Origin of the sequence: Streptomyces sp. UG1 (genome assembly GCF_049974585.1) — a bacterium.
Classification (GTDB): Bacteria; Actinomycetota; Actinomycetes; order Streptomycetales; family Streptomycetaceae; genus Streptomyces.
In genome coordinates, this window is the sequence record NZ_JBNGGG010000035.1 from 1 (window position 1) to 54,925 (window position 54,925).

The following is a 54,925-nucleotide window of genomic DNA, read 5'->3' on the forward strand; positions in this document are numbered from 1 at the left end:
CGGATGCCCGCGGCCAGGCTGGCGAGCCGGATGCCTGGGGCTTGACGGGGCGGGACCGGGTGTCTGGGGCTTGGCTGGGTGGGCCGGGTGCCCGCGGCTTGGCTGAGGGAGCCGGATGCCCGCGGCTAGGTTGAGCGAGCCGGATGCCCGCGGCCAGGCTGGCGAGCCGGATGCCTGGGGCTTGACGGGGCGGGACCGGGTGTCTGGGGCTTGGCTGAGTGGGTCGGGTGCCCGCGGCTTGGCTGAGGGAGCCGGATGCCTGGGGCTTGGCTGAGCGGGCCGGATGCCTGGGGCTAGGCGGGGCGGAGGCAATGTTCGCGGCTGGTGGGGCGGATGCCCGTGGCTTGGTGGGCCGAAGGGGCGGACCTACGTCGGCTGCAACGTCCCCAGGGGCGCGGGGCTGTGTCGATATGCGGCTCTGCCGCGTGGGCGCGACCAGCACCAGGTCACCCACCCGCAGCCTGCCCACGAGCCGCCACCACCCCAAGCCCCCGCCCCTCACCCCAATTGCTCCGGCAACCCCGCCGCATGTGTGACCAGCAACCCCGACACCGCTCGCGTCAGTGCGACGTACAGCCGCCGCAGCCCAGTCCGTTCGTCCGGCTCGGCATCCACCACCGCCCGGGGCTCGTCCAGGACGACGTAGTCGTACTCCAGGCCCTTCGCCAGGGACGCCGGGACCAGGGTCAGTCGGGTCTGGTCCGTTGTCTCCTCGCCGGGGGCCAGGTGTGGCAACCCCGCCGCGGCCAGCGCCTCCAACAGTGCCGGAACGCGCGCGTCCGCGGCGATCAGGCCGATCGAGCCCTCGTTGCGCAGCAGCTCCTCGCACGCCGCCACGACCTCCGCCGTCCGCGACACCGCACGCACCTCGAAGAACCCAGGGTTCTCACGGACCGACGCCACCGGCGTCAGGCCCGGCGCGATATGCGGCAGGAGGCGGGAGGCGTACGTGATGACGTCCGTCGGGACGCGGAAGCCGGCCGTCAGTTCCTCGATGACGCCGTCCGACTTGCCGAGGTGGGCCAGCGCCTCGTCCCAACTCCGGGTCGCCCAAGGGGTCGTACCCTGCGCCAGGTCGCCGAGGACCGTCGCCGAACCGGTCGTGCAGCGTCGGCCCACCGCCCGGTACTGCATCGGCGAGAGGTCCTGCGCCTCGTCGAGGACGACATGGCCGAGCGACGGCGTGCGCGCGACGATGTCGTTCGCCTCGTCGATCAGCACCGCGTCCGCCGCGGACCACTTGGCCGACTTCGCCGACCGCGCCGGCCTCGCCCACAGGATCGTCTTCTGCTCGTCCTCGCTCAGCACCCCCTGCGCGTGCTCGGCGAGAAAGTCCGCGTCCGCCAGCAGCCGCAGCACGAGCTTCGCCGGATCCACCGGCGGCCAGATCGCCTTCACGGCCGCCTTCACCGCGCTGTTGCGGGCCACCGCGTCCTGCACCCGGTCGTCCGGCGCCTCACCCGACCGCTCCATCTGCACCAGCACGGCATGCGCGATGCGCTGCGGAAGGGCCTCGCGGGCGGCGCCGTACCGGATGTCGCGGGTGAGCAACTCGCGCACCGTCTCCTCGAGTTCGTACGCCGGGACCCGCCACCGCCGCGATCCGCGTACGACGACCACCGCCTCCGTCGGCATCGTCACATGCGAGTAGACCGCGCGCCGCAGCACCTCCGCCATCCTCGCGTCGCCCTTCACCATCGCGGCCGCCGCGTCGTCCGTGCCGCGCACCTCCACATGGGCCACCAGGTCGTCCACCGTCGCCTGCCGGACCGCCAGCTCACCCAGCGCCGGGAGCACCTGCTCGATGTAGTGCAGGAAGGACCTGTTCGGGCCGATGACGAGCGTGCCGGTGCGGGCGAGGCGCTCGCGGTGGGCGTAGAGGAGATACGCCACCCGGTGCAGGCCCACCGCGGTCTTTCCGGTGCCCGGGCCGCCCTGTACGCAGACCGTGCCGCCGAGCCCGGACCGTACGATCTCGTCCTGCTCCGGCTGGATCGTCGCCACGATGTCCCGCATCGGGCCCACGCGCGGGCGCTCGATCTCCTGCTGGAGCAGCTTGCTGGTGCGGGCCGCCTCCGCCGGGTCGGACAGGTGCTCGTCCTCGTACGCCGTGAGGTCGCCGCCGGTGTAGCCGAAGCGGCGGCGCAGCGCGATGTCCATCGGGTCCTTCTTGGAGGCCCGGTAGAAGGGTTGGGACACCGGTGCGCGCCAGTCGATGACCATCGGGTCGCCCTCGGCGTCGTGCACATGCCGGCGCCCGATGTAGAAGCGCTCGCCCTCCGCTCCCTCCGCCTCCTCGGCTCCAGGTGCGTGCAGGTAGTCGAGGCGGCCGAAGAACAGCGGGGTGTCGCTGAGGTCGGCCAGGGCCTTGATGCGGTCGTCGATCTGGCGGGAGAGGACTTCGGCGTTGACCCAGTTCGCGGTGACGTCGCTGATGTCGAGCGACTCGACGTCCTCGCGCATGGCGCGCAGGGCGGCACGGGAGGAGGCGAGGTGGGAGCGCTCACGGGACAGCGGGTCGTCGACGGGGGTGGACAAGGGGGTGCCTCCGGAGGACCTTCGGGTGGGTGGTCGAGAGAGCCGACCGGTTTCCGTCCGGACGGCGGCACTCCGTGAACGGAGGCGGGCAAGGGCGGAGATTTTAGGTGAGCGGGTATGCCGGATGCCAACGAATTTCCGGGCCCGTTGGCCCGTCCCCTGCCTGCCCCCGTCCATCCCCCCGTCCATCCCCTCCCCGTCCGCCCCCTAGGGGAGGCCGTCCTCCTCCCTGGGGGCAAGGGGTCCGCCCCGAGATGTACGGAGGCGGTATGCGGCTTGGGACCGCAGGCCGATGCCCTCTTTATGTCTGCGAACCCATCATGGAGACATGAGCGCAGCAACCATCCACCCAGCCCCAACGGGCCCCCGGGGAGCCACAGCGCTCCAGGGGAGCCATCATCATCGACTCGGCGAAGCCCTGCGTGCCATCAGGGTGTTCGCAGGCGCCGCCTTCGACGTGATCATCCTCGGTGAGTACGGCGAGGAGGCGGGCGTTCGCCGTAAGTGACGCCCGGTGTCGCCTCCCCACCGGCCTTGCTCAGCCCTCCGCGAGGATCTCGTCCGCGTCCACGATCCGGTACGCATAGCCCTGCTCCGCGAGGAACCGCTGGCGGTGGGCGGCGAAGTCCTGGTCGATCGTGTCGCGGGCGACGACCGAGTAGAAGTGGGCCTGATGGCCGTCCGACTTCGGCCGCAGCACCCGCCCCAGCCGCTGCGCCTCCTCCTGCCGCGACCCGAATGTGCCCGAGACCTGGATGGCGACGGTCGCCTCCGGCAGGTCGATGGAGAAGTTCGCGACCTTGGACACGACGAGGACGCTGATCTCGCCCTCCCGGAAGGCGTCGAAGAGCTTCTCGCGCTGGGCGTTGGAGGTCTCGCCCTTGATCACGGGGGCGTTCAGATGCTCGCCCAGTTCGTCGAGCTGGTCGATGTACTGGCCGATGACCAGGATCTGCTGCCCGGCGAACCGGCGCACGATGGCCTCGGTGACCTTGCGCTTGGTGTCGGTCGTCGCACAGAAGCGGTACTTCTCCTCCTGCTCGGCGGTGGCGTACGCCAGCCGCTCGGAGTCGGTGAGGTTGACCCGGACCTCGACGCAGTCGGCGGGCGCGATGTAGCCCTGCGCCTCGATCTCCTTCCAGGGAGCGTCGAACCGCTTGGGCCCGATCAGCGAGAACACGTCCGACTCCCGCCCGTCCTCCCGCACGAGCGTCGCCGTCAGCCCGAGCCGTCGCCGCGCCTGAAGATCCGCGGTGAACTTGAAGACCGGCGCGGGCAGCAGGTGCACCTCGTCGTAGACGATGAGCCCCCAGTCACGGGAGTCGAACAGCTCCAGGTGCGGATAGACACCCTTCCGCTTCGTCGTCAGCACCTGGTACGTCGCGATGGTGACGGGCCGGATCTCCTTCCGCGTCCCGCTGTACTCACCGATCTCGTCCTCCGTCAGCGAAGTCCGCTTCACCAGCTCGTGCTTCCACTGCCGGGCGGACACGGTGTTCGTGACGAGGATGAGGGTGGTCGACTTCGCCTGCGCCATGGACCCGGCGCCGACCAGCGTCTTGCCCGCACCGCACGGCAGGACGACGACCCCGCTCCCGCCGTGCCAGAAGTTCTCCACGGCCTGCTTCTGGTACGGCCGCAGCGCCCACCCGTCCTCGGCCAGCTCGATCGGGTGCGCCTCGCCGTCGACGTACCCGGCGAGGTCCTCGGCCGGCCAGCCCAGCTTCAGCAGCGTCTGCTTGATCTGCCCGCGCTCGGAGGGGTGCACGACGACGGTGTCCGGGTCGATGCGGGCGCCGACGAGGGGCGCGACCCGCTTCGAGCGCAGCACCTCCTCCAGCACCGGCCGGTCGGTGGTGGTGAGGACGAGGCCGTGCGCCGGGTGCTTGCTCAGGGTCAGCCGGCCGTAGCGGTCCATCGTGTCGGCGATGTCGACGAGCAGCGCGTGCGGCACCGGATACCGGCTGTACGTCACCAGCGCGTCCACGACCTGCTCGGCGTCGTGCCCCGCCGCCCGCGCGTTCCACAGCCCCAGCGGCGTCACCCGGTAGGTGTGGATGTGCTCGGGCGCCCGCTCCAGCTCCGCGAACGCCGCGATCGCCCGACGGCACTCGTCCGCCTGCTCGTGATCGACCTCGAGGAGCAGGGTCTTGTCCGACTGGACGATCAGTGGTCCGTTCACGTGGGTCCGTCCTTCCGCTCACCACTCGACCAAACGTCCAGTGTGCCGCACCTGGCCTGTTTCGCGGTGGGGAGCAGGTCACATCCGATGCGGCCGGATCTGGTGATCGGAGTCGTGGACCGGGGCGAGGCCATCGAGAACCGCTGGCTGCACCGCGTCGCGACGACCGTCTGCCGGGACGCGCGGGGCCGCATCCTGGTGCATCGGCGGCAGAAGGACCTCTCCCGGTTCCCCGGGCAGTACAACTGGCTGATCGGGGGAGCGGCGGAGGTCGGAGAGTCGTACGAGGAGGCGGCGGCACGCGAACTCACCGAGGAACTGGGGGTGGCCGAGGAGATCACCGCCGATCCGGCGGAGATCGCCTGGCACGCGTGGCTCACCGAGAGTGAGCTTCGCCTCGCGCTCCGGCGGTGGGCCTTCGTACCTGATGGTGTCGAGGCGTTGCAGCGCTACTTGTGACTGTGACTGATCGATTCCGAAGTCCTACAGGATGTCTTTTCATTCCTGTGAGTGGCGCGGTTTCACCTGTACGGCGGCGGCTGCGAAGAATGCCGAGCGTGCAGGTCATCAGCCATGAACCGTCTCCGCCGACCACCACCCTCGGGTACGCGCTGTTCGCCACCCGCTGGTTGCAGGCGCCGCTCTACTTCGGCCTGGTGGCCGCGCAGGGGGTGTATGTCTACAAGTTCTTCAACGAGCTCTGGACCTTAGTTCTCCGGTGTGTGACCGGGCAGGCGACGGAGACGTACGTCATGCTCGCCGTGCTCAAGCTCGTCGACGTCGTGATGATCGCCAATCTGCTGATCATGGTGATCGTCGGCGGCTATGAGACGTTCGTCTCGCGGATCGGGCTGCAGGGCCACCGTGACCAGCCCGAATGGCTCTCGCACGTCAACTCCAACGTGCTGAAGGTCAAGCTCGCCACCGCCATCGTGGGGATCTCCTCGGTCCATCTGCTGCAGATGTTCGTCGACGTCCACCACACGTCCCGCCACTCGCTGCTGTGGGGCACGGTGATCCACATGGCGTTCATCGTGTCGGCGGCGATCCTCGCCTATATGTCCGGGCCGATGGCCGCGCACGGTGAGCGGGCGGCGGCCTCGCAGCCGGCGGCACCGCACGAGCGCCGCGCCGAGGCGACCGTCGCCGAGAAGGCCGTCGTGCCGGCGCAGTCCGCCTCGCGGGAGGACGAGCCGAGCGCCGAGGAGCGGGTGCGTGCCGCCGGGTTTCCGGCGCGCAAGCTGCTGGAGGACTTCGACTCCGAGTACCCGCGCTCCTTCGACCGCGAGACCGTGGCCCGGCTCGGCAAGCTGGACTTCGTCGGGGCGGGGCGGAACGTGGTCTTCGTGGGGCCGCCCGGCACCGGCAAGACGCACCTGGCCGTGGGCCTCGGCGTGCGGGCCTGCCAGGCCGGGCACTCGGTGCTGTTCGCGAACGCCGCGCAGTGGGCCGCGCGGCTGGCCGCGGCGCGGGACGCCGGGCGGCTCGCGCGGGAACTGGCCGCGCTCGACGAGCACCCCCTGCTGATCGTCGACGAGGTCGGCTACACCCCCTTCGACGACGAGACCACCGCGCTCTTCTTCCAACTGGTCGCGCACCGCTACGAACGGGCCTCGCTGATCGTGACCAGCGACCGTCCGCCCGGCCGCTGGGACGAGATCTTCGGCGGCCCCTCGGCCCTGGCGATGGTGGACCGGCTGGCCCACCACGCCGAGGTCGTACGGATCGAGGGCGACAGCTACCGGCTGCGCCGCGCTACTTCGTCAGCGTGGGCAGATTGAGGTTGTTGACCAGCGGCCCCTCGATGGTGAGCCCCTCGGTGACCAGGGGCCCGGCGCCGGCCGCCGGGATGGGCAGCGGCAGGGCGGCGGCGGCCGGAGCGGCCCCGGTGGCGAGGATGCCTACGAGGACGGCGGCGGCGAGGGTGAGGCGGGCACGGGTGGTGCGCATGGGTATGACGGCCTTTCACAAGTCGGCGGCGTTGGCTGGGACTGCTGCACGGAGCTGACGGGAACCAGTGGGAGCTGACAGGAACCGGTGGGAGCTGACTGGAACCTGACGACCGGGCCGGTCCAGCGGGGCTGGCACCGGCCCGGGAGGGCACGGGACGCGTCAGAGCGTCACGCCCCCGCCGAAGTCGATGCCGATCGCCGCGGCCTGGGCGGTAAAGGCGCCGATCATGGTGGCGGCGGCGGTCAGTACGGTGGCGATGCGACGAGCAGTGCGCATGGGACAACTACCTCTCTGCTGCGCTCACTTGAGCGTGATCAGGACAACGGGTGGCTGCCCTGCGCTCCGCGGCGGAATGCGGAGAGATCGGAAAAGTCCCTCAAGAGTTGGAAAGGCCCGGCGTGGCGTGCATGAATCGCCGCGTGCGCCCGGACGGGTGAGCCGACCGGGCCGTCGTCAGATCTGGTCGTCCGCCAGCTCCGCGACGCCGGTGATCCGGTGCAGCGGATACGTCCGTACCTCGTCCGCGGTGTGGTCGTACGCCGTCACGAACCCGCCCTCGACCCGCACCGGCGCGATCACCCGCTGACTCGCGGTGCCCTCGGCGTTGACGTACCCGATCCACAGCGCCTCGCCGGTCAGGACGGCGGCCTGCATGGTGGCGAGGGTCTCCGCGGACGTGGTCCGGGGCAGCTCACCGCCGGTCACGGGGGCCGCGGTCGCGCTCGGCTTGCGCGGGGTCGTGGAGGCGAGGTCGCCCGCCCGGATGGCGCGGATCGCGGCCGCCAGCAGCGTGGCGTCCGGCGTCGGCGGGCCGTCCGGGACCGGCTCGGGGGCGGTGCGCGGCGGGGTGCGGTGGGCGTCGGCGCGAGTGATCAGAACATCACCCTCCGCCGACTCGGCGGCCGGCGCGAAGCCCATCGCGCGCAGGCCCTCCAGCAGCCCGGCCGGGTCCGCCTGGGCGGCGAGCACCGTCGGAGCGAGGCGGCGCAGGTGCAGGCCGGCGGCCCGCTTGTCGGCGAGGATCTCGTTCAGCACCGCGTCGTCGTCACAGCGGACGTACGCCGACGCCGCGCCCACCCGCAGATGACCGTGCTTACGGGCCACGTCGTCGATCAGATACGCCAGCGGCTGCGGCACCGGGGTACGCGAGTGCTCGGCGAGGAAGGCATGCAGATCGGAGGCGCTGCGCCCGGCGTCGAGGGCGCGGCGCACCGAGCCCGGCGTGAACCGGTACACCGTCGCCCCGCCCTTCGACTCCACGTCCGCGAGCACCCCCAGCATGTCGGCGAGCGGCCGCCGCAGCGGACCGGGCGCCACGGCCGTGAGGTCGGCCTGGAGGAGCACGTGGTCGAGGGGCTCGGGCAGCAGCGGAGCGAGGAGACGCGCGGCGGCGGCGGAGGCCACGGCCTGTTCGGCGGGCGAGAGGGGCTCGGGCGCGGGGGCCGGGCGGGGGTGCTCGTGGTGGACGGGGAGCTTGTCGCCAGGGCCGGTGGGGGCACTGGGGGCGGTGGGGCCGACGGGGCTGGTGGGGGTGAGGCCGGCGGGGCCGACGGGGCCGTGGCTCGTGGGGTCGGTGGGGGCGTCGGCGGGCGTGGCCGGTGCCGAGGGGGTGGTGTCGTGGGTGGCTGCTGAAGGGCCGGTGGCTGGAGGTGCGGCGTCGTGGGTGGTCGCCGACGGACCGGTGGCAGATGGACCGGTGGTTGACGGACTGGTGGCTGATGGACTGGTGGCTGATGGACCGGTGACCGACGGGCCAGTCGCAAACGGGCCGGTGGCGGATGACCCAGTCTCCGACGGACCCGCAGTCGATGGGCCTGCGGTTGATGGCCCTGTGGCGGTTGGCCTGGTCGTCGATGGGCCTGCGGTTGATGGCCCTGTGGCGGTTGGCCTGGTTGTCGACGGGCCTGCGGCCGATGGCCCTGTGGCCGTTGGCCTGGTCGTCGACGGGCCCGCGGCCGTCGGCCCAGTAGCCGATGGCCCCTCCGCCGACGGACCCCCGGCATGGTCGCCGCGCCCCCCGGCACGGCCTCCCCGCCCCCCGGACTTCCCGGCCGCGACCGCCGGCACCCCCAGCAACGCCCGCCCATGCCCCGACAACGCCCCCCGCCCCGTCACGCCCAGCATCTCCGCCTCGTTCAGCGTCCACTGGGCGAGGCGGCTGCGCAGGTCGTCGTCCTGTTGGGGGCCCCGCAACGGCCGTTCCCAGCGCAGCCGGGCCAGTACCGACTCCGCCGTCGGGGACGTGCCCTCGGGCAGCCCGGCCAGCAGGGTCAGCACCCGGTGGCGTACCTCCGGCGCGGCGGAGCGGTCCAGGCCCGGGCCCAGTGCCGACAGGGTGCGGTCCTTGGCGTCCCGGCCGCCGACCACCCCGGCCGTGCGGGTCGCCGTCAGCCACGCCTCCGCCAGTCGGACCCAGCGCTCGGCGGCGGGCTGCTCCAGCCACTCGTCGTAGGCGGGTGTCGCCGCGTACCGCTCGTCGGCCTCGCCGTCGGACGCCAGCAGGCCCGCGGCGTAGGCGAGTTCGACCCAGAAGGCGGCGACCGGCTCGGGCACGTCGAGGGCGACGGCGGTGCGCTTGAGGTCGCGCACGCTCAGGCCGCCCGCGCGCAGCACCGCCGGCCCGCCCTCGTCCCAGTCCTTCAGCAGCTCCTCGACGGTGGCCAGCGCCGTGTACGCCTGCCCGGCCGCCGTGGTGTCCACAACCTGTGGACGGTGCGTCGCGCTCGGCTCGACGGGCGGCGGCAACGGCTCGGTCGTGCGGTGCGCGCGGCCGGCGCGCAGGTGCAGGGCCACCTCGCGGGGGAGTACGACCGTGCCGGGCGTCGTGGGCAGCAGCAGACCGCGGTCCAGGAGCCAGCGCAGCCGGGGCGCGGGATCGGCGGTGACCTGGCCGTACGGCGGACCCCACACCAGGCGGGACAGCACCTCCCGGGACTCCTGCGGCGCGTCGGCGAGCAGGGCCGTCATCCGCCGCCGGTCGGTGAACAGCGCGGTGAGCGACGACACGGCCGACACGGCGTCGTGGGTCGTGGGCAGCCCGGCCGTCGTGACGATCTCCTGGATACGGCCCGGCGACATGCCTGCCACCGCCTCCCGCACCGTCGGCCCCAGGCCGGTCGGCGACGGGTGCTGCGGCGAGGGCGTCAGCAGCTCGCGTGCCGTGCGGACGAGACGCAGCCGGTCGTCGGCGCCCCAGACCAGGGCCTGGTCGCGCAGGGTGCCGAGGGCGTGCGGCAGGGCCCCGGCGACCGCCGGGTCGCCCTCGTCGCCGGCCATCAGGGCGAGCAGTTCGTCGTACGTCGCCGGATCCGCCGCCACGGCCAGCGCCTCCGCCGTCTGCAGCGCGAAGCGGTCCAGCCGCTCCAGGGCGCGCACCACCGAGGCCCGGGTGCCGGCGCGGGTCGCGAGCTGGGTGAGGTCGGTGGGGACAGGGGTGATGAGATCGGGCCGGCTGCGCAGCAGCACGGCCAGCGAGGCGTCGTCCCGCACGCGAAGCGCTTCCGCGAGGGAACGGGGCGGGGTGGCCGGGTCGCTCATCCTGCCCACGTTAGCGGGTTGCCCCCGGCGGCTGGGCCGACCAGGGGCGTCGCCCTCGGCCCCCCGACCCCGCCCGCCGACCCACCTCACCCGCCGATCCGACCCACCTCACTCGCCGATCCGACCCACCTCACTCGCTGATCCGGCCCGATCCATCCGTTGATCCGGCTCGACCCACCTCACCCGCTGGTCCGACCTGACGCACCCGTTGATCCGACCCGACCCACCTCAGCCGCTGGTCCGGCCCGATCCACCCGTTGATCTGACCCGACCCACCTCACCCGCTGATCCGACCCGACCCACCTCACCCGCCGATCCGGCCCGACCCACCCGCTGATCCGACCCGACCCACCCACCCTGTCCTGCGCTAACGTCATCCCGAGCGGTATCCAACGCACCCACCCCGGAGGGGACTTCGTGGGGATCGAGAGCGACCAGGTCGTCTACGAGTATCTGAGCCGCGTCGGCGACGTGGCCCAGCAGCGCCAGTTGCCGTCGTCCACCCGCATGCGCCTGGTGAACGAGCTGCGCGGCGAGATCGACCGCCGCCGCGCCAAGGCCCCCGTCGACAGCCCCGCCGCCGTCCGCCGCATCATCGCCCGCCTCGGCACCCCCGACGAGGTCGTCGAGGCCGCCGGGGGAGGCACCGCCCCCGCCCCGCAGGCACCGATCACCCCCGTGCCCGTACAGCCGGACAGCGGCACCGACGGGACGGCCGAGGAACGCCCCAAGGGTCGTCTGCGCCGCCTCGTGCCCCGCCCCCGCCCCGCCGAGCCCTCGGCGCCCGTCGCCGACGACGCACCCCCGCCGCCCCACCTCGCCGGCACCGCGGACCTCGGTGGCAGCGCGCTCCAGCCGGACTGGTGGCGGGTGGACCGCAGCCCCTTCGGCCCCGGCGAGGACGTCCCGGGCTTCGTCGGCGGCATCGAGATCCCGGAGATGCTCAGGCGCCCGCCCGCGAAGGACGAGACACCGCTCAGGAAGAAGGAACCCGAGGAGGAGCCGCAGGCCCCGGCCGCCGTGGAGAAGGCCGAGGAGGAGGAAGAGCCGCAACCCTCCCGCCGCCGCCTCATCCGGCGCCCGACCCTGCCCTCCGGCCGCTGGAGCAACCCCCTTCTCCTGTTCTCCGCCGCCCTCCTCGTCGCCGGCGCCATCCTCGGCAACCTCATCGTCCTGCTCGTCGGCTGGCTCATCGCCTGGGGCTCGCGCCGCCTGACCGACACCGAGACCAAGTGGGCGGTCATCATCATCCCCGGCCTCTCCGTCACGGCCGGCATCACCTGGCTCTGGGGCCGCGCCACCGACCGCTGGGGCGCCGACCTCGTAGAGGGCCAGACAAACGCCGCGATCACCGAGACCTGGCCGTGGGTGGTCCGGGGCGCGGCACTGGCATCGGCGTTGTTCATCGTCTGGCGTTCACAAAAACAGCGGTAGTCCTTGGCCGGGGGCGCGGATACGTCCCCAGGGGCGCGGGGCTGTGTCGATTTGCGGCTCCGCCGCGTGGGCGCGATCAACCCCCACCGGCCCGCAGCCGCCACACAACAAACTGAACCGAGCTACTGGGCGGACGGCACAATAACCCCCATGGCACTCACCGTCGGCTTCGACCTCGACATGACCCTCATCGACTCCCGCCCCGGCATCCACGCCTGCTACACGGCACTGGCCGAGCGCACAGGAACGCACATCGACGCCGACCTCGCCATCACCCGGCTCGGCCCGCCGCTGGAGGAGGAGTTGGTCAACTGGTTCCCGACGGAGCAGGTGGCGGCCATGGCCGAGCTCTACCGTGCGATGTACCCGGCGCACGCGATCACCGGCACCCTCGCCCTACCCGGTGCCCACGAGGCGATAGCCGCCGTAGGGCAGGCGGGCGGACGCTCGATCGTCGTCACCGCGAAGTACGAGCCGAACGCCAAGCTGCACCTGGAGCACCTCGGCATCCAGCCCGACGCGGTCATAGGCAACCTGTGGGCCGAGCAGAAGGCGGCGGCCCTGCGCGAGCACGACGCGAGCGTCTACGTCGGCGACCACCAAGGAGACATCCGCGCCGCCCGCGCGGCGGACGCCCTGTCGGTCACCGTGGCCACCGGCCCGTTCGACGCCGATCAGCTCGGCGAACTGGGCGCGGACGTGGTCCTCGCGGACCTGACCGCGTTCCCCGACTGGCTCGCCGGCTACCGCGAAGCGCCCCGCGCCTGACGCCGCCCGGCCGCGACCGACTGGAGCACACCGGCACCGGCGACGAGGAATCCGACGCCCATCAGCATGCTCAGTCCGAACATATAGGTCGGAAATGGTGTCGTGCCGAGCAGGAACGGGGCCACCGTGACCAGAGTGGCCACTGCACCGATGAAGAACACGACCGCTCCGGCACGGATCAGCCGGTCACCGGGAGCGGCGGAATTCGTTTGGGTTTTGTCACGCACCGGACCAGGGTAGTTCCCAGCGCGAGGGAAGAACCGGGCGACGTCTTGTCACCGGCCCGGGGACCATTAGCCTTGGTACCGGCGGGTCGTGGTCGACCCGCTGTAGTGCTATCAAGAGCCGTTTTCAGAAGCAGTTTTCCGACGAGTACGAGGACGAGGACAGACGTGCCTACCGGCAAGGTCAAGTGGTTCAACAGCGAGAAGGGCTTCGGCTTTCTCTCCCGCGACGACGGCGGCGACGTCTTCGTCCATTCCTCGGTCCTCCCCGCCGGAGTTGACACACTCAAGCCGGGACAGCGAGTGGAGTTCGGAGTCGTCGCCGGTCAGCGCGGTGACCAGGCGCTTTCGGTCGTCATTCTCGACCCGACCCCGTCCGTCGCGGCCGCCCAGCGCAAGAAGCCGGACGAGCTGGCGTCCATCGTCCAGGATCTGACGACCCTGCTCGAGAACGTCACGCCGATGCTGGAGCGGGGCCGCTACCCCGACAAGGCCGCCGGCAAGAAGATCGCCGGCCTGCTGCGGGCGGTCGCCGACCAGCTCGACGTATAACCGTACAGCCGTGCAGCTGTAGAGCCTCAGGGGAAGTCCAGCGCATCCGGGCCGAGGGGCGGCACCAGCCCCTCGGCCGCCGCACGTGTGAGCAGCCCGCGCACCGCGGCGTAGCCGTCCTCGCCGAGGTCGTGCGTGAACTCGTTGACGTACAGGCCGATGTGCTGGTCGGCGACGGCCGGGTCCATCTCCTGGGCGTGCTCCATGACGTACGGGCGGGAGGCCCCGGGGTCGTCCCAGGCGGCCTTCACGGACGTACGGATGGAGTCGGCGAGCAGCCGCAGCGCGTCCGCGCCCAGCGACCGCTTCGCGATGATCGCGCCCAGCGGGATCGGCAGGCCGGTGGTGTTCTCCCAGTGCTCGCCCATGTCGGCGAGCTTGTGCAGCCCGTAGTTCTGGTACGTGAAACGCGCCTCGTGGATCACGAGCCCCGCGTCGACCTTCCCGTCCCGCACGGCCGGCATGATCTCGTGGAAGGGCATGACGACGATCTCGCCCACCCCGCCGGGGACCGTGTCAGCGGCCCACAACCGGAACAGCAGATACGCCGTCGACTTCTCGCTCGGCACCGCGACCGTGCGGCCGGTGAGGTCCACCCCTTCCTCCCGCGTCAGCACCAGCGGTCCGCAGCCCCGGCCCAGCGCACCCCCGCACGGCAGCAGCGCGTACTCGTCGAGGACGTACGGCAGCACCGCGTACGACACCTTCAGTACGTCGAACTCGCCCCGCTCGGCCATGCCGTTGGTGATGTCGATGTCGGCGAAGGTGACGTCGAGCGCGGGGGCGGCGGGGATGCGGCCGTGGGCGAGGGCGTCGAAGACGAAGGTGTCGTTCGGGCAGGGGGAGTAGGCGATCTGCAGCGGCTCACTGGCCATGTGGGCGGTCATGTGGGTTCCAACTCTCCAGGACGGGTGCCAGCTTCCCGAAGCCCTCCGTCAGGGCGGCCAGCGCTTCGCCGATGCGCCAGGCGGCGCGGTCGCGGGGGCCGACCGGGTTGGAGACGGCCCGTATCTCCAGCACCGGCACCCCGTGCGCGGCGGCGGCCTCGGCGACGCCGAAGCCCTCCATGGCCTCCGCGAGGGCCGTGGGGTGACGCTCGCGCAGGCGCGCGGCGCGCCCGGCCGTGCCGGTCACGGTGGAGACGGTGAGGACGGCGCCGGGGCGGGCGCCGGTGGCGGCCGCGACCTCTCGTACGAGTGCTTCCGGCGGACGGTGGGTGACGGTGCCGAAGCCCAGCTCGGTGACGGGCACGAAGCCGTCGGGGGTCTGGGCGCCGAGGTCGGCGGCCGTGATCTCGTCGGCGACGACGAGGGAGCCGACGGGGGCGTCGGGTGCGAAGCCGCCCGCGATGCCGGCCGAGACGACGAGGGCGTACGGGGCGCCTTCGAGGGCGGCCCTGGTGAGGGCCGTGGCGGTGGTGGCGGCGGCGAGCGCGGGGCCGACTCCGGCGGCGATCACCTCGGTGCCGGGCGGTCCGAGCACCTGGGCCACCGCGTCCCGCTCGGCGGGGACGGCGGTGGCCACCAGGACGCGTACGACGGACGTGATCAGGCGTCCTTTTCCAGCTTGAAGGACCACAGGCCGGTCACATCCTGCTCGCCCTCCTTGATGGTCACCAGGGTCGAGCTGCCGCTGGCACCGTACTGGGCGTTGAAGAACACGCTGCCCGGGACGGTGCGGTAGGTCTTCTTGCTGGAGTCGGTGAGCGGCTGGCCGTTCATGAGGATGGTCCAGCCCTCGTCGGCGATCTCCGGGTCGACACCGAAGCGCACGGTCTCCTCGGGGTCCACCTTGATGGACTCGATGTCCTTGTCCTTCAGGCACTTCGCCAGCGCCTCGGTCTTCAGGGTTTCGCCCTCACCACCGCAGGTGGCCTCCGAGTGCACGGACGCGGTGCCGGTGGTGATCGTGGCCAGCGGCGTCGGCTTTTCGCAGGCCGACAGAACGAGCAGTCCGGCGGATACGGCGCCGGCGGCGGCGACGGCGCGGCGGCGTCGCGAAGCGGATTGCAGCGTGGTCATGGCGGAAGGCTATCGGGCGCGTATGACGCTCTGTCCATGTGGGGGCGTGTCATCGCGGGCCATGCCCTAGGTGACCCGTGGGCGTGCGTGTCCGCTGTGCCGGGCCGAGCCGATCAGGCCCTTGACGGTGGAGAGCCAGCCCGTGGCGACGATCGCCGCGCCGACCAGCAGGCCGAACGAGCCCTTCAGCGGCAGCACGATGCCGATCGCGCCGCCGAGCACCCAGGACATCTGCAGCAGCGTCTCCGAGCGCGCGAACGCCGACGTACGGACCAGCTCCGGCACGTCCCGCTGGATCAGCGCGTCCAGCGACAGCTTGCCCAGCGCCTGCGCGAACCCGGCGACCGCCGCGAGGAAGGCCACCATGACCGCGCCGAAGAAGATCGCCGCCGTGATCGCCACGCTCAGCACGAAGCCGACGACCGTCACGATGATGATCTCCGGCGCCCGGGATCTCAGCCACGCCCCGACGGCCGTACCGAGCGCGTTGCCCACGCCGGCCGAGACGGCGACTATGCCCAGCGAGACGGCGGCGCTCTGGCCGGACATCGGGTGCTCGCGCAGCAGGAACGCCAGGAAGAAGATCAGGAAGCCGGACTGGCAGCGGATGGCGGCGTTGGCGCCGAGCGCGTGGGTGACGGCGATGCCGACCGTGCGCAGTCCGGGGCGCTTGACGGGCTTGAGGTGCGGCCCGTGCAGATGCTGCTCGTCGGCCGCCAGCAGCGCGGTGTCCTCGCCCTTGGCCGAGTCGACCTTGTGCGGCAGCGTGAAGGACAGGAACGTACCGGCGATGAAGATCACGAAGGCGCCGTAGAGCGGCCAGCGCGGCCCGATCGCCTGGAGCCCCGCGCCGATGGGCGCGGCGACACCGGTGGCCAGGAGGCCGCCCAGGGTGACCCGTGAGTTGGCCTTCACCAGGGAGAAGCGGGGCGGGAGCAGACGGGGCACCACGGCGCTTCTGACGACCCCGTACGCCTTCGAGGCGACCAGCACCCCGAGCGCGGCCGGATAGAGCTGCAGGTCGCCGCTGATGACGGCGCTGGACAGGACGAGCGCGAGCAGCGCCCGGGCCAGCATCGCACCGGCCATCGCGGCCCGGCGGCCGTGCGGGAGACGGTCCAGGAGGGGGCCGATGACGGGGGCGAGGAGCGTGAACGGCGCCATGGTGATGCCGAGATAGAGCGCTACGCGTCCGCGGGCCTCGTCGGTCGGGACGGAGAAGAAGACGGTGGAGGCGAGCGCGATGGTGATCATCATGTCGCCGGCGCCGTTCACCCCGTGCAGCTCGATCAGCTTGCCGAGGCCGGACTCCCCGGCGCCCTGTGCGTGCGTGGCCTTGCGGATGCCGCGGGCGGTGCCGGTGAAGGGGAAGTGCAGGGCACGGCCGACCGCGCGGAGGGAGCCGCCCATCCGGCCCGACCCGCCACCTCGGCTGCGGCCCCCCTTGGCCCCACCGACGCCGGTGGCTCCTTGGGGCGGCCTCGCGGTTGCCACGACGCAATAGTGCCCCGAGATGGGGGTGGGTAGTGCGGTTACGGCGCGTATGGAGGGCAAGCTATGGGCAAGGTCTCAGCTTGGCGCGAGGTTCGGCGCGGGCTGAAAGGGCCGTCGGTGTAGGCCCAGCGCTCGCGAACAGGTAGCGTGCGTATCTCAGCCATCCCGCACAATGGATGACGTAGGTGCGCCCGAGCGCGATTCGGACGCGGACGTCGACGCGGCCCACAGGTCCGCTCCGTCCGTTCCGTTGCCCTTGAGGACCGCACCCGAGAGACGGCGTAGGAGAGAAGCGATACCTGTGAGCGCAGCGACAACGCGAAGCCGCACCCCCGACCGTCTGTGCGCCGAGGCCGTCGACCTCGCCCGCAGCGCCGCCGAGGAGGCCGCCGCGCCCGGCGTAGTGGGCGAGCACGCGGGCCTGCTCTCCGAAGGCGACCGCGTTGTCACGCACTTCTTCGAGTGCAAGGAACTCGGGTACCGCGGCTGGCGCTGGGCGGTGACGGTGGCCAGGGCCTCGCGCGCGAAGGTCGTCACGCTCGACGAGGTGGTCCTGCTGCCCGGCCCGGACGCCCTGCTGGCCCCCGAGTGGGTGCCGTGGAGCGAGCGCCTGCGCCCCGGTGACATGGGGCCGGGCGACCTGCTGCCCACCGACGCCGAGGACCTGCGCCTGGAGCCCGGGTTCTCGGGCGAGGACGAGCCGGTGCCGAGTTCGGCCGTCTCGGAGGAGATGGCGGAGCTGGTGGAGGCGGAGGACGCGGAGGTCACCGCGGGCGCCCCCGCGAACCTGCCGGCGGCCCCGTCCCGGGGCTCGATCGCGGCGGTGGCGGAGGAACTCGGCATGCGCCGGGCCCGCGTCCTGTCCCGCTACGGCCTCCATGTCGCGGCGGACCGCTGGGAGGAGGCGTTCGGCGCGAAGACCCCCATGGCCCAGGCGGCCCCCGCCTCCTGCGTCACCTGCGGCTTCCTGACCCCCATCGGCGGCTCCCTCGGCCAGGCCTTCGGAGTCTGCGCGAACGAGTTCTCCCCCGCCGACGGCCGGGTGGTGTCCTTGACGTACGGCTGCGGCGGCCACTCCGAGGCCGCGGTGATGCCGAAGCCACCGCGGCCGGCTCCGCCGGTGATCGACGAGACACGGGTGGACCCGTTCCCACTGCGACCGGCGGCGGATTCGGGTTCGGTGTCGGTGACGGGGGATGAGGAGTCGGCGGAACTGGGGCACTCGTAGGGGTTGGCAGGCTGTCAGGGGGCGGTCAGTACCGCGCGGCTGCGGGGCGGCGGAGGGCCGGCGGTGTCAGGGGGTGGCGGTCGGGGGCGTCTCATCCGCGTTCGTGGAGGTGGGCGGTCTCCGGCTCTGGAGGTAGGCCTCCAGTTCTGCCGCTCCGGTCAGCAGCGCGCGTCCGCGGGTGGACAGTCGGCCGTGCCAGTCGCGTAGCGCGGTCTGCAGCGGCTCCAGTCCGCCGGCCGCGCGTACCTGGGCGATCAGCGGGGCGATCTGCTCCAGGAGGTAGCCGCCCCGCCTGAGCTGGTGGGCGAGCCGGGCGTCGCGTACGGCGGCCTCGTCGTAGACGCGGTAGCCGGTCCGTGGATCGCGGCGCGGGTGCAGCAGCCCTGCGCGCTCCCATTTGCGCAGCGTCGCGGGCCGGATGCCGAGCCTGTCCGACAGCGGCCCGATGAACGAGTCACCACCAGGTTCCGGCGCCGTGGTGGGCTCCAGGTCGCCGAGTGCGCTCTCCACGGCCTCGAGCGTGCGCCGGTCGTCGAGGAGCTGGGCGTGACTCTCGTCGATGAGCCGGAACGCCTCGTCGACCGCGCCCCGGTGCACCGCCCGCATGATCGACGCCGCCGTCTGGTGACCGTGCCCGGGCACCAGGGCGAGGAACGCGCGCAGGGCGCCCGCGTGCAGCGAGGTGTAGGTGCGGTAGCCGTGGGATGTGCGACCGGCGGCCGGAAGGATGCCGGCCTCCTCGTAGTTCCGGATCGCCTGCGTGGAGAGACCATGCGCACGCGCCAGATCAACCGGCCTGAGCCGATCCCCGCTTTGAAGGTTTTGTCCCATAGAGCCCCCATAGAGCCAGACGATATCGCGGAAAAGTTTCTATCGAAGGTTCAACGATAGCGTTGAAGGCATGGCGACTGACATCAAGGACACCGCCCATGCCGTCGAGGCTGCCGCCGTCATGGGGCTGCTCCGGGCCCGGCCCCGGCTGTTCGCCCTGGGCGAGCCCACCCACGGCGAGGACTCCCTGCTCGACCTGCGCAACGAGCTCTTCCGGCAACTCGTCGAGGAGGAGGGCTTCCGGACGATCGCGATCGAGAGCGACTGCATGATGGGCCTGGTCGTGGACGACTACGTCACCTTGGGCACGGGCGGCCTCGACGAGGTCATGGAGCGCGGAGTCAGCCACGGATGGGGTGCGCTCGGCGGCAACCGGGAACTCGTGCGCTGGATGCGCGCGTACAACGACGGCCGGCCCCCGTCCGAGCGGCTCCGCTTCGCCGGTTTCGACGGCCCACTGGAGATCACCGCCGCCGCCGGCCCCCGCCATGCCCTCACCGCACTCCACGGCTACCTCGCGGCCCACGTGGACGCGGACCTGCTCCCCTGCACCGGCGAAACGCTCGACAGCCTGCTCGGCGCGGACGACCAGTGGACCGACCCCGCCGCGATGATGGACCCCACCCGGTCCGTGGGCCAGTCGCCCGAGGCCGCTCGGCTGCGGCTGCTCGCCGACGACTTGGTGGCGCTGCTCGACACGCAGACGCCGCACCTGATCACGGCGACCTCGCGAGACGACTGGGACCGGGCGCGCCTGTACGGGCGTACCGCGACCGGCCTGTTGCGCTACCACCACTGGATGGCCGACACCTCACCGGCCCGCATGGCGCGGCTGGTGGCGGTCCGGGACCAGATGATGGCCCACAACCTCCTCGCCCTCGCCGAACGGGGCCCGGCCCTCGTCCACGCCAACAACGGCCACCTCCAGCGGAGCAGGAGCGCGATGCGGATGTGGCAGGGACCGGTGGAGTGGTGGAGCGCAGGCGCGCTGGTGAGCGCCCACCTGGGCGAGGAGTACGCCTTCGTGGCCACGGCCCTCGGCACGATCCGGCACCAGGGAGTCGACGCGCCGCCACCGGACACCGTAGAAGGACTCCTCTACACCCTCCCGGAGGACCACTACCTCATCGACGCCCGCCGACTGGCCACCGCCCTCGACGCCACCCGGCCCGCGCCCCGCGTGTCCCCCTGGTTCGGCTACGCCCCGCTCGATCCGGCCCACCTGGAGGATTGCGACGGCATCGTGTTCGTCAGGGACGTCTAGCCGATATTCGCTTGCGCACCCTGGTCACGCAGGTCAACGTCGCCTGACACCTGACGAAGGCAGAGAAGATGACCACGCGGACCCACCCTGTCGACCAAGAGCTCATCCAGGCCGCGGCGCACGTCGCGCGCACACGCTGCCGGGGCGACAACCACACCATGGCAGCCGCGGCCCGCGCCGGCGACGGCCGGATCGTCACCGCGGTGAACGCCTACCACTTCACGGGAGGCCCCTGCGCCGAGCTGGTCCTCATCGGCACATCAGCCGCGCAGGGCGCCTACGAGCTGGAGACCATCGTCGCCGTGGGCGACCGCGACCGCGGGGTCGTTCCTCCGTGCGGCCGGTGCCGTCAGGTCCTGCTCGACTACTTCCCCGCCCTTGAGGTCATCGTCGGCGAAGGCGATCACATCCGAACCATCCCCATCACCGAGTTGCTGCCCGAAAGCTATGTCTGGGCCGATCACCAACTCGAGGGCGAGTAAACCGCGTCACTCTTGGGCGCCAAATCACGCTGACGGGCTGGCTTGGCCCTCGCCCTCGGCCTTGTACTGCGGCAGGTTCTCCGTCGAGATCGTCCACTCCCCGATGGTGACGTCTTCGCCGTACACGAAGTCCTTGCGGGTCGCGTAGCGGGGGCCGTCGGGGGTGGCGTGGATGTCGGTGAGGACGGCGCCGGTGGCGGTGCGGGGGTCGAAGACCGCGTAGACGGGGATGCCGATCAGCGGGTAGTCGCGCATCTTGGTGACCCAGTCGTTGTCGGGGTTGGAGCGCGAGACGATCTCAATGGCGGCGATGAGCGTATGCGGGTCGAAGGCCCCGTCTCCCTCCATGTCCGCCTCGGTGATCACCATGATGTCGGGGCGGCGCATGATGCCCTCGGGCTCCATCTCGACGTCGGGCTCGCCCGTGTGGGCCACGATCTCCTCAGGCATGACCTTCTCCAGGCGTTTCCGGAGACGGAGCGCGGTGAGTTCATGCGGCCGGACAGGCGACATCATGTCGAGGACGATCCCTTCCTTGGTGATCTCGAACTTGCCGGGGAGGGTGCCGTCCGTGGACTCCACGAAGTCACGCATGGCCCGATACAGGTGGGAAGCACCCTGCCGCGCGTTGTCCGGGGCGATGGTCATGGCGCTCGCTCCTCGTCGTCTGTGCCCAGGGGCAAGGATCGTCACGTTCATGCTAGGCGGCCTCCAGAAGATCGGATCGGCAGTCGCGGCAGCGGCCGGGGACAGGGGAGCGGAAGGCGCGGTCGCAGCCGTCGCAGTTCGTGAGCGGGTGGCGGACAGGTGATGGTGGTGCGGGTGCGCGGAACGGGGGTGGGGGTGGCAGCTGGGTGGTGAGGCGGTGGGCCAAGAGGGCTGCGGGGCGGCACAGGGGCTCGGGTGGGAGGTCGGTGGTCAGGGCGTGGCGTAGGGCGGTAGGGGTGATGTCGCGTTCCAGCCAGGCGGCTACGCCGGGGGCCAGGTGGGCCGTATCGGAGACGGAGAGCAGTAGGCGGGGGTCGTGGCGGCGGAGGTCTGCGAGGAGGTCGGTGGCCGTCTGGAGGAGGGTGGGGGCCGGGTAGGCGGGTTTCGGTACGGCGGGGAGGGGCTTGCGGGGGGCCGGGGTGCGCTTCTTCCGGGTCGGAGCCGGGGCCGGGTGGTTCTGCGCGTGGCGGCCGGGCTGGTTGCAGGAGATCGTGCGGGTGACGATGCGGCCGGCGGGGGTGCGCTGGCGTTCGCGGCGCAGGTAGCCGTGGGCCTCCAGTTCGCGCAGGGCGGCGGCGATACGGGTCGTGCCCTCGGGGAAGCGCTCGGCGAGGGTCTTGATGTCGGCGCGGGCGCCGGCGGGGAGGGACTGGATGTAGACGGCCAGTCCGATGGCCAGGCCCGATAGCTCCGGGTGCTGGGCGAGGTGGTTGCCGATCACCGTGAAGCGGGTGGTGTGGCGAGTGTTGTCGTGGACGAGGCCGCCCGCGTGGGAGTGGTTTTTGCCCGCGATACGGGACTGGGCGCGCGTGGGCGCGCTAGGGTTTTGGGTGTCCATCGGGAAGGTCCGACTTCCTTGGTGGTCAGGCCCTCGCACTGGGATGCCAGTCCCGGCGAGGGCCGTTGCATGTCTGGATGCATGTCTGCGGTTGTGCTGCGCTGAGCGTAGGGCAGGCAACAGCTCCCGAATCCAGCCGAGTTGGTGATGTTCACCCGCTTGGGTGAGTTTGCGCGGCGGGAGGGAGGGGTGGGGTTTGGTGAGGTCCTTTCACCAGCGGGTTCTTTTATGGGTGACCGCCCGTGCCACCGGAGTACGGGTTCCTGGCTGCCGGTGGGACGTCGACCTCGGCCCAGACCGTCTTGCGCGGCGGCAGCCCCGGTGCGACGCCCCAACGGTCGGCCAGGGCGTCGACGATCGTGAGGCCACGGCCCGACTCGGCGTCGAGGGCGGGTTGTTCAGCGTGCGGTAGCCGATCGGCTCGGGTGTCGGTGACCTCGATACGGAGGGTGTCGCAGACGACGTACACGAGGAGCAGGAAGTCCCGTCCCGGGATCCGGCCGTGTGTGACCGCATTGGCCGCCAGCTCGGCGACCACGTGTGCCGCCGGGTCCAACGGCAGGCCCCAGTTGCGGAGTTGTTCGGTGGCGAGGAGACGGGCGAGGCGGGCACCGCGTGGGGTGGAGGAGAGCTGCAGGCTGAAGTTGCGGATGGGGGAGACGAGTGCTGCCGCCTGCCCCCGTCTGCAGGAAGCCACGTGCCATCAGTGAGCGGAGCGCGGAGATGACGTGGCCCACGCTCGCTCCGGGCAGACAGGTGGCAGCGGTGTCGGCTAATCGGCCCAGGTCAGTCCGGCCATTGCGCACACCGGAAGCGGGGAAAGCCAGGGCTTCCAGAAGGGCTTGCTCGTCGTCGGACAGCAGGCAGGTCAACTGTCGCCCCAGCGCCTCCGCAAGCGCATCAGGCGTGAGCGGCCCTGTCTCGCCTGCCAGCCTTTCCGATTCCCGGTCCGGCAGCTCCTGGCCCTTCGGTTCTAACTCCGCAGATTCCGGATCATCGGCGCCGTTCGCCTCCGAGGGGCCCACGAGCCCTTTCTGCAGCGCCTTGAGTCTCTCCCAACGATCACGCCACTGCTTCAGCCGATGGTCGTCGTGGGCCACAACTCGAGGGATGCGCCGACTCTGTCCGGGTAGCTCAGTCCCTTTCTGCCGAGGCTGCCCGTCTTGCCTCTCTTCCGTACGCTGCAGCGGGTACGCGAGCACAGCCCGCACGATCGCCATGTAGACGTCGACACCCGGCAGGCGCTTTCCCCCAAGGAGTTCACTGACCGTCGATTTCGCGACGGCTCGACCGTGCGCTTCGGCCAGATCGCACACTTGCTCAAGGGTCGGCTCACCGCACGAGAGCCGAAGGCGTTGCAGGTCCTCACCTAAGCGCTTCAACTCGACCATGAAGCGCGTATCCCCCGAATCAGGCAATCTTCCCCCTCGTCCTCTGTGTATGCCCTGGGAAGGTGACGAACCGTCATCGCCAGGAAGACGAAGCGTAACGGAGCCGGTTCGGCGCCGCTCCGAACTTCTGCGAACATCCCCGAACTGTGTCCTCGTTCGCCCGAACTGCGCTTGCGTTCGGCCGCTGACCTGCATTGATCTGTTTTCTCCGGACCCGTTCGGGAGTCTGGGAGGAACCGGCTTCCCCGGGGTGTGCTCGATGCCATGACTCACAAGAATGCAAACACCAAGCCCACGTCCACCTCCGCCGGCCGTCGGCCCGAGGAACCGGCACATGGCCCACTGAGCGAGCGAGTTCTGGACCTCATCGCGCTCCTGCTCCTGATGGCGCTCGCCGCCCTGGTCTTCATCCTGGCCGGTCCCGCGGCGTTTACCGCGGTCACCAGCGTCGGGGTGGGGCTCTTCGCCACATGGCGCACCAGGCCGCCGCGGCGCTGAAACGACACCACGCCCCGCCCCGGTGTCCGATGGATAAGACCGTCGGACACCGGGGCAGTTTCGGTGCCGCGATCTCCATGGAGCCTAGGATGCCCGGTCCGCTGCTGACTGACGCCGCCCGCGCCGCCCACCCCGCTGGGCCAGGGCCTTCTGGTCTCTCATCCGGATTCCCTCCTCTTGGCTCCGGCACCGATCTCCCATGGTGACGGCCCCGCATACCGAGTCAAGCGAACGGCGGATCCGCCTTCGGGGACTGCTCCGCCGGCCCCTGTAGGCCACCCCTGACGACCACACACCGTCACCAGCAGGCTGGGGGCCGCGGGGAATTGGCGACAGTTGAATACGCGAGCCCACCAGTACCGAGGCCGTAGTCGGCGGCGCACTTGTCGCGTGGGTCAGAAGCCCGAAGCTTGGCGGCCTTCAGAGATTCCTCACGAACCTGTTCCGGCAGACCCGGGTCCGCGAGGGATTCCTCGTTCGTGTCGTAGCAATGGACTTCCCCGTTGGGAAGCTCGGTGCAGATGTTGGCGCCCTTTCACGACTCGGCGAGGTTGATCCCCCGCCCGTCGTACTCGGCGATCACCGGGTTCACCGACGGCGTCGGATCCGCAGTCGGATCTTGGGATGCCGTGGCCGTCGGTTCCGCGGTGGGTTCCTCTGCTGCGTGCGCCATCGGGCCCGTGCCCAGCAGGAGAGCACCAGCAGAGGCTGCGGCTAAGAGGGCGGAGGCAAGGGGTCTGCGTATCAAGAGGTTTTCTCCACAGTCGTGTCGTAGTGGTGCAATCTGGTCCCGTCATGGCCGTACACGTTCAGTACGTATCCCTGAGCGAGGCTGACACCCTGCCCGGTGAGGAAGGACGTCAACGTCTTGTCGAAGTCGTCGAAACCGGGCCCGTAGTCGGAGCGTTTGCGGGTCCACACCGTCAGCTCCAGCACGCCTTGCCGGCTCGCGTACTTGAGGCCGTACACATCCCGGTGTCCGCCGGCATTCCGGTAGCGGGCTGCCAGGTCACTGTCGGCGCTGGCTGGGGATGCGCTGATGGTCGGCGGGCCATCGGCATCGCTCCTCGACGATTCTGTGCAGCCCGACAACAGAGCGACCGCGGCCAACAGGAGTGCGGGAAGGGCTCGTTTCATCGCGCCAGTGTGGCAGCCACGGCTGTCTACGCCTGCTGGCGGGCAAGCCGATCGGCAGCCCGGCGACGCTTCGGCTGGAACGGGTCGACACCGGCCCCAGCACCCTCGTCGGGAGTAGCGGTCGACCCCTGGATCTTGCCCGCCACCTTGGCCGGCCGCTGATCATGCGGCTTGACGTCGATGTAGATACGAAGCGTAGTACGCCCAGCTGGCGGGCCTGTTCGGGTCTTTCCCGCCCTGCGCCTCGATCGCGAGGAGCAAGGGCTCGTCGTCCTCCGTCTCTAGCCGCAGCAGCGTGTCCACCCGGCGCTCGACCGGGCTGGTCTCGGTGAGGTCGTTGGGCAGGACGGTGACCGAGGTGGGCGAGGCGAAGTCGATGCCCAGCGTCTCGGAGACCCGGGAGAAGAGCTCCGGGTACTCCTGGAGGATGGGGTGCATCGCCTCGTGGGGCGAGCTGACCATGGGGTGTTTTCGACAGGTGATTTGGGCGCCAGTCAGGCAGTGAGTTTGGGCGCCACCGTGTTGGTGATTGATGTGGGCGGGGTTGCCTGGGTTCCATGATCGGCAATGGTTGGTCGTCGCCGGGTCCTCTCGGGCGGTCCCTGACAGGCTCGCCCGAGAGGACCCGGCTCTGGTTTCCGGCGTCACGCCTGGTGCTTCGCGACCTCTTCGCGCAGTTCCTGCAGGCGGCGCCCGCTGGGGACGTGCGTGTACTGACCCCAGCCATTGATTTCACTGCCGGTCTGCGTCTTCAGCGCGGGGGAGGGCTGGGGGAAGGCCCGGCCGTCGGGGATTTCGACCCAGCCGTCAGCCGTGATGGTGGCTTCGTGGGTGCGCTGGCGTCGCGACTGGTGGTGGCGGAGCTTGTCCCCGGCGGCGGCCAGGCCGGCTTCGATGATGGGCATTAGGGCCCCGGTTTTGCGGTTGCCCGCCTTGTCGGCAGACGGCTTCTTGTCGTTCAGGAGTTGACGACGCAGCACGTCATTCGGGGTGTCGACAAGGGGTTCGCTGTGACGTTGCAGGTAGGCGAACACCTCGTCGTCGACCTCGATGGTCCGCATAGGCTTGGGCATGTGGCACCTCCACGTTGAACTTTGGAGCTCCAAGTCTGCCAGATTCAAAGTGTGAAGTGCAAGGGGGTTGGTGCGGGCAACCCCCGGTGACTCCGCGGAAACCGCCCCGACGTCCGGACGTGCGTCCGCGTCCGGACATCCGCCGACGTCCGGGCGTCCACGTCCGGACGCCCGGAGACGCATCTGGACACGACAAAGCCCCCCGAATGCGACGAACGCAACGGAGGGGGGCCTGCTGAGTAGCACCAATACTGCCAATATAGGTCATATGACCGATTTGTTTAGTGGTGGAGGCTTCACCGCCCCCACCGTGTGCGGGTGAGCAGGAGGCGCGGTGACGGCTGACAAGGCTGGCCCCGTGAGCGACGCAGAGCCGCCCGAGCTGCTGCTGTTCGGCTCCTCGGCAGCCCCTGGCGAAGGCGCCTGGGGGGAAGGAGCGCCGGTCACGGAGACGCTGGACCTCGTCCTCCAGCATGCGACGACATGCCTGGACGGCCTGGGCGCCCTGGTGCACCGGCATGATCCTGCCGCCGGTCGGCTGCGCCTGGTCGCGGCCAGTGGGCTTGCCCGGGCAGGCGTGGGGGAGTGGGCGGATCTGCCCGACGAGCAGGACGTGGCGCCCGCGCACGCCGTGCGGCGTGGTGCCTTCGTCTGCGTTGCCGGGGACAGCCTGGGGATCGGCGCGGCCGGCACGGCGGCAATACCTCTCCCCGGCGCCGATGGGCCGATCGGCGTGCTGTCCGTGCTCACGGCAGGGCCCGGTGAGCCAGATGAGGCGCAACGGTCCCTACTGCATGCGTTGGCGGCGTGGGCCGGTGCGCGCCTGAGCGGCGGGGCGGCCACGTCGCCCGGCCCTGGTCCGGTGGCCGGGGCCGAGCGATCTGTACGCATGGGTGAGCTGACCGCCGCGCTGGCTGAGGCCGTCACCTCCCACGACGTTGTGCAGGCAATGGCTGAGTTCGTCCTGCCCCCGTTCGGTGCCGACGGGCTGGTGTTTCAGATGCTGGAACGCGGCCGCCTGAAAGTCGTCGGCGCCGCCGGATATCCGCAGGAATTCCTCAGTCTGGTCGACGGGATCCCGCTCGCCGCCCATGCCTCTTTCCACGATGTGGTGGAAACTCGTACTCCTCGGTTCCTCGAGTCGACGGCCGAGGCTGCCGGACGCTATCCGGCGCTGAGGCATCTGCACGAGCTGTCACCGAAGGAAGCGTGGGCAATCCTGCCCATGATGGCCTCCGGACGCGCCGTCGGCTTGTGTGTGGTGTCCTTCAGTGAGCCGCGTTCCTTCAGCGACGAGGAGCGCACCTTGCTGACGGCTCTGAGCGGCCTGGTCGGTCAGTCCCTTGAGCGGGCCCGCCTCTACGACCTGGAGCACGCCCGGGCCCAGGAACTGCAGCGTGGACTGCTGCCCAGGACGTTGCCCCGCCTGCCCGCCGCCAGCGCCGCCGCCCGGTACCTGCCCGCGGGCCGGGGCGAGGAAGTGGGCGGCGACTGGTACGACGTGATTCCGCTGTCCGCCGACCGGGTCGCCATGGTGATCGGCGACGTCATGGGGCACGGCATCACCGAGGCGGCCACCATGGGTCGGCTGCGTACCGCCGTACGCACCCTCGCCGACCTGGAGATGCCCCCCGACGAGTTGTTCAGCCGTCTCAACGACCTGGTCTCCGAGCTTGGCGAGGACTTCTACGCCACCTGCTTGTACGCCATTTTCGACCCCGTCGCGCGCACGTGCACGTACTGCCTGGCCGGTCACCCCCCGCCGGTCGTCGTCCACCCCGATGGCACCGTACACAGCCCCGACGGGACCCCCGACCCTCCGCTGGGGGCCGCCAGCCCGCCCTTCGCCACTCATCTGCTGCACTTGCCAGACGAGAGCCTTGTCGTCCTGTGCACCGACGGGCTCATCGAATCCGCCACCCGCGACGTCGACCAGGGACTCGCTCGACTGCGGCAGATCCTCTCCCAGGGCACGGCCCACACCGCCTGTTTCGAGACCGCTGACGAGGACGACGATGTCCGGTGCCTGGAGGAGCTGTGCGACAGGGTCGTCTCGGCTCTGCTGCCCGACCAGGGGCAGACCAATGACGACGCCGGCCTCCTCGTCGTCCATACCCGGTGCGCCGCCGCCCGTGATGTCGTCTCCTGCATCCTTCCCGACGATCCCCGGGCAGCCGGACAGGCCCGCGAATACATCCGCGAACAGCTCGACACATGGGGGCTGGACGATCTCGCGCTGACCACGGAGCTACTGGTGAGCGAGCTGATCGGCAACGTCGTCCGGCACGCCAAGGGCCCCATCCGCCTGCGCCTGCTGCGCAGCCGCTCACTGATATGCGAGGTCTACGACGGCAGCCTCACCACCCCCCGCATCCGCCACGCCAGTTACACCGACGAAGGCGGGCGCGGTCTGCAACTCATTGCCGCCCTTTCCCGGCGTTGGGGCGCCCGCTATCTCCAGGACGGCAAGTGCATCTGGACGGAGCAGGACCTCCCGCTTGCGCATGCCTCCGGGGAACCTGGGCGCACAAGCGTTCTCGCGTAGCGGCAGTCAGTGTCCCTCGAAACAGTGTCCGGGCAGGCGCCCGGCCGGGCCCCCGGGCTGCTTGGTGTGTTCAGCAGTCGATGGTGATGGAGGCTCCTGCGACGCGGGAGGCGCACGCGCACATCGTTCGGCCGTCGGCGTTGACGTTCCGAGGAACACGTCCCGGTGGTCGACCTTGCCGGCCACGTCGAGTATCGAGACTCTGCACAGGCCGCATTCGCCGCGGCGGCAGTCGTACATCATCTCCACTCCGGCGCTTTGCAGGGCGTCCAGGAGTCTGGTGCCAGCGGCTACGTCGATGCGCACCCCGTGTGCGGGAGCCTCTACGCGGAACGGGCTGCGGGCAGGGCTCCGCTCGTGCCGGTGGTGCTGACGCCCGAGGCGGAACCGGAACTCCCGTACCTTGCCTTCAAGGTGACGGCTGTAGGGCTCGTCGAGTATGCCGTCGAAGTCGGCGAGGAGGTCGGCGTAGAACATCACCCGGCCGTGGTCGGCGGGGTGAGGGCATCCAGCCATCTCCGACCATGGTGCCCGACCACGCCTGGAGCACCTCGCCCGGCGCCCCGGGCCGTCGGCGTGCCCGCGTCCCTTCAGCAGGCGGTACCTTCATCGCGACGGCGATGAGGAGAGTGACGTGAGCAAGTTCGTGCGGCCCGCACCCGAAGGTGCCGACCCCTTCGGTACGGCCCGGCTGCGCCGTGGAGTGCTGGACGCCTGGGCCACCAGCCCCGCCCGTTTCCGGGAGGACGCCAACGCCGAGGAGGACCTCGTCCTCGGCGGCTACCGGGACCGGCTCGTCGTCGAGCTCGCTCAGAACGCCGCCGACGCGGCCGCCAGGGCCGGGGTGCCCGGGCGGCTTCGGCTCACCCTGCGTGAGGGGGTGCTCTTCGCCGCCAACACCGGTGCGCCGCTGGACGCGGCCGGGGTCGAGTCGCTGTCCACCCTGCGCGCCTCCGCCAAGCGGGACACCGCCGCCGTCGGCCGGTTCGGCGTCGGCTTCGCCGCCGTGCTCGCCGTCACCGACGAGCCCGCAGTCGTCGGGCGGCACGGCGGTGTGCGGTGGTCGCTCGCCGAGGCCCGGGAGCTGGCGACGGAGACCGCCCGCCACAGCCCGGGGCTCGGGGACGAGATCCGGCGCCGCGACGGGCACGTCCCGCTGCTCCGGCTGCCCTTCGCTGCCGAGGGAACTGCCCCCGACCCGTACGACACTGTCGTCATCCTTCCGCTCCGCGACACCGCCGCCGCCGACCTCGCCGAGCGGCTGCTGCACGCCGTCGACGACGCCCTGCTCCTCGCCCTGCCCGGACTGGAAGAGGTCGTGATCGAGGTCGGCGGCGGCGAGGCGCGCACGCTGCGGCGCCGGGTCGACGGCCCGTTCACCGTCGTCGAGGACTCCCTCAACGGCATCACCCACTGGCGTACGTCCGCCGCCCACGGCCCCCTCACGCCCGACCTGCTCGCCGACCGCCCGGTCGAGGAGCGGCTGCGCCCGCACTGGTCGCTCACCTGGGCCGTGCCCGTCCACGCCGCCGACAGCACCCCGGCCCGCCCCCGCACCGCCCCCGTCGTCCACGCCCCCACGCCCAGCGACGAAGCCCTCGGCGTCCCGGCCCTGCTCATCGCCTCCTTCCCTCTCGACACCACCCGCCGGCACGCCGCCCCCGGCCCGCTGACCGACTTCCTCGTGCAGCGCGCGGCCGACGCCTACGCCGAACTGCTCGCCGACTGGCGGCCGGTGGGCGAGGGCATCATCGGGCTCGTGCCCGGTCCGCTGGGGAAGGGGGAGCTGGATGGCGCGTTGCGTCAGGCGATCCTTGAGCGGCTGCCGCGGACTGCGTTTCTCCCGCCCGCCCACCCGGCCTTCCTCCCGCCCGCCGTCGAGCCCCGCGACGCCGGCGCCGACTCCGAGCTGCCCGAGTCGCTGCGGCCGCGGGACGCCGAGGTCGTCGAGGGTGCGGGTGCCGACACCGTGCGGGTTCTCGCCGAGGTGCTGCCCACCCTCCTGCCCGCCGGGCTCGAACGGCGCGTGGAGCTGCGGACGCTGGGTGTCGCCCGCGTCCCGCTCACCGACGCCGTCGACCGTCTCGCCGGGCTGGAGAAGGACCCCGGCTGGTGGCGGCGGCTCTACGACAGCCTCGCCGGGGTCGACCCGGACCGGCTGTCCGGGCTGCCCGTGCCGCTCGCCGACGGGCGGACCACCATCGGGCCCCGGCAGATCCTGCTCCCCACCCCGGACGCGTCCCGTATCGACCCGGAGATCCTGGCCCGCCTCGGCCTCAAGGTCGCCCACCCGGACGCCGCGCACCCCCTCCTGGAGAAGCTCGGCGCCCTGCCGGCCACGCCCCGCGCGGTCCTCACCACGCCCCAGGTGCGCGCCGCCGTCGCCGCCTCCCTCGACGAGGACGGTGGCGTCGACTGGGAGGAGGACGCTCCCGACGCCGAGGAGCTGGCCGACACCGTGCTCGCCCTCGTGCGGGACGCCGGCCTGGAACCCGGTGACGAACCGTGGCTGGGTGCCCTCGCGCTGCCGGACGAGGAGGGGGAGCCGGCGCCCGCCGGTGAACTCGTCCTCCCCGACAGCCCCTTCGCCCAGGTCATGCGGGAGGACGAACTCGCCACCGTGGACGCCGAGCTGGCTCGGAAGTGGGGCGAGCAGCCGCTGGCCGCCTGTGGCGTGCTCGCCAACTTCGCCCTCGTCCGGGCGACCGACGTCGTCCTCGATCCGGATGAACTGGAGCCGCGCGAAGGGGACTTCGCCGAGCCCGACGACGCCGGTCTGCTGGACGCCGTGGATGTGTGGTGCGAGGACATCCTCGACCGGTTCCCGGACACGCCCGTACCGCCGGTCGCCACCGAGCTGATCGCCGTACGGGATCTGGACCTGGTGGACGACGACAAGTGGCCCCAGGCCCTCGCCCTGCTCGCCCAGCCTCCCCTGCGGGACGCGCTCACCCAGCAGGTGCGGATCCTGCTGCCCGACGGCACGCATGAAGTCGTACGGCCGTACACGGCCTGGTGGCTGCGGGGGCATCCGGTGCTCGACGGCCGCCGCCCGGCGGGCCTGCTGGCCTCCGGCGGTGACCCGCTGCTGCGTGGCCTGTACGACGAGGCCGACGCGACCGGCTTCGACGACGAGCAGGTGCTGCGGGCGCTGGGCGTGCGGACGTCGGTCGCCGCGCTGCTGGACGAGCCGGGCGGCGCCGCCGAGCTGCTCGACCGGCTCGCCGACCCGGACCGCGCCGTCACCGCCGCCCAACTGCACGCCCTCTACGGCGCGTTGGCCGACCTCGACCCCGAGCAGGTGACCCTGCCGGACGAGCTGCGGGCCGTCGTCGACGGGCGGGTCGAGGTCGTGGACGCGGCCGACGCGGTGGTCGTCGACTCGCCGGATCTGCTGCCCTTCACGACCGGAGTGCTGCTGCTTCCCGTACGCCCGGCGAAGGCCGCCGATCTCGCGGAGCTCTTCCAGGTGCGGCGGCTGAGCGAGTTGGTGACGGGTGATGTCGACTCCGAGGGCACGGAGCACGATGTACCGGAGTCCGTGCGCGTGCTGCTCGGCCCACAGACCCCGGCCTCCTACGTCGAGCACGAGGAACTCGTCGTCGACGGCGTCGAGCTGGACTGGCGCCGGACGCGCGACGGCGTGCTGCACGCGTCCACCCTGGAGGGTGTCGCCGCCGGGCTCGCCTGGGCCGCAGGCCAGTGGCCGCGCCGCTTCGAGGTCGCCGCGCTGCTGGAGGATCCGTCCAGGACGCAGGAGCTGGCGCGGGATCGCTGGTTCGACTGAGCTCAGGAGGTCACCTTCCGGGGTTCACCCCGCGCAGGCGTTGCAGCAGCGGTGGCAGGCCGTTGTCGCGCGTCGTCACACGCCACAGCGCGCAGGTCAGCAGCAGAACGCCCCACCGCCACCGGGACGCGGGAAATTCGGGGGTGAACAGCTCGGCGAACAGGGACAGCCGGTTCGGTAGGAAGGCCGCGCCCAGAACCAGAAGCACCAGCAGGGGCACAGCCGCGACTCCGCCGGTGCCCTCACTCCTGCGTCCCGTGGCCGCCGCCGCGGCAGTCAGCGTCCATGCGGTGAGTGTGACCGGTTCGAGAAGCAGGCCCATGAGGGGTAGCGGCTGGCCGGGTGCCGTGATCAACGGGGCCAGTGCGTACTGCACGGCGCAGGAGAGCGCCACCGCCACCAGAGCCATGGCGGCTCGCAGGGTGAGGACGCGCGTCCGCGGGTAGGGCAGCGCCCGGGTCATGTCGTCGGCCGGGTCGTCCAGTGCGAACGCCGCTCCCACGACGGCGACTGTCACTCCCGCACGCAGGGTGAGCGTGGTGTCCTGGAGGGCGAACTGTGCCCCGGTCAACAGGGGGACGACCACGACCAGGGCCCCGATGCCGGAGAAGATCGGCAGGGGCACCCAGCGCATGCTCCGTATCACGGAGATCGCCACGTCCCATCGGCCGGAGTCCGACGTGACCGGGGCGTACGGGGAACTCGCGGTGGCGCCGTGGTCCACGGCCCCGCCGGGCCCGTCGCGCCTCATGAGGCGCACGTCCCTTCGTCGGCTGGTGCCGCGGGCGGCCGGGGGAGGCCCAGCAGCCGTGCCGAGTCGTCCACCGACGTACCGGGAGCCGTCAGTTCGTCCCACTTGGCGATGACCCGCCGGACCAAGGACTGCCGGTCCTTCTCCGACTCGGCGAGCATCGCCTTGCCCAGAGCCAGCTCACGCGACCCGAACTGCGGTCCCGAGGCCGCGCTCAGCTGGGGCATGGAGAAGCCGTAGCCACCAGTGGTGTGATTCTCGATGGTGCGCAGGGCGAGCCACGTAGTCCGCCGACTCCGGTGAGAAGGCCGCTTCCCATCCCCACAGGGCGGCGATGGTGTCCGTTGCGCATGCTGTGCGGGCCGGTCACTCCTTGCGCTTCGGGGACGGCTCCCTGAACAAGGCGGTCACGGCCACGGCAGCCGCGCACAGCAGTGCGGTCCACAGCCAGCGTGAGGAGTTCCAGCCCGCCGACAGCGGTTGTGCGAATGGCTGCAGTCTGGCCGGCAGGGGCATCAGCACGGCAAGCATGACGCACAGCACCGCGCCCGGAGCCGCCAGCATCCCGCCTCCGGTGCCCGCGGTGAGGCGGAGCCCCAGCGCGGCGAGTGCGAGCACCGTGGCGAACAGGGCCGCCGCTTCCAGAGTGAGGCCCGGTCCGGGCAGCAGTTCCCGTGCCTGAGGGGCCACTGCCCAAGTGCCCAGAACCAGTACGCCGGTCCAGCCCACCACCACCGCCACCAGGGCGATGGCGACGCGCAGAGTGCGCGGCACCCAGCGCGGCACGGGCACCACCTCGGTCGTGGCGGCGGCGGGATCGTCCAGCATGAACGCGGTGCCCATGGCGAGCAGTACGGCGCAGGCTCGGATCAACAGCACCGCGTCGGTGAGCCGCAGACCGCCTGAGACGGTCGCGGGGACGCCCACCAGCAGCAGTGCGAGCGCTCCCGACACGAGCAGCGGTGTCGTCCGGGAGGAACGCAGCGCGTAGGGGAGGAGCTGCGGCCACAGCCGCCCGGCGGTCATCGGCAGCTACTCTCGTCAGCGGGGAGCCGGGCAGGCGCGCTGAGGCCGAGCAGGTCCGCGGCGCGGTCGGTGGAGGTGCCCGGCGCGGTCAGTTCGCCCCAGGCGGCCTTGACACGTGCACCGATCCTGTCGGCGGGCAGTGCGAGCAGGTCCTTCGCGAACTGCGTCTCCCTGCTCTCGAAGGCGACGCCGGCGGCGGACCCCAGCACCAGCAGGACCGGCCCGCCGGTGCTGCTGGAATCCAGGTCCCGCAGGGCCGCGGCGGATTCGCCGGTCGCCTGAGAGGCGAGCCACAGCGTCAGAACGGCCCGTGAACCGCAGACGGTGTTCAGGCGGGGTTCGTCCGGCACGGATCCGGTCACCACGCGGTAGGCGAACAGGACCGAGAACTCGGCCACCGCATCGCGCTCGGTGTCCGTGCCCGCACTGCCCGCACTCCACCACGTCCCGACGGGAACGGCCCTGGGTGTGCCCGCCCTGCGGTCGTCGGCGTCCCAGGCGGCCTGGGGCAGCGGGACGGACCTCTGTTCCTCCACGCCCGCACGGAAGATCCGCTGGCGTACCGCGTACGGCGCCTTCGCGACATCGTCGGGGGCGCGTTCGAGGACACCGCGCACCACGGCGTCCCACTGCTTCACGCGGCCGGTGAACTCCGGGAACGCGCAGTAGGTCACGTCCCCCTGCTTCTCGCACTTCTGTTCCCGGGCCGGGTGCTCGGTGGTGGCGGTCCTGGCGCGGGCGACGGCATCGGGCAGCGGCCGCGTCTGCAGTGCGCCCGAGAGCAGGGCGAGTGCGGCGGCGGCGGCCGTGCATGCCCACAGCGCCCTGGTGCCGTGGCGCGGGCCGTCGGGCACCCCGTCCGGCCTGCCACGCAGCAGGGCGGCACAGGCGAACACCGCGGTCAGTGCGGTCAGCCAGAGCAGGTGCCAGCCGACCGGGCGGCCGAGGAGCTCCGACGGGAGCGGCTGTGCGGACTCGTTCTCGATGGCTACGACGGCGAGCCAGCGCCAGTGGGCGGAGTTCTGCACCGCAGCGGCGAGGGTGAAGACCGCGAGCACCACCAGCACCAGGGGGGCCGCGGCGGCTGAGGCGATCAGGCGCGCCGTCAGCACACCCAGCACTCCGGCGAGCAGCACCACGGCCGGCCCGGTCGCCACTTCGCCCCACTGAATGGTGCCGACGGCATCCGGCCGGGCCGCGAGACAGCCGATGCGCGCACAGGCCAGCAGCGCGGACAGCACGGCGGCGGGCACCACTGCCAGCAGGTGGGCGAGGGTGCGGGCCCGGATGCCGAGCACCATGACCGCGTACACCGGCTCCACTCCGTTCCGTCGGCTGCGCAGCACACCGAGGTTGGCGGCGAGTAGGGTGCCTGCGACCGGCAACAGTAAGTGCCCCTGGATGTAGCGGGAGCCGTCCTGCAGCACCGGATAGCGGTTGGCGGCGTCACCGGTGACCAGGGCATAACCCCACAGGGCGAGATAGGCGGCGAGCCCGCAGAGCATGGCCGGGTGGCGCAGCAGCCGCACCGATTCGACGCGGGCCAGGGCCAGGACCCCGCCGGCTGCCGGGCCCCGTCCGCGACGCACGGGAGCGGCTGCGGCTGCCCCAGGAGCTTCACTGATGGTGGTCACGCGGCGCCCTCTTCCCCGGCCATGGCGTCCAGCAGCAGCAAGTAGCCGTCCTCCAGGGTTGGTTCGACGAGCGTGGCACCGGGCGGGGGTGTGCCGATGTTGCGCACGGTCCCCACTCCGGTGCGCCAGCCGGCGAGAGCCTGCGGATCCCGTTCGGCGCTGCTCCACACGCGGTCCGCCGCGACACCGGAGAGCGCCGACGGCTCACCGTCGAACTTCACGACGCCGTGATCGAGTACGACGACCCGGCGGCACAGCGCGGCGACGTCCTCGGTCTGGTGAGTGGAGAGCAGCACGGTCCTGCCGTCGCCGAGGTCGGCGATCAGCTCGCGGAAACGCAGCCGCTGTTCGGGGTCGAGGCCGACCGTCGGCTCGTCCAGGATGAGGAACTCGGGGTCGCCGACCAGAGCGCCCGCCAGCGCCACCCGCTGGCGCATGCCTCCGGACAACTGCTTGATCTTCTTGCCCCGACGGTCGGCCAGCCCGACCGCGCCGAGGACCCGGAGGACCTCCTTGTGCCGAGCGGTGCGGTCGGTCATCTCCTTGAGGATCGCGACGTAGTCGACGAACTCGAAGGCGGTGAAGGAGGGATGGAATCCCGGGTCCTGCGGCAGATAGCCCAGGCAGCGGCGGATCGCGAGCCGTCCCTCCGGGGTCCGCGGATCCATGCCCAGGACCGAGATCTCCCCGCCACCGGGCAGGGAAGCCGTCGCCAGGGTGCGCAACAGCGTGGTCTTGCCCGCGCCGTTGGGCCCGAGGAGTCCCGTAACGCCCCGTTCGAGGCTGAGCGACACACCCCTCAGCGCTCGGAAGTTCCTGTAGTTGACGGTGAGTTCGCGGACCGTGACCGCGGCTGTGCTCGTCGGGCTCAGCGGATTCGTCGGGCTCATCGGTATAAGTCCCCCATGGGTGGATGGTGTGTGCTGACGAGGTCGGGGCGGGTACGCGCCGGGATCGGGTCAGTGAGCCGGCAGGGTGTAGCGCACGCGCATCAGGGCGACCGCGAGCGCGGCCGCGGCCAGTACGGAGGCGGCGCACAGCTGCCCCTCGGCAGTGAGCAGGGCATCCTGCACGGGATGGAAGGCCAGCAGCAGACAGCATGTCCAGGCGCCGCCGACGGATCCGGCGGCGACGGCCGGATCGAAGCGTGCGGACAGCGCCAGTGTGAGCGTGGTGAGAGCGAGCGACGGCAGGAGCCAGCCGAACGCCTGAAGGGCCGGTCCCGGCATGGCCACGGCGGTCGTCGCGGTGGGCAGCATCGCGGTGGCGACCACCGTGACGGTGCGCAGCAGCAGCAGGCGCAGGCCGTGTATGGGAGCGACGAGTGTCATCTCGTACATCGGGTCGGCACGCGGCCCGAAGGACGCCGCCACCCCGACGACCGGCAGGACGGGGGCCACCACCAGGAACGGCAGCGTGGCGGAGGCGGTGTGCCCGATGCGGGCCAACGCGAGCGTCAGGAGCAGGGTGACCGCGGTTCCGGCGAGCCATGAGCGGCGCAGTGCCGGAGTCGCGAAGATCAGGCGTGCCGTGTGCTCGGGGATCCGCAGTCGCACCAGGGCGCGTTCGATCGCGCCGGGCAGTGGGACGTCCTTGGCGGCGTCGAGCCGGGCCCATCCGGCGTCGGTCCTCGCGCGGTCGCCATAAGGCGCGAGTCGGCTCCGGCAGGCCGTGCAGCGTGCCAGATGGGCGTCTGCCTGTGCGAGGCCGGGCGAGCCCAGCCGCCCGGCTGCATAGGCCTGAAGCACCGAGTCCGGGACATGGGGGCCGGGCCCCGCCGGAGACGGCTCTCTGGGTGAAGACCGGGAGGTCATGGGCTGCTCCTTTCCTGCACCCGCCCTGTCGTGTGTTGCGCTCATGCCAACTCCCTGCGGAGCTGCCGACGGGCTCTCATAGCACGGGTCTTGACGGTGCCCGGGGGGATCCGCAGTGCCTTCGCGGCCTCCGCGGTGGACAGGCCCTCGACCACGATGGCCTGCAGCACCGCCCTCAGATCGGCGGGCAACTTGCCCATCGCCTCGGCCAGTTCACCGTGGGGCAGACCGTGCAGCGCCTCGTCTTCGGCGGAAGGGTGCTCCTGGTGCCGGAACCGGCTGAGAGCTTGCACGAGCCGCGCCCTGGCTCCGTGCCCGCGCTGTGCGTCGATGAGCCTGCGCGAAGCGATGCGCCACAACCAGCCGCAGGCGTCCGTGCCCTCGTGTTCGCGGTAGCGGGCACTGCCGCGCCACACCGCGAGGAAGGTCTCCTGCACCACGTCGTCCACGAGGGCGGCGTCGGGGCACCGATACTGCAGTCGTGCCACCAGCCATGGCTCATGGCGCCGGTAGAGCAGCTCGAAGGCACGGCTGTCGCCGTCCTCCACCGCGCGCAGCAACTCTCCGTCGCTGCGGCCTTGCCTCTCCACGTACGCCACACTCCCTCATCGGACCGGGAGGGGCGATCGGTTCACGGTTCCGCGAAATTTCGAGGCGGGCCCCTTGATCAGGCCGCAAAGCCGTCGACGCCGGAGACGGCAGCAGTTGACCAACTCGGCTGGATTCGGCAGCCATTGCCTGCCCAGGTTCACCAGTTGACGCCGTCCAGCCTTGCGGATCAGGGCAGCGGCCGCGGTGGTTCGACTGAGGAGCTGGCGGTGCCGGGGTGACGAAGGTCACGCAAATTCCCCTGGGCTCGCACAACCGGCAACGCCTGCCTCATATCTGACCACTTGAGTCATCAGGCTCCTCGATCAGCCGGGCCCCGACGCGACCAGCGGGGCCCCTTTCCGTCCCAGGGGAACGCATGCGCATCAGAGTCACCGTGGCCGCCGTCTCCGCACTCTCCGGCGCCCTGGCCGTCTCCGCCCTCGCCGTCCCGGCCGCGCAGGCCGACGACTCCGCGGCGTCCCACCGCGCGGACGTGGCCAAGGTCCGCAAGGCCGCGGCCAGCAGGGCCGCGGGCAAGCCGTACTCCCTGAACGTCTCCTTCTCCAACCTCAAGATCGCCAAGGCGGTCAAGGTCGGCACGACCAACCACGTCGCCACGACGGTGACGTACACGCTGACCCACGGCGCGGACGTCGACATCACCGCCCGCGACTTCGTCACCGACGCCCTCATCTACCGGGGCTCCGCCACGGCGCCGGACAACATGCTGTACGGCAACAAGCCGGCCAAGTGCACCGCGACCTCCGCGACCACGGCCCAGTGCAAGGGCACGATCGACGTCTACCCGGGCGACGACGAGCTGCGCAACTCGGACGCCGGCACCTGGCGGGCCGCGGCGGAGGCCACCGCGTTCAACGGGCAGAACCCGGCGGGCGAGACCTTCGACATCACCAAGGTCGGCTACAAGAAGCACAGCGGCCTCGGCACCACGCTGATGCAGCGCTACTCGAAGCTGACGGTCAACGCCTCGCCGGAGCCGGTGAAGAAGGGCAAGCCCATCACGGTCACCGGCAAGCTCTCCCGGGCCAACTGGGAGGACAACAAGTACCACGGCTACGTCGGCCAGCCGGTGAAGCTGCAGTTCCGCATGAAGAACAGCAGCACCTACACCACCGTGAAGACGATCAGGACCAACGCGACGGGCAACCTGAAGACCACCGTCACGGCCGCCCAGGACGGCTACTTCCGCTTCACGTTCGCGGGCACGACGACGACACCGGCGGTCAAGGCGACGGGCGACTTCGTGGACGTGCGGTAGGCACGCACTGCTGCCTAGGCTCCCTAGACAGGGAAGCGGCGGTCGACCCACTTCCACATGAACTCCAGGACGACCGCCGCCCCCACCGCGATCCCCACCGCGATCCACGGCATCGTCACCCCGACCAGCCGCAGCGCGAAGAACTCCTGCAGCCACGGCACCACCAGCACCAGCAGGAAGCCGAAGCCCATCGCGGCCACCAGGGCGACGCGCCACCAGGTGTACGGCCGGGCGATGATGGCCAGGACCCACATCGAGATCAGGAAGAGCGTCAGCGTGGCGACGCTCGTCTCGGCGTCCAGGGCGCCCTCGCCCGAGTAGTGGTGCCGGGCGATCAGATACGTCCCGAAGGTCGCCACCGCGGCCACGAACCCGCCCGGCACCGCGTACCGCATGACCCGCCGCACGAAGTGCGGTTTCGCGCGCTCCTTGTTGGGCGCGAGGGCCAGGAAGAAGGCCGGGACGCCGATGGTGAGGGTGGACAGGAGGGTCAGGTGGCGGGGCAGGAAGGGGTACTCCACCTGCCAGAACACCACCATCAGGGCCAGGAGCACCGAGTAGACCGTCTTGACCAAGAACAGCGTCGCGACGCGCGTGATGTTGCCGATCACCCGGCGCCCCTCGGCCACCACCGACGGCAGCGTCGCGAAGCTGTTGTTCAGCAGCACGATCTGCGCCACCGCCCGGGTCGCCTCCGACCCCGAGCCCATCGCCACGCCGATGTCGGCGTCCTTCAGCGCGAGGACGTCGTTCACCCCGTCGCCGGTCATCGCCACGGTGTGCCCGTGGGACTGGAGCGCGCCCACCATGTCCCGCTTCTGCTGCGGGGTGACCCGCCCGAACACGGTGCCGGCGTCGAGGGCCGTCGCCATCCCGTCCTTCTCGTGCGGGATCGTGCGGGCGTCGACCGTCGTGCCGGTCAGGCCCAGCTTGGTCGCGACCGCGCCGACCGACACCGCGTTGTCCCCGGAGATCACCTTGGCCCGGACGTTCTGCTCCGCGAAGTAGCGCAGGGTGTCGGCGGCGTCGGGCCGCAGCCGCTGTTCGAGTACGACGAGGGCGGCGGGCTTGGCCTCCCGCGCGACGTCGGGATCGTCGAGGTCGCGGCCGGCGCGGGCGAGCAGCAGGACCCGCAGTCCCTGCTCGTTGAGGCGATCGGTTTCGGCCAGGGCCGGGTCGTCGGCGGGGAGGAGGACATCGGGGGCGCCCAGCAGCCAGGTACTGGCCTCGCCGTCGCCCTCGTTGAACGTGGCGCCGCTGTACTTGCGGGCGGAGGAGAAGGGCAGCGACTCGGTGCAGCGCCAGTCCTCGGCGTCGGGGTAGGCGTCGATGATGGCCTGCAGGGAGGCGTTCGGGCGGGGGTCGGACTCGCCGAGGGCGCCCAGCACCTTGCGTATGTAGTCCTCGTCGCTGCCGTTCAGGGGCCGCAGCTCGGTGACGTCCATGCCGCCCTCGGTGAGGGTGCCGGTCTTGTCCAGGCAGACGGTGTCGACGCGGGCTAGGCCCTCGATGGCGGGGAGCTCCTGGACCAGGCACTGCTTGCGGCCGAGCCGGATGACGCCGATGGCGAAGGCGACGGAGGTGAGGAGGACCAGGCCCTCCGGGACCATGGGGACGATGCCGCCGACGGTCCGGGCGATCGAGTCGTCGAGGTCCCTGTTCTTCACGGTGAGCTGGGTGACGATCAGGCCGATCGCGGCCGGGATCATCATCCACGTCACGTACTTGAGGATGGTGGAGATACCGGAGCGCAGCTCGGAGTGGACCAGCGTGAAGCGGGAGGCCTCCTCGGCGAGCTGGGCGGCGTAGGCCTCGCGGCCGACCTTGGTGGCCTGGAAGGCGCCGCCGCCGGCGACCACGAAACTGCCGGAGAGCACCGGGTCCCCGGGGCGCTTGACGACCGGATCGGCCTCGCCGGTGAGCAGCGACTCGTCGATCTCAAGACCGTCGGCCTCGACGCACACCCCGTCCACGACGGCCTTGTCGCCGGGCCCGATCTCTATCAGGTCGTCCAGCACGATCTCGGACGTACTGATCTCGGCGGCCACCCCGTCGCGGCGCACGGTGGGCCGTGCCTCACCGATCACGGCGAGCGAGTCGAGGGTCTTCTTCGCCCGCCACTCCTGGATGATCCCGATGCCGGTGTTGGCGAGGATCACGAAGCCGAACAGGCTGTCCTGGATCGGGGCGACGAACAGCATGATCAGCCAGAGCACGCCGATGATCGCGTTGAACCGGGTGAACACGTTGGCGCGGACGATGTCCGCCATGGACCGGCTGCTGCGCACCGGTACGTCGTTGACCTGTCCCCGGGCGACCCGCTCGGCCACCTCGGCCGCGGTGAGTCCGCCCGTCGCCACCTGGACGGAGGCGGGGTGCACAGGGTTGTCCACGTCGGCGCCCGCGTCGGTATGCGTCATGCATTCGACGGTACGTGCGCATGTGCGCCTTCACCCGCTGAGTGGGCGGAAGTTCCGACCTGGGGAGGACGGGTGTCGTACGGGAGTTGTACGCCCGGTCAGTCGGCGGACGGTGCCGGAGACTGCTGCTGTTCTTGCGCCTCGGGGGCCGCGGCCCGCTTGAGCGCCGCGTCGCGCTTGCGGACGTACCAGATGCCGATGAGCCCCAGCCCGCCGCCGGCCAGGCAGGTCCACAGCCACCAGGTGTGGCCGTGGTCGTCGAACCAGCCGTAGAAGGGGAGCTGGACGACGAAGAGCACGAACCAGAGGATCGTGCCGCCGGTGATGGTCGCGACCACGGGCCCTTCCAGGGGCTCCGGCGCCTCGTGCTTGGGGGATCCCGAAAAGAATGCGGCCATGTGGGACAGCTTACGAGGCGACGCGAGGCGACCGGGCTCGGTCTTGTCTACGCGCGGAGATAGTCGTTTCCGGCTTTATATGTTCATACTGAAACGGTTTGCGTTCTGACCACTTCTCATCGTAGGAAACACCAAAGGCATGCCCGCATACGGCGCCCTCGACCGCTTCTTCAGGATCTCGGAGCGGGGCAGCACCCTGCCCCGCGAGATCCGCGGCGGTTTCGCCACCTTCTTCGCGATGGCGTACATCATCGTGCTGAACCCGATCATCCTCGGCAGCGCGAAGGACATGTACGGCCATCAGCTCGACAACGGCCAACTGGTCACCGCGACCGCGCTGACGGCGGCGTTCTCCACGCTGCTGATGGGCGTCATCGGCAACGTGCCGATCGCGCTCGCCGCCGGTCTCGGCGTGAACTCGGTCGTCGCGCTCCAGCTCGCGCCCCGGATGTCCTGGCCGGACGCCATGGGCATGGTGGTGCTGGCCGGCTTCGTGGTCATGCTGCTCGTCGCCACGGGCTTGCGCGAGCGCGTCATGAACGCCGTGCCCTACAGCCTGCGCAAGGCGATCTCCATCGGTATCGGCCTGTTCATCATGCTGATCGGCCTGGTCGACGCCGGTTTCGTCTCCCGTATCCCGGACGTCGCCCGGACCACGGTCCCGCTCCAGCTCGGCGGCGACGGCCACCTCAATGGCTGGCCGGTCCTGGTCTTCGTCCTCGGCGCCCTGCTCACCCTCGCGCTGATCGTTCGCAAGGTGTCCGGCGCGATCCTCATCTCGATCGTCGCGATGACCGTGCTCGCCGTCGTCATCGAGGCGGTCGCGAAGGTGCCGTCATGGGGCCTCACGACCCCGAAGTGGCCGGGCAACCCCGTCGCGAGCCCCGACTTCGGCCTCCTCGGCGAGGTCAGCCTCTTCGGCGGCTTCGGCAAGGTCGGCGCGCTGACCGGCACCCTCTTCGTCTTCACCGTCCTGCTGTCGGTCTTCTTCGACGCGATGGGCACGATCATGGGCGTCAGCGACGAGGCGAAGCTGACCGACGCGCAGGGCCACATGCCCGGCATCAACAAGGTCCTCTTCGTCGACGGCATCGCGGTCGCCGCGGGCGGCGCCACCTCGTCCTCGGCCACCACCTGCTTCGTGGAGTCCACGGCCGGCGTCGGCGAGGGCGCCCGAACCGGACTCGCGAACGTCGTCACCGGCGCCCTCTTCGGCGTGGCGCTGTTCCTCACGCCGGTCGCCACCATGGTCCCGTCACAGGCGGCCACCCCGGCCCTGCTCGCGGTCGGCTTCCTGATCCTCGCGAACTCCGTCAAGGAGATCGACTGGGCCGACTACACGCTCGCGATCCCGGCCTTCGTGACGATGGTGATGATGCCGTTCACCTACTCGATCACCAACGGCATCGGCATGGGCTTCATCACCTTCGCGGTGCTGCGCCTGGCCGCCGGGCGCGGCCGTGAGGTGCCGCTCGCGATGTACGCGGTGGCGGCGGTCTTCGCCTTCTACTACCTGATGCCGGCGCTGGGGCTCACGTAGGGCCGCAGAACGCCTGTCATGTAAGGCCGTAGAACTTCTCGGTCTCCTCGACCGCGGACTGGAACCGCTCGTCGAAGTCATCGCGGATGAGCGTCCGGACGACGTAGTCCTGGATGCTCATTCCTCTTTTCGCCGCATGCTCTCGTAGTCGTTCGAGCAGCTCGTGGTCTATCCGCAGGCTGAGCACGCTGGTCCCCATGGACACGAGGGTTGCCGCATCCGCGGGTGCGGTGTGTCGCGTTCCGCCACTGGATCACCCGGATGAGTGATAGTGCCGCCGAGTGGTCTTTAGGCAGAGTAATGAGGTATGCTAAAGAGCATGTCGGACCTTACCCATGGCGACGACGCTGCCGCCGTGAACTCTCTGCGCTCCGCCGTGATGCGACTGTCGCGCCGGCTCAAGCACCAGCGGGTCGACGAGTCGCTGAGCCCCACCGAGATGTCGGTGCTGGGCACCCTCTCCCTCTGCGGCCGGGCCACCCCCGGTGAGCTGGCCCGCAAGGAGCATGTGCAGCCGCCGTCGATGACCCGCATCGTCGCCCTGCTGGAGGCCAAGGGACTGGTCCGCCTGGAGCCGCACCCCGAGGACCGGCGCCAGAAGGTCGTCACGAAGACCGAGCAGGCCGAGGCGATGCTCGAGGAGAGCCGCCGCAAGCGCAACGCCTTCCTGGCCACCCTGGTCGAGGGTCTCGACGAGGACGAGTGGGCGAAACTGCGCGCCGCCGCCCCCGTGCTGGACAAGCTCGCACACCTGTAAGCCGTTTTCGCGAGGAGGCGAACCCTTTTGAGTCCGGGACCCGGAGCAGCTTCCGCACCCGCACCGACCACCCCCTCTACCTCCGTTGACCGCAAGTCCTCGATGTTCAGCTCGCTGAAGGTCAGGAACTACCGCCTCTTCTTCCTCGGCCAGGTCGTCTCCAACACCGGCACCTGGATGCAGCGCATCGCCCAGGACTGGCTGGTGCTCACCCTCACCGGCTCCTCGGCCGCCGTCGGCATCACCACGGCCCTGCAGTTCCTGCCGATGCTGCTCTTCGGCCTCTACGGCGGCGTCCTCGTCGACCGGCTGCCCAAGCGCCGTGCGCTGCTGGTCACCCAGTCCTCGATGGCGGTCACCGGCATCGCGCTCGCCGTCCTCACCCTCACCGGACAGGTCCAGGTCTGGCACGTCTACCTCGCCGCCTTCGCCGTCGGCCTCGCCACGGTCGTCGACAACCCGGCCCGCCAGTCCTTCGTCAGCGAGATGGTCGGCCCCGACCAGCTCCAGAACGCGGTCAGCCTCAACAGCGCGAACTTCCAGTCGGCCCGCCTGATCGGCCCCGCCGTGGCCGGCCTGATGATCACCGGCGTCGGCACCGGCTGGGCGTTCCTCGCCAACGGCCTGTCCTTCGTCGCGCCCATCACCGGACTGCTGCTGATGCGGGCGCGTGAGCTGTACGCCGTCGAGCGGGCGCCGCGCGGCAAGGGGCAGATGCGGGAGGGACTGCGTTATGTGGCCGGGCGCCCGGAGCTGATCTGGCCGATCGTGCTCGTCGGGTTCGTCGGCACCTTCGCCTTCAACTTCCCGGTGTACCTCTCGGCCTTCGCGGACGACGTCTTCCACGCGGGAGCCGGCTCCTACAGCATGTTCAACACCCTGATGGCGGTCGGCTCGGTGACCGGCGCCCTGCTCGCCGCCCGGCGGGGTACCGCCCGGATGCGCGTGCTGATCGCGGCGGCGGTGCTCTTCGGCGCGCTGGAGATCGCGGCGGCGATGACCCCGTCCCTGTGGCTCTTCGCCCTGCTGATGGTCCCGCTCGGCCTGTTCGGCATGACGATCAACGTCACCGCCAACACCGGCATACAGATGGCCACCGACCCGGCCATGCGCGGTCGGGTGATGGCCCTGTACATGATGGTCTTCCTGGGCGGCTCCCCGGTCGGCGCCCCGATCGTCGGCTGGATCACCGACACCTACGGCGCCCGGGTCGGCCTCGCCGCCGGCGGCGCGATCGCGGCGGTCGCGGCGGCGGTGGTCGGCCTGATCCTGGCGCGGGTGGGCGGACTGCGCATGTCGGTGGGCTGGCACCACGGGCATCCGCGGGTGCGGTTCGTGCCGCGGGAGCGACGGGAGGAGCGGCCGGTGGCGGTGGCGTAGGGGGGCGCGTCCAGGTCAGTCGCGGGCGAACTCGTCGGTCTTGAGGACGAGGCCGACCGGGGTGCCGGTCAGGTCGATCTCGTCACCGAAGCCGAGTTTGACCGTGACGTGGTACTCGCCGTCCTTCGGCAGGGTGTGCAGGTGCCACTCACCGGTGTACGGATTCACGATCAGGTACGCAGGTACTTCGGCGAGGGCGTAGGCGGTCTTCTTGGGGCCGTAGTCGTTGGCCTTGGTGTCCTTGGAGATGACTTCGGCGACGAACTCGACGTCCTCGTACCGCCAACGGCCCTTGTCGTCCTTCTGGGCGCCCTCCGCGAGAGCCGTCACGTCGGTGGCGAACCCATTGAGATGCCCGGGATAGTCGATGCGGACGTCGGACTTGACGCGCTTGCGCGGGTACTTGGTGCGCAGTTGGTCGTAGATGTCCGCGATGATGTCCCAGTGGCTGTCCCGCTGCGGCGACATGAAGATGTGCCCCCCGACGATCTCGGTCTTGTAACCCTCGGGGACCGGCATCTTCTCCAGCCACTCGAACATCATGTCGAGCGTGAGCTCATCACCGCTGTTGGCCATCTCGATCTCGATCCTGTCTTCGAGGACGGTCATCGTGGCGCTCCTCCCCGGCTGCCGCTCGGTCACGGGCAGCCGCGCAGTACAACGATACGCACGGTGACCGGGTCACGTGTGATCATGGTCACCCGCACGGCTCCGAGGGGGTGACACCCTCCGGGCCAGCACCTGCCCCGGCCAGCCGTCCTTCCCCGTGTAGGTCTCGGTCCGGACGAAGCCCTGGCTCTCGTAGTAGCGCACGAGCTTGCCGTCGTCGCCCGCGTAGCAGTCCACCCGCAGCAGCGAGACGCCCGCCCGCCGGGTCACCTCGGCGGCGTGCGCGAGCAGGGCGCTGCCGGCCCCGTGCCCCTGGAAGCGGCGGTCGGAGGCGAGCCAGTGGATGTACCGCTCGGGCTCGCCGGGCGCCGGGAGATGGGCCAGGTAGGCGCCGGGGGAGTCGGTGAGGGTGAGGGTGGCGGCCGGCACGCAGTCGACCTCGGCGATGAACACGGCGCCCTCGTCCATGTTCCGGGTCACCGACTCCACGGTCCGCGGGCTCCGCGACAGCGGCTCCGTCCCCCACTGCCCCGTACGGCCCTGCGAGACCAGCCACTCCACGCAGCTGTCGAGCATGGCGAGTATCGCGGGGAGGTCGTCGGGCCCGCCTTCTCTGATCGTGATCGTCATCGCCCCATGGTGCCAGGCTGGGTACATGAGACTCTTCGCCGCCGTCCTGCCCCCCGAGGAAGTGGTCCAGGAACTGGCCCTGGAAGTGACCGCACTGCGCAAGCTGCCCGGCGCGGACGGCCTGCGCTGGACCGGCCGCCCGGGATGGCACTTCACCCTCGCCTTCTACGGCGAGGTCGACGAGGCCCTCGTCCCCGACCTGTCGGCCCGCCTGGAGCGCGCCGCGCACCGCACCGAGCCCTTCCGCCTTGCGCTGCGCGGCGGCGGCCAGTTCGGGCGCGGGCGTGCCCTGTGGACCGGGGCGGAGGGCGATCTGGCGACCCTGCGCCTGCTGGCGGACCGGAGCGAGGCGGCGGGGCGCAAGGCCGGGGTCGACATGGGCGAGCACCGCCGCTACAAGGCCCACCTGACGGTGGCGCGGAGCCGGGCGGCGCATGACGTACGACCGTATGTGGCGGCCCTGGACATGTTCACGAGCCGCACCTGGACGGTGGACGGGCTGATGCTGGTGCGCAGCAACCTGCCGAAGTCCGGGGTGGCGGGCGAGCAGCCCCGTTACGAGGCGGTCGCCCGCTGGCCGCTCGGAGGGGGCGGTTAGGCTCGGACACGTGGACCCGAAGACCCGTAACCGGATCATGGCCGGTGTGCTCGTGCTGATGTTCGTCGTCGTCGCCCTGGCCTCGGCGCTCGGCAGGTGAGCGCGGCGCGGCCCGCTCATGCCGTGCCGAAGACACCGTCCGGATCGAGGCGCCGGCGCAGTTCCGTCAGCCGGGCGTGGGCCGGGGTGCCGTACGCCTCGGGCAGGCGGGCCCGGTCGTCCCGGTCGAGGAAATTGATGTAGACCCCCTCTTCGTACGGCGTGAGGGCGGTGACGAAGTCCCGCGCCCAGGCCCGCTCGACGGCGCCGAGGGAGTCGTCCTGCCGGGGCAGCCACACCGCGTTGACGTTGAGGTGGTGGGGCACGGTGCGGTGGGCGAAGGCGGTGGCGGCGGGGTCGGTCTCGGCGACGGCGCCGCCGAGGTGGAACAGGATCGCGTAGCTGCGCGTGGAACGGTGCCGGCCGGCGTGCTCGGTCATGGTGTCGATCACCTCGTCGTCCAGCTCCCGCAGGCCGGTCGACTTCCAGTAGTAGTGCCAGCCGGCCGGGACGACTGTGTCGAACATCGACTGGAGTGCCGTATAGGGGCGCCGACGGACCAGGTCCAGCAGGGGGCGGCCCAGCGCACGGAACGGAGCCAGCAGCCGCTCCGCCGTCTCACCCTCGGCCAGCGCCAGCATGGTGATCATGCAGACCGGGCGGCCGTGTGTCTCGACCGGCAGGAAGGGCGCGGCGGGCGCGCGGCGCAGCGTTACGACGGTGGCGACCTCGGGCGGTGCGCCGGCGGCGTGCTCCCGGTAGGCGCGCAGGACGGCGGGGGCGTCCTCGAGCGGCCAGAGGACCGGCCCGGCGAGCACTTCCGGGCCCACCGGGTGCAGCCGGTACGTGAAGGAGGTGACCGCGCCCAGCCCGCCCCCGCCGCCCCGCAGCCCCCAGAACAGCTCCGGCTCGTCGTGCTCGCCGGCGGTCAGGAGCCGTCCGTCGGCGGTGATCAGCTCGGCCCGGGTCAGGTTGTCGACCGTCAGACCGTGGCGGCGCATCAGCCAGCCCAGACCGCCGCCCAGGGTGAGCCCCGAGATCCCGGTGTGGGAGACGACCCCTCCGGTCACCGCGAGCCCGAACGCCTGGGTGGCGGTGTCGAGCTCGCCCCAGAGCGTGCCCGGCCCGGCGGTCACCGTGCGCCGGGCCGGATCCACGCTCAGGCTCTTCATCGCGGAGAGGTCGACGACCAGACCGTCGTCGCACACCGCGTTCCCGGCCACGCCGTGCCCGCCGCCCCGCACGGTGACGGCCAGCCCTCGCCCGCGGGCGAACCCGATGGCGGCGGCCACGTCGGAGGCGGAGAGACAGCGGGCGATGAAGCGCGGGCGGCGGTCGACGGCGCCGTTCCACACGGCGCGTACGGCGTCGTAGTCCGCGTCGCGCGGGGTGACCAGACGGCCGCTGAAACCGGGGATGGTGGTGGAGCGGGTCGCCCCGCGCGGCACCGTGCGCCAGGGCGGGTCGCGACGCCCGTCCGCGGCGGACGGCACCGCCTCCGGGGGCAGCGGCTGCGGACCACCCGGCGCGCGGCGGTGCTCGGCCCGGCGCCGGGCCCGCGCCTGCGGGTAGGAGTTCCAGGTGGGCAGCGCCCGCCGCAGGTCGCGCGGGCCCTCGACCCGGATCGCGCCGGACTTCAGCGCCGCGGACCACTCGACCAGGCCGAGATGCCAGCGCGCGAAGGCCAGCGGATCGTCGACGGTGACGACCAGGTCGTCACCGAATCCCGGGTCGAACCCGCAGACCTCGCCCCGGCCCTGCTCCAGCAGCAGCCATACGCGGGTGAGGGCGCCGGGGACGGCGCGGACGCCGGAGGGCCGGGAGCCGTCGGCCGCTGCGGAGCCGTCGGCCGCGAACTCGAACCGCACCACCACCCGCCGCTCGGGCAGCAGGTCGCGGCGCAGCGACGACTGGCACCAGGACCACACCACCAGGTCCGGATCGGCGTCCTCGGCGGTGACGTCCATCCAGCGCTCCGCCCAGTCGCCGAGCGCCTGGAGCACCGGCCACAGCTCCCGGCCCGACGGGGTGGGCAGGTAGTACGAGCCCCGGCCGTCCGGCTTGGGGCGGACCGCGACGACACCGGCGTGCTCCAGCTCCCTGAGCCGCCGGGCCAGCAGCGCGCGCGACAGGCCGGGGGCGCCGGCCGCGATCTCGTTGAAGGTACGGCAGCCCAGCAGCACGTTGCGCAGGATGATCGGCGTCCACCGCTCGGCGATGAGCCCGGAACCTCTCGCGATGGGGCAGAACTGCCCGTAACTGCGCACGCCACCAGTGTCGGACCGGGGCAGCGGGACGACCAGTTCTGTTTCTGAACCGCGGGGGTTCACAGAGTGTCCTGGCCCGCTCCCGCCGCCCGGCCGACTCTCGAAGGAAAGAGGCTCGAAGGAACAGAGGCTCGAAGGAACAGAGGGAGAGGAGTGGACGCCATGACCACACGCATCGAGGCCGCCTGGGAGAAGTCCACCACCGCCGAGAACTACGAGCGCTACCTCGTCCCGGTGCTCTTCGAGCCGTGGGCGCGGACGCTGGTCGACCTCGTGGGCCCGCGGCCGGGTGAGCGGGTGCTCGACCTGGCCTGCGGGACGGGCGTGGTGGCCCGGAAGGCGGCTGCCGCGGTGGGGCCGACGGGCAGCGTCACGGGCGTCGACCTGAACGAGGACATGCTGAGCCTGGCCCGCCGGCACACCCCGTCGGGCGGTGCCCCGGTCACCTGGAAGCAGGCCGACGCGCTGGACACAGGCCTGCCCGGCGACGCCTTCGACGTCGGGTTCTGCCAGCAGGGGCTGCAGTTCTTCCCCGACCGGCTCCTGGCCCTGCGCGAACTGCACCGGGTGATGGCCCCCGGCGGCCGGGTCGCGCTCAGCGTCTGGTGCGACGACCGGTCACCGGGGTTCCACCCCTTCGAATCCGCCTTCGAGGAGACGCTGACGACACCTGGCCCGGCGGTACGGTTCCTGCACGCGATCTTCGACCTGGCCGACCCGGCGGAACTGCACCGCCTGATCACCGAGGCGGGCTTCACGAACGTGCGGGTCACCCGGGTCACCCGCACGGTCCGCTGCGCCTCGGCCCACGCCTGGGTCGAGGCCTTCCTCGACGCGGCACCGCTCCCGCCCATCCCCGAGCCCGAACGGGACACCGTCGCCTCGAAGGTGACGTGGCGTCTGACGCCGTGCGTGGCCAACGGGCTGGCGTTCCCGGTGGCGGCGAACGTGGCGCTGGCGGAGAGCTGAGCGGCGTTCGGTTCGGGGCCAGGGGCGCTTACCAGGCGAAGGCCTCCGGAGAGGGCCCCGGCCCCGGGAACACCTCGTCCAGCCCGGCCAGCAGCTCCTCGCTCAGCTCCAGTTCCGACGCGCGCAACGCGGACTCGAGCTGCCCGGCGGTGCGCGGGCCGACGATCGGGCCGGTGACGCCGGGCCGGGTCAGCAGCCAGGCCAGGGCGACCTCGCCGGGCTCCAGGCCGTGCTTGTCGAGCAGGTCCTCGTACGCCTGGATCTTCGCGCGTACGGCCGGGTCGGCGAGGGAGTCGGCGGCCCGCCCGGAGCTGCGCCGGCCGCCCTCGACCTCCTTCTTGATGACACCGCCGAGCAGCCCGCCGTGCAGCGGCGACCAGGGGATGACGCCGAGGCCGTAGTCCTGCGCGGCCGGGATGACCTCCATCTCGGCGCGGCGCTCGAAGAGGTTGTACAGGCACTGCTCGCTGACGAGGCCGATGGTGCCGCCGCGCCGGGCGGCGACCTCGTTGGCCTGGGCGATCTTGTACCCCGGGAAGTTGCTGGAGCCCACGTACAGGATCTTCCCCTGCTGGACCAGCACATCGATGGCCTGCCAGATCTCCTCGAAGGGAGTGGCGCGGTCGATGTGGTGGAACTGGTACACGTCGATGTAGTCGGTCTGAAGCCGCTTGAGCGACGCGTCCACGGCCCGCCGGATGTTGAGGGCGGACAGCTTGTCGTGGTTGGGCCAGGCCGCGCCGTCCGCGCCCATGTTGCCGTAGACCTTGGTGGCGAGGACGACCTTGTCGCGCCGCTCGCCGCCCTTGGCGAACCAGTTGCCGATGATGCTCTCGGTACGGCCCTTGTTCTCGCCCCAGCCGTACACGTTCGCCGTGTCGAAGTAGTTGATACCGGCGTCCAGCGCCGCGTCCATGATCGCGTGACTGTCCGCCTCGTCCGTCTGCGGACCGAAGTTCATGGTGCCGAGGACCAGCCGGCTGACCTTGAGTCCCGTGCGTCCGAGCTGCGTGTACTTCATGGTCAGCACGCTAGCGACGTGGAGTGCGCTCTAGGCAAGGGATCTTGACGCTAACTGGAAGTTAGTGCTTTCCTGTGGCGAGCATCAGCTTGAACTTTCAATATCCATCGATATCTCTCGACATCTCTTGGAGAGTGAGCAACGTGCCCCCCACCACGCCTGTCCGCCGGACGCTCGTGGCCGTACTGGCCTCCGCGGCCCTCCTGGGCGCCGCCACAGTCCCCGCCGCCGCGGCACCCTCCGTATCCGCCTCGGTCGGGTACGCCGGTTACGGCCAACACGCCCGCCTCGGCTACCAGAAGGCCGTCGCCGAGCGCGTGCTCAAGGGCGTGTTCGAGCAGGGCGACACCGAGGTCGTCGACCGTTACGTCCGCCCCGACTACATCCAGCACAACCCGCTCGCGCCGGACGGGGCGGAGACGCTGAAGAACCTGGGTGTCGCGATCCACCAGCAGTTCCCGGACGCCGCCTACGACATCAAGCGGGTCATCTCCGAGGGCGACCTGGTGCTGGTGCACTCGAACGTGGTGATGACACCGGGCACGCGTGGCACGGCCGTCTTCGACATCTTCCGCTTCCAGGACGGGAAGATCGCCGAGCACTGGGACGTCGGGCAGGAGGTCCCCGCGACGTCGGTGAACGGCAACGACATGTTCTCGACGGAGAGTTGGCCGCGGACCCAGCGGCCGGGGCCGGGGTGGCTGACCGCGTACAACAAGCGGCTCGTCACCAAGGCGTTCGACCAACTGCTCGTCCAGAAGGACCTGTCCGCGATCGACCGGTACTGGGGCCCCGAGTACCACCAGCACAACCCGACGATCGCGGACGGCGTGGCGGGCGTGAAGTCCGGGCTGGGCGGGTTCTTCGAGGCGTTCCCGCATCTGACGGTCACGCCGAAGCGGGTGATCGCGGAGGGCGACCTGGTGGCGGTCCACAGCCACTATGTGAACGCGCCGGGCGAGCGGGGGCAGGCGATCGTGGATCTGTTCCGGGTGCGGGGCGGGAAGATCGTGGAGCACTGGGATGTGATCCAGGACGTACCGGCGTCATCGGCGAACGACAACACCATGTTCTAGCGCGTCTGCGGATTGGAGCGTTTGGTCCCCCCTCCCGGCGCCGGGAGGGGGGACCTGGCGGCCCCGACGGTCGCGTCAGTCGCGGGGGAAGGCGTCGGTCTTGAGGACGAAGTCGACGACCGTGCCGGTCAGGTCGATGTCTGTGCCGAAGTCCACTGGCGTCCGGTCCTCGTAGTCGCCGTCCTTGGGGTCGGTGTAGACATAGCAGCGCCCCTGGTAGGGGTCGGCGATGACGTAGACGGGGACCTCGGCGACCGCGTAGGCAGTCTTCTTCGGCCCGTAGTCGTTGGCGGCGGCGCCCTCGGAGATGACCTCGGCGACGAACTCGACGTCCTGGTAACGCCAGTGGCCCGTGTCGTCCTTCTTCGCCGAGTCCTTGAGTAGGGCGATGTCCGGACAGAAGCCGTTCTCGTGGCCGGGGAAGTCGATGCGGACGTCCGTGAACACCCTGACCTTCCTCCCGAACCTGTCCTCGACGGCCCATAGGAACCGGCGGATGATTTCCCAGTGCGTATCCCGCTGCGGTGTCATGTGGACGTTGCCCCCGACGATCTCGACCCTGAATCCTTCGGGGACGGGCATCCGCTCAAGGCGCTCGAACCACTCGTCCAGGCGCTTGGTGTTGGCGTCGGCGTCGGCCATCTCGATCCTGTCTTCGAGGACGGTCATCGTGGCGCTCCTCCCCGGCTGCCCCACGGACAGGTGCAGCCGCGCAGTACAACGATACGCACAGTGACCGAGTCACGGAGAGGGAGCTCACATGCAGGCCCCGGGCGCCCAGGCCCTCCTCCCCGTCCTTCACCACACCCTCGGCACCGCCATCCTCGGCATCTACCTCCACGGCTCAGCCGCCCTCGGCGGCCTCCGCCCCCACAGTGACATCGACGTCCTGGTCGTCGTGCGCGAGCGCATGTCGCCGGATCAACGCCGGGCCCTGGTACGGGAGTTGATGGAGGTCTCCGGCGGTGGCTCCCGGCCCGTCGAGCTCATCGTCGTCGTACAGGACGATGTACGGCCCTGGCGCTACCCGCCCACCTGCGAGTTCCTGTACGGCGAATGGCTACGGGACGAGTACGAGCGCGGCGTCCTCCCGGCCCGCGAGCCCAGCCCGGACCTCGCGCCGCTGCTCACGATGGTCCTGTCCGCGAACGCCCCGCTGTACGGCCCCCCACCCGCCGATCTCCTCGACCCCGTCCCGCACGCCGACCTCAGGCGCGCCATCGTCGCCGCGGTGCCGGAGCTGCTCGCAGAGTTGGAGAGCGACACGCGCAACGTCCTGCTCACCCTCGCCCGGATCTGGGTCACCCTCGCCACGGGGACCGTCCGCTCCAAGGACGCGGCCGCCGACTGGGCCCTGGCCCGGCTCCCCGCCGAGCACCGCCCCGTCCTCGCGCACGCCCGCGCCGTCCACCTCGGTGAGCGGGACGAGTGCTGGGACGGCGCCCTGGCCCCGCTCATCCGCCCCTGTGCGGACTGTCTCGTCCGGGCCGTCGGGAGTCAGACCGCGTAGGGCTCGCCCAGGTCCCACGCCTGGTACATCGCCTCCGCGAACGCCTCCGCGATCCGGTGCTCGCCGTTCGCGTTCGGATGGGTGCCGTCGTAGGTGTCGAGATGGATGTCGTACGACGGGGGTGGCGAGGC

53 protein-coding genes and 1 pseudogene (1 of these 54 cut by a window edge) are annotated in these 54,925 nt (G+C 71.0%); 20 read left to right on the top strand and 34 right to left on the bottom strand.

What is annotated here, in order from left to right; translation table 11 throughout:
• Positions 1-498: 498 nt before the first annotated feature.
• On the bottom strand, positions 499-2,538 hold the full coding sequence (locus ACP4J3_RS33755) for a HelD family protein (protein ID WP_426540030.1): 2,040 nt from the start codon (positions 2,536-2,538) through the stop codon (positions 499-501).
• A gap of 328 nt (positions 2,539-2,866) precedes the next feature.
• Between ACP4J3_RS33755 and ACP4J3_RS33760 the strand changes: the two genes are divergently transcribed.
• Positions 2,867-3,046: a hypothetical protein gene (locus ACP4J3_RS33760; protein WP_426540031.1), complete on the top strand. Its 180-nt coding sequence runs from the start codon at positions 2,867-2,869 to the stop codon at positions 3,044-3,046.
• A gap of 30 nt (positions 3,047-3,076) precedes the next feature.
• Here ACP4J3_RS33760 and ACP4J3_RS33765 read toward each other — a convergent pair whose 3' ends face one another.
• Positions 3,077-4,720 carry a DNA repair helicase XPB gene (locus ACP4J3_RS33765; RefSeq protein WP_426540032.1) on the bottom strand — a complete coding sequence of 548 codons (1,644 nt, stop codon included), beginning with the start codon at positions 4,718-4,720 and terminating at the stop codon, positions 3,077-3,079.
• A gap of 87 nt (positions 4,721-4,807) precedes the next feature.
• Here ACP4J3_RS33765 and ACP4J3_RS33770 point away from each other — a divergent pair, with 87 nt between their 5' ends.
• Together ACP4J3_RS33770 and istB are read left to right on the top strand one after the other, a co-directional pair.
• Positions 4,808-5,179: an NUDIX domain-containing protein gene (locus ACP4J3_RS33770; RefSeq protein WP_426540033.1), complete on the top strand. Its 372-nt coding sequence runs from the start codon at positions 4,808-4,810 to the stop codon at positions 5,177-5,179.
• An 89-nt stretch (positions 5,180-5,268) separates the two neighbouring features.
• Positions 5,269-6,501, top strand: a complete 1,233-nt coding sequence (istB, locus tag ACP4J3_RS33775) for an IS21-like element helper ATPase IstB (protein ID WP_426540034.1) — start codon at positions 5,269-5,271, stop codon at positions 6,499-6,501.
• Here the strand turns inward: istB and ACP4J3_RS33780 are convergent.
• Both ACP4J3_RS33780 and ACP4J3_RS33785 read right to left on the bottom strand, forming a co-directional pair.
• Complete coding sequence (locus tag ACP4J3_RS33780) at positions 6,476-6,670, bottom strand: hypothetical protein (RefSeq protein WP_426540035.1); 195 nt, start codon at positions 6,668-6,670, stop codon at positions 6,476-6,478. The genes istB and ACP4J3_RS33780 overlap by 26 nt on opposite strands.
• A 456-nt stretch (positions 6,671-7,126) precedes the next feature.
• Positions 7,127-10,210: a helicase-associated domain-containing protein gene (locus ACP4J3_RS33785; protein WP_426540037.1), complete on the bottom strand. Its 3,084-nt coding sequence runs from the start codon at positions 10,208-10,210 to the stop codon at positions 7,127-7,129.
• A 417-nt stretch (positions 10,211-10,627) separates the two neighbouring features.
• On the opposite strand from ACP4J3_RS33785, the gene ACP4J3_RS33790 reads away from it, so the two are divergent.
• Positions 10,628-11,644 (top strand): hypothetical protein, encoded by a 1,017-nt coding sequence (locus ACP4J3_RS33790; protein ID WP_426540038.1) that lies wholly within the window; start codon positions 10,628-10,630, stop codon positions 11,642-11,644.
• A gap of 150 nt (positions 11,645-11,794) precedes the next feature.
• Positions 11,795-12,412, top strand: a complete 618-nt coding sequence (locus ACP4J3_RS33795) for an HAD family hydrolase (RefSeq protein ID WP_426540039.1) — start codon at positions 11,795-11,797, stop codon at positions 12,410-12,412.
• Here the strand turns inward: ACP4J3_RS33795 and ACP4J3_RS33800 are convergent.
• The gene (locus ACP4J3_RS33800; RefSeq protein WP_019760504.1) at positions 12,388-12,639 is read right to left on the bottom strand and encodes a hypothetical protein; all 252 of its coding nucleotides are present in this window, start codon (positions 12,637-12,639) and stop codon (positions 12,388-12,390) included. The genes ACP4J3_RS33795 and ACP4J3_RS33800 overlap by 25 nt on opposite strands.
• Positions 12,640-12,804: 165 nt before the next feature.
• On the opposite strand from ACP4J3_RS33800, the gene ACP4J3_RS33805 reads away from it, so the two are divergent.
• Positions 12,805-13,188, top strand: coding sequence for a cold-shock protein (locus ACP4J3_RS33805; protein WP_426540041.1), 384 nt, complete (start codon positions 12,805-12,807; stop codon positions 13,186-13,188).
• Positions 13,189-13,214: 26 nt separating this feature from the next.
• Here the strand turns inward: ACP4J3_RS33805 and ACP4J3_RS33810 are convergent, their stop codons facing one another.
• The 4 genes from ACP4J3_RS33810 to ACP4J3_RS33825 all read right to left on the bottom strand — a co-directional run bounded on the left by ACP4J3_RS33810 (position 13,215) and on the right by ACP4J3_RS33825 (position 16,703).
• Positions 13,215-14,063 carry a 1,4-dihydroxy-6-naphthoate synthase gene (locus ACP4J3_RS33810; RefSeq protein ID WP_426540216.1) on the bottom strand — a complete coding sequence of 283 codons (849 nt, stop codon included), beginning with the start codon at positions 14,061-14,063 and terminating at the stop codon, positions 13,215-13,217.
• On the bottom strand, positions 14,053-14,766 hold the full coding sequence (locus ACP4J3_RS33815; RefSeq protein ID WP_426540042.1) for a futalosine hydrolase: 714 nt from the start codon (positions 14,764-14,766) through the stop codon (positions 14,053-14,055). Before ACP4J3_RS33815 ends, ACP4J3_RS33810 begins: the two co-directional genes overlap by 11 nt.
• The gene (locus tag ACP4J3_RS33820) at positions 14,736-15,209 is read right to left on the bottom strand and encodes a DUF2771 domain-containing protein (protein ID WP_426540044.1); all 474 of its coding nucleotides are present in this window, start codon (positions 15,207-15,209) and stop codon (positions 14,736-14,738) included. The genes ACP4J3_RS33815 and ACP4J3_RS33820 overlap by 31 nt, the downstream gene beginning before the upstream one ends.
• Before the next feature lie 66 nt (positions 15,210-15,275).
• Positions 15,276-16,703 (bottom strand): MFS transporter, encoded by a 1,428-nt coding sequence (locus ACP4J3_RS33825; protein ID WP_426540046.1) that lies wholly within the window; start codon positions 16,701-16,703, stop codon positions 15,276-15,278.
• A gap of 301 nt (positions 16,704-17,004) precedes the next feature.
• Between ACP4J3_RS33825 and ACP4J3_RS33830 the strand changes: the two genes are divergently transcribed.
• On the top strand, positions 17,005-17,931 hold the full coding sequence (locus tag ACP4J3_RS33830; RefSeq protein WP_426540048.1) for a DUF3027 domain-containing protein: 927 nt from the start codon (positions 17,005-17,007) through the stop codon (positions 17,929-17,931).
• A gap of 66 nt (positions 17,932-17,997) precedes the next feature.
• Here the strand turns inward: ACP4J3_RS33830 and ACP4J3_RS33835 are convergent, their stop codons facing one another.
• Positions 17,998-18,762, bottom strand: a complete 765-nt coding sequence (locus ACP4J3_RS33835; RefSeq protein WP_426540049.1) for a TioE family transcriptional regulator — start codon at positions 18,760-18,762, stop codon at positions 17,998-18,000.
• A 70-nt stretch (positions 18,763-18,832) separates the two neighbouring features.
• On the opposite strand from ACP4J3_RS33835, the gene ACP4J3_RS33840 reads away from it, so the two are divergent.
• Together ACP4J3_RS33840 and ACP4J3_RS33845 are read left to right on the top strand one after the other, a co-directional pair.
• On the top strand, positions 18,833-20,026 hold the full coding sequence (locus tag ACP4J3_RS33840) for an erythromycin esterase family protein (RefSeq protein WP_426540051.1): 1,194 nt from the start codon (positions 18,833-18,835) through the stop codon (positions 20,024-20,026).
• Positions 20,027-20,094: 68 nt separating this feature from the next.
• Entirely contained in the window at positions 20,095-20,508 is a 414-nt protein-coding gene (locus ACP4J3_RS33845; RefSeq protein ID WP_426540052.1) for a cytidine deaminase, read from the top strand.
• A gap of 24 nt (positions 20,509-20,532) precedes the next feature.
• On the opposite strand, the gene ACP4J3_RS33850 is transcribed toward ACP4J3_RS33845, so the two are convergent.
• The 3 genes from ACP4J3_RS33850 to ACP4J3_RS33860 all read right to left on the bottom strand — a co-directional run bounded on the left by ACP4J3_RS33850 (position 20,533) and on the right by ACP4J3_RS33860 (position 22,751).
• The gene (locus ACP4J3_RS33850) at positions 20,533-21,156 is read right to left on the bottom strand and encodes a Uma2 family endonuclease (RefSeq protein ID WP_426540053.1); all 624 of its coding nucleotides are present in this window, start codon (positions 21,154-21,156) and stop codon (positions 20,533-20,535) included.
• Between the two features lie 52 nt (positions 21,157-21,208).
• The gene (locus ACP4J3_RS33855; RefSeq protein WP_426540054.1) at positions 21,209-22,054 is read right to left on the bottom strand and encodes a helix-turn-helix domain-containing protein; all 846 of its coding nucleotides are present in this window, start codon (positions 22,052-22,054) and stop codon (positions 21,209-21,211) included.
• Between the two features lie 226 nt (positions 22,055-22,280).
• Positions 22,281-22,751, bottom strand: a complete 471-nt coding sequence (locus ACP4J3_RS33860; RefSeq protein ID WP_426540055.1) for an ATP-binding protein — start codon at positions 22,749-22,751, stop codon at positions 22,281-22,283.
• A 958-nt stretch (positions 22,752-23,709) separates the two neighbouring features.
• Here ACP4J3_RS33860 and ACP4J3_RS33865 point away from each other — a divergent pair.
• Positions 23,710-23,943 (top strand): hypothetical protein, encoded by a 234-nt coding sequence (locus ACP4J3_RS33865; protein ID WP_426540056.1) that lies wholly within the window; start codon positions 23,710-23,712, stop codon positions 23,941-23,943.
• Positions 23,944-24,478: 535 nt separating this feature from the next.
• Here ACP4J3_RS33865 and ACP4J3_RS33870 read toward each other — a convergent pair.
• The 4 genes and pseudogenes from ACP4J3_RS33870 to ACP4J3_RS33885 form a co-directional block, all read right to left on the bottom strand.
• Positions 24,479-24,616 (bottom strand): hypothetical protein, encoded by a 138-nt coding sequence (locus ACP4J3_RS33870; RefSeq protein WP_426540057.1) that lies wholly within the window; start codon positions 24,614-24,616, stop codon positions 24,479-24,481.
• A 71-nt stretch (positions 24,617-24,687) separates the two neighbouring features.
• Complete coding sequence (locus ACP4J3_RS33875; protein WP_426540058.1) at positions 24,688-25,080, bottom strand: hypothetical protein; 393 nt, start codon at positions 25,078-25,080, stop codon at positions 24,688-24,690.
• A 183-nt stretch (positions 25,081-25,263) separates the two neighbouring features.
• Positions 25,264-25,542, bottom strand: a pseudogene (locus tag ACP4J3_RS33880) (hypothetical protein); the annotation flags it as partial.
• 182 nt (positions 25,543-25,724) lie between these two features.
• Complete coding sequence (locus ACP4J3_RS33885; protein ID WP_426540060.1) at positions 25,725-26,141, bottom strand: hypothetical protein; 417 nt, start codon at positions 26,139-26,141, stop codon at positions 25,725-25,727.
• A 370-nt stretch (positions 26,142-26,511) separates the two neighbouring features.
• On the opposite strand from ACP4J3_RS33885, the gene ACP4J3_RS33890 reads away from it, so the two are divergent.
• Positions 26,512-28,698 carry a SpoIIE family protein phosphatase gene (locus tag ACP4J3_RS33890; protein WP_426540061.1) on the top strand — a complete coding sequence of 729 codons (2,187 nt, stop codon included), beginning with the start codon at positions 26,512-26,514 and terminating at the stop codon, positions 28,696-28,698.
• A gap of 6 nt (positions 28,699-28,704) precedes the next feature.
• Here ACP4J3_RS33890 and ACP4J3_RS33895 read toward each other — a convergent pair whose 3' ends face one another.
• Entirely contained in the window at positions 28,705-29,214 is a 510-nt protein-coding gene (locus ACP4J3_RS33895) for a 2Fe-2S iron-sulfur cluster-binding protein (protein WP_426540063.1), read from the bottom strand.
• Positions 29,215-29,332: 118 nt separating this feature from the next.
• Between ACP4J3_RS33895 and ACP4J3_RS33900 the strand changes: the two genes are divergently transcribed.
• Entirely contained in the window at positions 29,333-32,485 is a 3,153-nt protein-coding gene (locus ACP4J3_RS33900) for a sacsin N-terminal ATP-binding-like domain-containing protein (RefSeq protein WP_426540065.1), read from the top strand.
• A 10-nt stretch (positions 32,486-32,495) separates the two neighbouring features.
• Here ACP4J3_RS33900 and ACP4J3_RS33905 read toward each other — a convergent pair whose 3' ends face one another.
• The 7 genes from ACP4J3_RS33905 to ACP4J3_RS33935 form a co-directional block, all read right to left on the bottom strand.
• Positions 32,496-33,236 (bottom strand): hypothetical protein, encoded by a 741-nt coding sequence (locus tag ACP4J3_RS33905; protein ID WP_426540066.1) that lies wholly within the window; start codon positions 33,234-33,236, stop codon positions 32,496-32,498.
• Entirely contained in the window at positions 33,233-33,463 is a 231-nt protein-coding gene (locus ACP4J3_RS33910) for a hypothetical protein (RefSeq protein WP_426540067.1), read from the bottom strand. The genes ACP4J3_RS33905 and ACP4J3_RS33910 overlap by 4 nt, the downstream gene beginning before the upstream one ends.
• 139 nt (positions 33,464-33,602) lie before the next feature.
• Complete coding sequence (locus ACP4J3_RS33915; protein ID WP_426540068.1) at positions 33,603-34,262, bottom strand: hypothetical protein; 660 nt, start codon at positions 34,260-34,262, stop codon at positions 33,603-33,605.
• A complete protein-coding gene (locus ACP4J3_RS33920) occupies positions 34,259-35,896 on the bottom strand; it encodes an ABC transporter permease (RefSeq protein ID WP_426540069.1) in 1,638 nt (545 codons plus the stop codon). The genes ACP4J3_RS33915 and ACP4J3_RS33920 overlap by 4 nt, the downstream gene beginning before the upstream one ends.
• A complete protein-coding gene (locus ACP4J3_RS33925; protein WP_426540071.1) occupies positions 35,893-36,786 on the bottom strand; it encodes an ABC transporter ATP-binding protein in 894 nt (297 codons plus the stop codon). Before ACP4J3_RS33925 ends, ACP4J3_RS33920 begins: the two co-directional genes overlap by 4 nt.
• A 69-nt stretch (positions 36,787-36,855) precedes the next feature.
• Positions 36,856-37,710: a zf-HC2 domain-containing protein gene (locus tag ACP4J3_RS33930; protein ID WP_426540073.1), complete on the bottom strand. Its 855-nt coding sequence runs from the start codon at positions 37,708-37,710 to the stop codon at positions 36,856-36,858.
• 41 nt (positions 37,711-37,751) lie between these two features.
• On the bottom strand, positions 37,752-38,300 hold the full coding sequence (locus tag ACP4J3_RS33935; RefSeq protein WP_426540075.1) for an RNA polymerase sigma factor: 549 nt from the start codon (positions 38,298-38,300) through the stop codon (positions 37,752-37,754).
• A 377-nt stretch (positions 38,301-38,677) separates the two neighbouring features.
• Between ACP4J3_RS33935 and ACP4J3_RS33940 the strand changes: the two genes are divergently transcribed.
• On the top strand, positions 38,678-39,580 hold the full coding sequence (locus ACP4J3_RS33940) for a hypothetical protein (protein WP_426540076.1): 903 nt from the start codon (positions 38,678-38,680) through the stop codon (positions 39,578-39,580).
• 23 nt (positions 39,581-39,603) lie between these two features.
• Here ACP4J3_RS33940 and ACP4J3_RS33945 read toward each other — a convergent pair whose 3' ends face one another.
• Both ACP4J3_RS33945 and ACP4J3_RS33950 read right to left on the bottom strand, forming a co-directional pair.
• Positions 39,604-42,000 carry a cation-translocating P-type ATPase gene (locus tag ACP4J3_RS33945; RefSeq protein ID WP_426540078.1) on the bottom strand — a complete coding sequence of 799 codons (2,397 nt, stop codon included), beginning with the start codon at positions 41,998-42,000 and terminating at the stop codon, positions 39,604-39,606.
• 98 nt (positions 42,001-42,098) lie between these two features.
• Positions 42,099-42,398 carry a DUF2530 domain-containing protein gene (locus ACP4J3_RS33950; protein WP_426540080.1) on the bottom strand — a complete coding sequence of 100 codons (300 nt, stop codon included), beginning with the start codon at positions 42,396-42,398 and terminating at the stop codon, positions 42,099-42,101.
• Positions 42,399-42,537: 139 nt separating this feature from the next.
• On the opposite strand from ACP4J3_RS33950, the gene ACP4J3_RS33955 reads away from it, so the two are divergent.
• Positions 42,538-43,938, top strand: a complete 1,401-nt coding sequence (locus ACP4J3_RS33955; protein ID WP_426540082.1) for an NCS2 family permease — start codon at positions 42,538-42,540, stop codon at positions 43,936-43,938.
• A gap of 16 nt (positions 43,939-43,954) precedes the next feature.
• On the opposite strand, the gene ACP4J3_RS33960 is transcribed toward ACP4J3_RS33955, so the two are convergent.
• A complete protein-coding gene (locus ACP4J3_RS33960) occupies positions 43,955-44,137 on the bottom strand; it encodes a ribbon-helix-helix protein, CopG family (RefSeq protein ID WP_426540084.1) in 183 nt (60 codons plus the stop codon).
• Positions 44,138-44,257: 120 nt separating this feature from the next.
• Here ACP4J3_RS33960 and ACP4J3_RS33965 point away from each other — a divergent pair, with 120 nt between their 5' ends.
• A complete protein-coding gene (locus ACP4J3_RS33965) occupies positions 44,258-44,695 on the top strand; it encodes a MarR family winged helix-turn-helix transcriptional regulator (protein ID WP_426540085.1) in 438 nt (145 codons plus the stop codon).
• A gap of 27 nt (positions 44,696-44,722) precedes the next feature.
• A complete protein-coding gene (locus ACP4J3_RS33970) occupies positions 44,723-46,075 on the top strand; it encodes an MFS transporter (protein ID WP_426540087.1) in 1,353 nt (450 codons plus the stop codon).
• Positions 46,076-46,090: 15 nt separating this feature from the next.
• On the opposite strand, the gene ACP4J3_RS33975 is transcribed toward ACP4J3_RS33970, so the two are convergent.
• Complete coding sequence (locus ACP4J3_RS33975; protein WP_426540089.1) at positions 46,091-46,684, bottom strand: Uma2 family endonuclease; 594 nt, start codon at positions 46,682-46,684, stop codon at positions 46,091-46,093.
• 72 nt (positions 46,685-46,756) lie between these two features.
• Complete coding sequence (locus ACP4J3_RS33980; RefSeq protein WP_426540091.1) at positions 46,757-47,314, bottom strand: GNAT family N-acetyltransferase; 558 nt, start codon at positions 47,312-47,314, stop codon at positions 46,757-46,759.
• Between the two features lie 25 nt (positions 47,315-47,339).
• Here ACP4J3_RS33980 and thpR point away from each other — a divergent pair, with 25 nt between their 5' ends.
• Positions 47,340-47,912 (top strand): RNA 2',3'-cyclic phosphodiesterase, encoded by a 573-nt coding sequence (gene thpR, locus ACP4J3_RS33985; protein ID WP_426540093.1) that lies wholly within the window; start codon positions 47,340-47,342, stop codon positions 47,910-47,912.
• 116 nt (positions 47,913-48,028) lie between these two features.
• On the opposite strand, the gene ACP4J3_RS33990 is transcribed toward thpR, so the two are convergent.
• The gene (locus tag ACP4J3_RS33990; RefSeq protein ID WP_426540095.1) at positions 48,029-50,218 is read right to left on the bottom strand and encodes an FAD-binding protein; all 2,190 of its coding nucleotides are present in this window, start codon (positions 50,216-50,218) and stop codon (positions 48,029-48,031) included.
• A 162-nt stretch (positions 50,219-50,380) separates the two neighbouring features.
• Here ACP4J3_RS33990 and ACP4J3_RS33995 point away from each other — a divergent pair, with 162 nt between their 5' ends.
• A complete protein-coding gene (locus tag ACP4J3_RS33995) occupies positions 50,381-51,187 on the top strand; it encodes a class I SAM-dependent methyltransferase (protein WP_426540097.1) in 807 nt (268 codons plus the stop codon).
• 28 nt (positions 51,188-51,215) lie between these two features.
• Here the strand turns inward: ACP4J3_RS33995 and ACP4J3_RS34000 are convergent, their stop codons facing one another.
• Positions 51,216-52,208 carry an aldo/keto reductase gene (locus tag ACP4J3_RS34000; protein ID WP_426540099.1) on the bottom strand — a complete coding sequence of 331 codons (993 nt, stop codon included), beginning with the start codon at positions 52,206-52,208 and terminating at the stop codon, positions 51,216-51,218.
• 143 nt (positions 52,209-52,351) lie between these two features.
• On the opposite strand from ACP4J3_RS34000, the gene ACP4J3_RS34005 reads away from it, so the two are divergent.
• Positions 52,352-53,284, top strand: coding sequence for a nuclear transport factor 2 family protein (locus ACP4J3_RS34005; protein ID WP_426540101.1), 933 nt, complete (start codon positions 52,352-52,354; stop codon positions 53,282-53,284).
• Positions 53,285-53,359: 75 nt separating this feature from the next.
• Here the strand turns inward: ACP4J3_RS34005 and ACP4J3_RS34010 are convergent, their stop codons facing one another.
• Positions 53,360-53,953 (bottom strand): Uma2 family endonuclease, encoded by a 594-nt coding sequence (locus ACP4J3_RS34010; RefSeq protein ID WP_426540103.1) that lies wholly within the window; start codon positions 53,951-53,953, stop codon positions 53,360-53,362.
• A gap of 91 nt (positions 53,954-54,044) precedes the next feature.
• Between ACP4J3_RS34010 and ACP4J3_RS34015 the strand changes: the two genes are divergently transcribed.
• A complete protein-coding gene (locus ACP4J3_RS34015; protein WP_426540105.1) occupies positions 54,045-54,794 on the top strand; it encodes an aminoglycoside adenylyltransferase family protein in 750 nt (249 codons plus the stop codon).
• Here ACP4J3_RS34015 and ACP4J3_RS34020 read toward each other — a convergent pair.
• Positions 54,782-54,925: the final stretch of an SGNH/GDSL hydrolase family protein gene (locus ACP4J3_RS34020; RefSeq protein ID WP_426540107.1), read on the bottom strand. The gene runs 531 nt beyond the window's last position; the window shows 144 of its 675 coding nt (coding positions 532-675); its start codon lies off the right edge, out of view; its stop codon occupies positions 54,782-54,784. The genes ACP4J3_RS34015 and ACP4J3_RS34020 overlap by 13 nt on opposite strands.

What these genes read in the sequence shown, in the direction of transcription:
- ACP4J3_RS33760 (WP_426540031.1), top strand. Translation starts at nt 2,867, where the DNA reads ATGAGCGCAGCAACCATCCACCCAGCCCCAACGGGCCCCCGGGGAGCC.
- ACP4J3_RS33770 (WP_426540033.1), top strand. Translation starts at nt 4,808, where the DNA reads ATGCGGCCGGATCTGGTGATCGGAGTCGTGGACCGGGGCGAGGCCATC.
- istB (WP_426540034.1), top strand. Translation starts at nt 5,269, where the DNA reads ATGCCGAGCGTGCAGGTCATCAGCCATGAACCGTCTCCGCCGACCACC.
- ACP4J3_RS33780 (WP_426540035.1), bottom strand. Translation starts at nt 6,670, where the DNA reads ATGCGCACCACCCGTGCCCGCCTCACCCTCGCCGCCGCCGTCCTCGTA.
- ACP4J3_RS33785 (WP_426540037.1), bottom strand. Translation starts at nt 10,210, where the DNA reads ATGAGCGACCCGGCCACCCCGCCCCGTTCCCTCGCGGAAGCGCTTCGC.
- ACP4J3_RS33795 (WP_426540039.1), top strand. Translation starts at nt 11,795, where the DNA reads ATGGCACTCACCGTCGGCTTCGACCTCGACATGACCCTCATCGACTCC.
- ACP4J3_RS33810 (WP_426540216.1), bottom strand. Translation starts at nt 14,063, where the DNA reads ATGGCCAGTGAGCCGCTGCAGATCGCCTACTCCCCCTGCCCGAACGAC.
- ACP4J3_RS33820 (WP_426540044.1), bottom strand. Translation starts at nt 15,209, where the DNA reads ATGACCACGCTGCAATCCGCTTCGCGACGCCGCCGCGCCGTCGCCGCC.
- ACP4J3_RS33835 (WP_426540049.1), bottom strand. Translation starts at nt 18,762, where the DNA reads ATGGGACAAAACCTTCAAAGCGGGGATCGGCTCAGGCCGGTTGATCTG.
- ACP4J3_RS33840 (WP_426540051.1), top strand. Translation starts at nt 18,833, where the DNA reads ATGGCGACTGACATCAAGGACACCGCCCATGCCGTCGAGGCTGCCGCC.
- ACP4J3_RS33845 (WP_426540052.1), top strand. Translation starts at nt 20,095, where the DNA reads ATGACCACGCGGACCCACCCTGTCGACCAAGAGCTCATCCAGGCCGCG.
- ACP4J3_RS33850 (WP_426540053.1), bottom strand. Translation starts at nt 21,156, where the DNA reads ATGACCATCGCCCCGGACAACGCGCGGCAGGGTGCTTCCCACCTGTAT.
- ACP4J3_RS33855 (WP_426540054.1), bottom strand. Translation starts at nt 22,054, where the DNA reads ATGGACACCCAAAACCCTAGCGCGCCCACGCGCGCCCAGTCCCGTATC.
- ACP4J3_RS33865 (WP_426540056.1), top strand. Translation starts at nt 23,710, where the DNA reads ATGACTCACAAGAATGCAAACACCAAGCCCACGTCCACCTCCGCCGGC.
- ACP4J3_RS33870 (WP_426540057.1), bottom strand. Translation starts at nt 24,616, where the DNA reads ATGGCGCACGCAGCAGAGGAACCCACCGCGGAACCGACGGCCACGGCA.
- ACP4J3_RS33875 (WP_426540058.1), bottom strand. Translation starts at nt 25,080, where the DNA reads ATGAAACGAGCCCTTCCCGCACTCCTGTTGGCCGCGGTCGCTCTGTTG.
- ACP4J3_RS33885 (WP_426540060.1), bottom strand. Translation starts at nt 26,141, where the DNA reads ATGCGGACCATCGAGGTCGACGACGAGGTGTTCGCCTACCTGCAACGT.
- ACP4J3_RS33895 (WP_426540063.1), bottom strand. Translation starts at nt 29,214, where the DNA reads ATGGCTGGATGCCCTCACCCCGCCGACCACGGCCGGGTGATGTTCTAC.
- ACP4J3_RS33905 (WP_426540066.1), bottom strand. Translation starts at nt 33,236, where the DNA reads ATGAGGCGCGACGGGCCCGGCGGGGCCGTGGACCACGGCGCCACCGCG.
- ACP4J3_RS33910 (WP_426540067.1), bottom strand. Translation starts at nt 33,463, where the DNA reads ATGCCCCAGCTGAGCGCGGCCTCGGGACCGCAGTTCGGGTCGCGTGAG.
- ACP4J3_RS33915 (WP_426540068.1), bottom strand. Translation starts at nt 34,262, where the DNA reads ATGACCGCCGGGCGGCTGTGGCCGCAGCTCCTCCCCTACGCGCTGCGT.
- ACP4J3_RS33925 (WP_426540071.1), bottom strand. Translation starts at nt 36,786, where the DNA reads ATGAGCCCGACGAATCCGCTGAGCCCGACGAGCACAGCCGCGGTCACG.
- ACP4J3_RS33930 (WP_426540073.1), bottom strand. Translation starts at nt 37,710, where the DNA reads ATGACCTCCCGGTCTTCACCCAGAGAGCCGTCTCCGGCGGGGCCCGGC.
- ACP4J3_RS33940 (WP_426540076.1), top strand. Translation starts at nt 38,678, where the DNA reads ATGCGCATCAGAGTCACCGTGGCCGCCGTCTCCGCACTCTCCGGCGCC.
- ACP4J3_RS33945 (WP_426540078.1), bottom strand. Translation starts at nt 42,000, where the DNA reads ATGACGCATACCGACGCGGGCGCCGACGTGGACAACCCTGTGCACCCC.
- ACP4J3_RS33950 (WP_426540080.1), bottom strand. Translation starts at nt 42,398, where the DNA reads ATGGCCGCATTCTTTTCGGGATCCCCCAAGCACGAGGCGCCGGAGCCC.
- ACP4J3_RS33955 (WP_426540082.1), top strand. Translation starts at nt 42,538, where the DNA reads ATGCCCGCATACGGCGCCCTCGACCGCTTCTTCAGGATCTCGGAGCGG.
- ACP4J3_RS33960 (WP_426540084.1), bottom strand. Translation starts at nt 44,137, where the DNA reads ATGGGGACCAGCGTGCTCAGCCTGCGGATAGACCACGAGCTGCTCGAA.
- ACP4J3_RS33965 (WP_426540085.1), top strand. Translation starts at nt 44,258, where the DNA reads ATGTCGGACCTTACCCATGGCGACGACGCTGCCGCCGTGAACTCTCTG.
- ACP4J3_RS33975 (WP_426540089.1), bottom strand. Translation starts at nt 46,684, where the DNA reads ATGACCGTCCTCGAAGACAGGATCGAGATCGAGATGGCCAACAGCGGT.
- ACP4J3_RS33980 (WP_426540091.1), bottom strand. Translation starts at nt 47,314, where the DNA reads ATGACGATCACGATCAGAGAAGGCGGGCCCGACGACCTCCCCGCGATA.
- thpR (WP_426540093.1), top strand. Translation starts at nt 47,340, where the DNA reads ATGAGACTCTTCGCCGCCGTCCTGCCCCCCGAGGAAGTGGTCCAGGAA.
- ACP4J3_RS33995 (WP_426540097.1), top strand. Translation starts at nt 50,381, where the DNA reads ATGACCACACGCATCGAGGCCGCCTGGGAGAAGTCCACCACCGCCGAG.
- ACP4J3_RS34000 (WP_426540099.1), bottom strand. Translation starts at nt 52,208, where the DNA reads ATGAAGTACACGCAGCTCGGACGCACGGGACTCAAGGTCAGCCGGCTG.
- ACP4J3_RS34010 (WP_426540103.1), bottom strand. Translation starts at nt 53,953, where the DNA reads ATGACCGTCCTCGAAGACAGGATCGAGATGGCCGACGCCGACGCCAAC.
- ACP4J3_RS34015 (WP_426540105.1), top strand. Translation starts at nt 54,045, where the DNA reads ATGCAGGCCCCGGGCGCCCAGGCCCTCCTCCCCGTCCTTCACCACACC.